The 43,192-nt window shown below is 65.4% G+C and carries 40 protein-coding genes and 1 pseudogene (1 of these 41 running past the window's edge); 21 read left to right on the top strand and 20 right to left on the bottom strand.

Annotation, left to right across the window (positions count from 1 at the left end; translation table 11 throughout):
• The first annotated feature begins 189 nt into the window (after positions 1-189).
• Positions 190-1,449, top strand: coding sequence for an IS256 family transposase (locus tag NR111_RS14750; RefSeq protein WP_068162682.1), 1,260 nt, complete (start codon positions 190-192; stop codon positions 1,447-1,449).
• A gap of 50 nt (positions 1,450-1,499) precedes the next feature.
• Here NR111_RS14750 and NR111_RS14745 read toward each other — a convergent pair.
• From NR111_RS14745 to NR111_RS14725, 6 genes and pseudogenes are all read right to left on the bottom strand, one after another.
• A pseudogene (locus NR111_RS14745) lies at positions 1,500-1,846 on the bottom strand (transposase); the annotation flags it as partial.
• Positions 1,847-2,484: 638 nt separating this feature from the next.
• Positions 2,485-3,360 carry a glycosyltransferase gene (locus NR111_RS18835; protein ID WP_374210739.1) on the bottom strand — a complete coding sequence of 292 codons (876 nt, stop codon included), beginning with the start codon at positions 3,358-3,360 and terminating at the stop codon, positions 2,485-2,487.
• Positions 3,350-3,865 carry a hypothetical protein gene (locus NR111_RS14740; protein WP_256821257.1) on the bottom strand — a complete coding sequence of 172 codons (516 nt, stop codon included), beginning with the start codon at positions 3,863-3,865 and terminating at the stop codon, positions 3,350-3,352. The genes NR111_RS18835 and NR111_RS14740 overlap by 11 nt, the downstream gene beginning before the upstream one ends.
• 1,081 nt (positions 3,866-4,946) lie before the next feature.
• Positions 4,947-6,785, bottom strand: a complete 1,839-nt coding sequence (locus NR111_RS14735) for a nucleoside-diphosphate sugar epimerase/dehydratase (protein WP_256821256.1) — start codon at positions 6,783-6,785, stop codon at positions 4,947-4,949.
• 64 nt (positions 6,786-6,849) lie between these two features.
• The gene (locus NR111_RS14730; RefSeq protein WP_256821255.1) at positions 6,850-8,229 is read right to left on the bottom strand and encodes a polysaccharide biosynthesis tyrosine autokinase; all 1,380 of its coding nucleotides are present in this window, start codon (positions 8,227-8,229) and stop codon (positions 6,850-6,852) included.
• Between the two features lie 493 nt (positions 8,230-8,722).
• A complete protein-coding gene (locus NR111_RS14725) occupies positions 8,723-8,953 on the bottom strand; it encodes a hypothetical protein (protein WP_256821254.1) in 231 nt (76 codons plus the stop codon).
• A gap of 359 nt (positions 8,954-9,312) precedes the next feature.
• Between NR111_RS14725 and NR111_RS14720 the strand changes: the two genes are divergently transcribed.
• Positions 9,313-9,897 (top strand): ElyC/SanA/YdcF family protein, encoded by a 585-nt coding sequence (locus tag NR111_RS14720; RefSeq protein WP_256821253.1) that lies wholly within the window; start codon positions 9,313-9,315, stop codon positions 9,895-9,897.
• A gap of 372 nt (positions 9,898-10,269) precedes the next feature.
• On the opposite strand, the gene NR111_RS14715 is transcribed toward NR111_RS14720, so the two are convergent.
• Positions 10,270-10,776 carry a hypothetical protein gene (locus tag NR111_RS14715; RefSeq protein ID WP_256821252.1) on the bottom strand — a complete coding sequence of 169 codons (507 nt, stop codon included), beginning with the start codon at positions 10,774-10,776 and terminating at the stop codon, positions 10,270-10,272.
• A gap of 150 nt (positions 10,777-10,926) precedes the next feature.
• Between NR111_RS14715 and NR111_RS14710 the strand changes: the two genes are divergently transcribed.
• From NR111_RS14710 to NR111_RS14700, 3 genes are all read left to right on the top strand, one after another.
• Positions 10,927-11,127 carry an alpha/beta fold hydrolase gene (locus NR111_RS14710; protein ID WP_256821251.1) on the top strand — a complete coding sequence of 67 codons (201 nt, stop codon included), beginning with the start codon at positions 10,927-10,929 and terminating at the stop codon, positions 11,125-11,127.
• A 94-nt stretch (positions 11,128-11,221) separates the two neighbouring features.
• Complete coding sequence (locus tag NR111_RS14705) at positions 11,222-11,557, top strand: hypothetical protein (protein ID WP_256821250.1); 336 nt, start codon at positions 11,222-11,224, stop codon at positions 11,555-11,557.
• A 66-nt stretch (positions 11,558-11,623) separates the two neighbouring features.
• Complete coding sequence (locus tag NR111_RS14700; RefSeq protein ID WP_256821249.1) at positions 11,624-12,181, top strand: hypothetical protein; 558 nt, start codon at positions 11,624-11,626, stop codon at positions 12,179-12,181.
• 52 nt (positions 12,182-12,233) lie between these two features.
• Here NR111_RS14700 and NR111_RS14695 read toward each other — a convergent pair whose 3' ends face one another.
• The 3 genes from NR111_RS14695 to NR111_RS14685 form a co-directional block, all read right to left on the bottom strand.
• On the bottom strand, positions 12,234-12,800 hold the full coding sequence (locus tag NR111_RS14695) for a hypothetical protein (RefSeq protein ID WP_256821248.1): 567 nt from the start codon (positions 12,798-12,800) through the stop codon (positions 12,234-12,236).
• Between the two features lie 155 nt (positions 12,801-12,955).
• Positions 12,956-14,233 carry a M20 family metallopeptidase gene (locus NR111_RS14690; protein WP_256821247.1) on the bottom strand — a complete coding sequence of 426 codons (1,278 nt, stop codon included), beginning with the start codon at positions 14,231-14,233 and terminating at the stop codon, positions 12,956-12,958.
• 137 nt (positions 14,234-14,370) lie between these two features.
• Positions 14,371-15,468: a Ku protein gene (locus NR111_RS14685; RefSeq protein ID WP_256821246.1), complete on the bottom strand. Its 1,098-nt coding sequence runs from the start codon at positions 15,466-15,468 to the stop codon at positions 14,371-14,373.
• 112 nt (positions 15,469-15,580) lie between these two features.
• Between NR111_RS14685 and NR111_RS14680 the strand changes: the two genes are divergently transcribed.
• Positions 15,581-16,345 (top strand): sulfite exporter TauE/SafE family protein, encoded by a 765-nt coding sequence (locus NR111_RS14680; RefSeq protein ID WP_256821245.1) that lies wholly within the window; start codon positions 15,581-15,583, stop codon positions 16,343-16,345.
• Positions 16,346-16,440: 95 nt separating this feature from the next.
• Complete coding sequence (locus NR111_RS14675) at positions 16,441-17,394, top strand: NADP-dependent oxidoreductase (RefSeq protein ID WP_256821244.1); 954 nt, start codon at positions 16,441-16,443, stop codon at positions 17,392-17,394.
• Between the two features lie 39 nt (positions 17,395-17,433).
• Here NR111_RS14675 and NR111_RS14670 read toward each other — a convergent pair whose 3' ends face one another.
• Positions 17,434-18,867: an IS1634 family transposase gene (locus NR111_RS14670; RefSeq protein ID WP_256821243.1), complete on the bottom strand. Its 1,434-nt coding sequence runs from the start codon at positions 18,865-18,867 to the stop codon at positions 17,434-17,436.
• On the opposite strand from NR111_RS14670, the gene NR111_RS14665 reads away from it, so the two are divergent.
• Positions 18,855-19,169, top strand: a complete 315-nt coding sequence (locus NR111_RS14665; RefSeq protein WP_374210738.1) for a transposase — start codon at positions 18,855-18,857, stop codon at positions 19,167-19,169. The two genes, NR111_RS14670 and NR111_RS14665, sit on opposite strands and share 13 nt — an antisense overlap.
• 167 nt (positions 19,170-19,336) lie before the next feature.
• Here the strand turns inward: NR111_RS14665 and NR111_RS14660 are convergent, their stop codons facing one another.
• Genes NR111_RS14660 through NR111_RS14650 form a run of 3 tightly spaced genes read right to left on the bottom strand, consistent with a single transcriptional unit; the run spans position 19,337 to position 21,451 of the window.
• The gene (locus NR111_RS14660) at positions 19,337-20,131 is read right to left on the bottom strand and encodes a formyltransferase family protein (protein ID WP_256821241.1); all 795 of its coding nucleotides are present in this window, start codon (positions 20,129-20,131) and stop codon (positions 19,337-19,339) included.
• Between the two features lie 50 nt (positions 20,132-20,181).
• Positions 20,182-20,754: a sugar transferase gene (locus NR111_RS14655; RefSeq protein WP_256821240.1), complete on the bottom strand. Its 573-nt coding sequence runs from the start codon at positions 20,752-20,754 to the stop codon at positions 20,182-20,184.
• Position 20,755: 1 nt separating this feature from the next.
• Complete coding sequence (locus NR111_RS14650) at positions 20,756-21,451, bottom strand: PIG-L deacetylase family protein (protein ID WP_256821239.1); 696 nt, start codon at positions 21,449-21,451, stop codon at positions 20,756-20,758.
• A 353-nt stretch (positions 21,452-21,804) separates the two neighbouring features.
• Here NR111_RS14650 and NR111_RS14645 point away from each other — a divergent pair, with 353 nt between their 5' ends.
• Complete coding sequence (locus tag NR111_RS14645) at positions 21,805-22,311, top strand: zinc-binding dehydrogenase (RefSeq protein ID WP_256821238.1); 507 nt, start codon at positions 21,805-21,807, stop codon at positions 22,309-22,311.
• A 184-nt stretch (positions 22,312-22,495) separates the two neighbouring features.
• On the opposite strand, the gene cynS is transcribed toward NR111_RS14645, so the two are convergent.
• Both cynS and NR111_RS14635 read right to left on the bottom strand, forming a co-directional pair.
• Positions 22,496-22,945: a cyanase gene (gene cynS, locus NR111_RS14640; RefSeq protein ID WP_256821237.1), complete on the bottom strand. Its 450-nt coding sequence runs from the start codon at positions 22,943-22,945 to the stop codon at positions 22,496-22,498.
• Positions 22,946-23,011: 66 nt separating this feature from the next.
• The gene (locus NR111_RS14635; RefSeq protein WP_256821236.1) at positions 23,012-23,869 is read right to left on the bottom strand and encodes a formate/nitrite transporter family protein; all 858 of its coding nucleotides are present in this window, start codon (positions 23,867-23,869) and stop codon (positions 23,012-23,014) included.
• A 323-nt stretch (positions 23,870-24,192) separates the two neighbouring features.
• Between NR111_RS14635 and NR111_RS14630 the strand changes: the two genes are divergently transcribed.
• The 9 genes from NR111_RS14630 (at position 24,193) to NR111_RS14595 (ending at position 36,053) form a co-directional block, all read left to right on the top strand.
• Positions 24,193-24,906 carry a RelA/SpoT domain-containing protein gene (locus tag NR111_RS14630; protein WP_256821235.1) on the top strand — a complete coding sequence of 238 codons (714 nt, stop codon included), beginning with the start codon at positions 24,193-24,195 and terminating at the stop codon, positions 24,904-24,906.
• 9 nt (positions 24,907-24,915) lie between these two features.
• The gene (locus tag NR111_RS14625; RefSeq protein WP_256821234.1) at positions 24,916-25,179 is read left to right on the top strand and encodes a hypothetical protein; all 264 of its coding nucleotides are present in this window, start codon (positions 24,916-24,918) and stop codon (positions 25,177-25,179) included.
• Between the two features lie 290 nt (positions 25,180-25,469).
• A complete protein-coding gene (locus NR111_RS14620) occupies positions 25,470-26,438 on the top strand; it encodes an NADP-dependent oxidoreductase (protein ID WP_256821233.1) in 969 nt (322 codons plus the stop codon).
• An 829-nt stretch (positions 26,439-27,267) separates the two neighbouring features.
• Positions 27,268-28,866, top strand: a complete 1,599-nt coding sequence (locus NR111_RS14615) for a tetratricopeptide repeat protein (RefSeq protein ID WP_256821232.1) — start codon at positions 27,268-27,270, stop codon at positions 28,864-28,866.
• A gap of 5 nt (positions 28,867-28,871) precedes the next feature.
• Positions 28,872-29,384, top strand: a complete 513-nt coding sequence (locus tag NR111_RS18830) for an SEFIR domain-containing protein (RefSeq protein WP_374210737.1) — start codon at positions 28,872-28,874, stop codon at positions 29,382-29,384.
• A 274-nt stretch (positions 29,385-29,658) separates the two neighbouring features.
• Positions 29,659-32,457: an ATP-dependent DNA ligase gene (locus NR111_RS14610; protein WP_256821231.1), complete on the top strand. Its 2,799-nt coding sequence runs from the start codon at positions 29,659-29,661 to the stop codon at positions 32,455-32,457.
• Positions 32,458-32,978: 521 nt separating this feature from the next.
• Positions 32,979-33,638, top strand: coding sequence for a SipW-dependent-type signal peptide-containing protein (locus NR111_RS14605; RefSeq protein ID WP_256821230.1), 660 nt, complete (start codon positions 32,979-32,981; stop codon positions 33,636-33,638).
• A gap of 103 nt (positions 33,639-33,741) precedes the next feature.
• Positions 33,742-34,350, top strand: a complete 609-nt coding sequence (locus NR111_RS14600) for a signal peptidase I (protein ID WP_256821229.1) — start codon at positions 33,742-33,744, stop codon at positions 34,348-34,350.
• Positions 34,347-36,053, top strand: a complete 1,707-nt coding sequence (locus NR111_RS14595) for a hypothetical protein (protein ID WP_256821228.1) — start codon at positions 34,347-34,349, stop codon at positions 36,051-36,053. The genes NR111_RS14600 and NR111_RS14595 overlap by 4 nt, the downstream gene beginning before the upstream one ends.
• 521 nt (positions 36,054-36,574) lie before the next feature.
• Here NR111_RS14595 and NR111_RS14590 read toward each other — a convergent pair.
• Complete coding sequence (locus tag NR111_RS14590) at positions 36,575-37,108, bottom strand: DUF6328 family protein (protein WP_256821227.1); 534 nt, start codon at positions 37,106-37,108, stop codon at positions 36,575-36,577.
• A gap of 196 nt (positions 37,109-37,304) precedes the next feature.
• Between NR111_RS14590 and NR111_RS14585 the strand changes: the two genes are divergently transcribed.
• On the top strand, positions 37,305-37,862 hold the full coding sequence (locus NR111_RS14585) for a hypothetical protein (RefSeq protein WP_256821226.1): 558 nt from the start codon (positions 37,305-37,307) through the stop codon (positions 37,860-37,862).
• A 410-nt stretch (positions 37,863-38,272) separates the two neighbouring features.
• Here the strand turns inward: NR111_RS14585 and NR111_RS14580 are convergent, their stop codons facing one another.
• From NR111_RS14580 to NR111_RS14570, 3 genes are read right to left on the bottom strand one after another with little or no spacing between them, the layout of a single operon-like run.
• Positions 38,273-38,710 (bottom strand): hypothetical protein, encoded by a 438-nt coding sequence (locus NR111_RS14580; protein WP_256821225.1) that lies wholly within the window; start codon positions 38,708-38,710, stop codon positions 38,273-38,275.
• The gene (locus NR111_RS14575; RefSeq protein WP_256821224.1) at positions 38,703-40,280 is read right to left on the bottom strand and encodes a sodium:solute symporter; all 1,578 of its coding nucleotides are present in this window, start codon (positions 40,278-40,280) and stop codon (positions 38,703-38,705) included. Before NR111_RS14575 ends, NR111_RS14580 begins: the two co-directional genes overlap by 8 nt.
• On the bottom strand, positions 40,277-42,064 hold the full coding sequence (locus NR111_RS14570) for an AMP-binding protein (RefSeq protein WP_256821223.1): 1,788 nt from the start codon (positions 42,062-42,064) through the stop codon (positions 40,277-40,279). The genes NR111_RS14575 and NR111_RS14570 overlap by 4 nt, the downstream gene beginning before the upstream one ends.
• Positions 42,065-42,131: 67 nt before the next feature.
• Between NR111_RS14570 and NR111_RS14565 the strand changes: the two genes are divergently transcribed.
• Positions 42,132-42,938 carry an enoyl-CoA hydratase/isomerase family protein gene (locus tag NR111_RS14565; RefSeq protein ID WP_256821222.1) on the top strand — a complete coding sequence of 269 codons (807 nt, stop codon included), beginning with the start codon at positions 42,132-42,134 and terminating at the stop codon, positions 42,936-42,938.
• A gap of 14 nt (positions 42,939-42,952) precedes the next feature.
• Positions 42,953-43,192: the beginning of a helix-turn-helix domain-containing protein gene (locus NR111_RS14560; RefSeq protein WP_256821221.1), read on the top strand. The gene runs 1,512 nt beyond the window's last position; only the first 240 of its 1,752 coding nucleotides appear in the window; its start codon is at positions 42,953-42,955; its stop codon lies beyond the right edge, outside the window.

The raw sequence follows: 43,192 nt of genomic DNA, 5'->3' as shown, positions 1-43,192 counted from the left end.
GTGATGCCGTGCTCGGTGAGCACGCGGCAGATCTGCTCGACCCCGAATCGCACCTAGTAGTGCCCCATAGAGTGGTGTAACTCGGTGGCCGAGATCGTCTGCGATTCCGTGTTGTGCACGGGTGTAGAGCGGCCACCGTGTGATCCTTCGAGTCAACCTTCTACCGAATCCTCGAACGGAGTCATCACGATGACCGCACCTCATATTGTCGACCCTGCAGGCCTGCTTGGCCAAGCCCTCGCCGACGCGTCGCCGGATCTGATGCGCGAGCTACTGCAGACCATGATCAACGCATTGCTCTCCGCCGATGCCGACGCCGTGTGCGGCGCCGAGTGGAACGCCCGCTCGGAACAGCGCACCAACCACCGCAACGGCTACCGCCACCGGCCCCTGGATACCCGGGTCGGCACCGTCGACGTCGCCGTCCCGAAGCTGCGCTCGGGCAGCTACTTCCCCGAGTGGCTGCTCGAGCGCCGCAAGCGAGCCGAGTCCGCGCTGATCACCGTCGTAGCCGACTGCTATCTGGCCGGGGTGTCTACCCGCCGGATGGACAAGCTGGTCAAGACCCTGGGTATCGACTCGCTGTCCAAGTCGCAGGTCTCACGCATGGCCCAGGACCTGGACGAGCAGGTCGCCGCGTTCCGGCACCGCCGCCTGGACGAGGCCGGGCCGTTCACCTTCGTCACCGCCGATGCGTTGACGATCAAGGTCCGCGAGAACAAGCAGGTCGTCAAGGCTTCCGTGCTGCTGGCCACCGGCGTCAACGGCGACGGCCACCGCGAGGTGCTGGGCATACAGGTCGCCACCAGTGAGACCACGGCCTCGTGGAACACCTTCTTCGCCGACCTGGTTGCCCGCGGCCTGGGCGGGGTGCGGCTGGTGACCTCCGATGCCCACGCCGGGCTCATCGAGGCGATCGCGGCGAACCTGCCCGGCGCCGCGTGGCAACGCTGCCGCACCCACTACTCGGCGAACCTCATGGCCGTCTGCCCCAAGTCCATGTGGCCGGCCGTGAAGGCGATGCTGCACAGCGTCTACGACCAGCCCACCGCGGAGGCGGTCAACGCGCAATTCGACCGGCTGCTGGAGTACGCCGAGCACCGGCTGCCCGAGGTCGCCGACCACCTCGGCGACGCCCGCGAAGACCTGCTCGCCTTCACCGCATTTCCCGACGACGTGTGGCGACAGATCTGGTCCAACAACCCCACCGAGCGACTCAACCGCGAGATCCGCCGCCGCACCGACGTCGTGGGCATCTTCCCCAACCGCGACGCCATCGTCCGCCTCATCGGCGCCGTCCTGGCCGAGCAGACCGACGAATGGGCCGAAGGCCGCCGATACCTCGGCCTAGAAGTGCTCAGCCGCTGCCGGCTCACCCTGACCACCAACACCGACACCAGCCAGGCGACGGAGGTGAGCACCGATGAACTGATGCAACTACCCGCCTGACCACCAACGAAGGATCAAAAACGAGTTACACCACTACCAGGGGCTTGACCTCGCACCTTGTGGACGTCGATGTAATCGACGATCAGGTAAGTCGGCGACCTGGCTCCGCCGCTGCGAAAAACGCCGAGGCGGTCTTGAGGATCTCATTCGCCCGGCGCAGCTCGGCGTTCTCCCGCTTGAGGCGCCTGACCTCCGCGGATTCGGCGGTCGATTCAGGTGACGAGGGGCTCGATTCGGCTTCGATCCAGTTCCGCAGAGTCGCCGGGTTCACTCCCAGCAGTGACCCGACGTGGGTGCGAGCGGCGACCTTGGAGCACTGCGCATCCGCCAGGTGCTCGTGATACATCCGGACCGCCCGCTCCCGGGTCTCAGCGTCGAACTTTCGTGGTGCTGCCATGGGTTCCAGTCTTCCTTGTCAGATCGGAACCCTCCGACAGATCCAGGGAGGTTCACTATGAGGCCACGGCCTCAAACACCAATGCATGCCCGGTAGACAGGCACATCGAAGACGAGCCACCTACGGCAGCGGAGAAACGAGCCAATTCCACTCTGCTACCCTCTTCTTGATGGCGATTCGAACAAACTTGAGGCTCGCCGAATGATCTCCAAGTTCTCGGTCAGCCGCCGGTTCTCATCGATGAGGCACCTGATCTTGGCGCTCTCCTCACTGTTGACGCCAGGCTGGGCACTGAAGCGCTTTCGACCTGCAAGGTCCACCCCCAGAATGTCTTCTTACCCATCCGCAACCGGCGGACCACCTGCTCGCAGCAGCCCGTCAGCGACGGGGACTCACCGCGGTACTCAGCCACCATCCACATCGACCGGATCTTGACCGCGGAATCGATTCTCCGCGGCATACAACCCTCCTTCTCAAGTCGAAGAGGAGGCGGCGAGAACCTTGGGGGCGGATCTCGGGCTGAATGGTACCGGAAAGCACACCATTGTTAGCGCGGATTTTTCGGTGGACTACGCTTTGCAAGTCTCGGCAGAGTCCAGCTTCACACTCCGGAATACCCCAATTAAGACGATATTCGCCTACCACTCCATCCAACTTGCAGGAACAGGCTCATCAGCCAGAGGACCGTTGCCGTACTCCGGTTTGGGCCGAAAACCATCCCAAACTCCAATCAACATCGACTTGCTCCGCAAGAATCCGCGACGCCTCAACAGATCAGCAACGGACACGCGGCAGGTTCGTAATAGCAACAAGACTACCAGGAAGAAGTGTTTTAGTACTGGCGAATTGGCCCGTGAAAACCACAGGTGATTACGCGCGTAGTAATAGTGCCACCTTGGACCACTAATAACTGTGGCGGTGTAGTGAATAGCCCCAGTCACTGGAACTGCTACCACTCGGCATCCCAACCGCCGAGCACGTACGCAGTAATCGGCGTCCTCACAACCCAGGAAGTATGTTTCATCCATTGGGCACACAGCCCAATAGGACCGTCTCACCACCATCACGGCGCCAGTTAACCAATCACAATCGATAGCGCGAGTCGGTGCCGGTCGCCGAGCTACCGGCCAACCAGTCAACCAGGAGAATACTCCCGCTGATGACTGAACTGCGCCATTGGGGTAGTAAAGGACGGGCCCTGCGACTGCCACTGCCGTGTCTTTCTCAAATTCCCTAATACAAGATTCGATAGCCTCCATCGCCAATTCGATATCATTGTTTAACACGGCGACTAGCTCTGATTTCCCGTGCGAGGCGCCTAAGTTAAAGGCTCCGCCAAACCCCAAATTCCGCTCGGGAATAATCCAATTCACAAGCGCCGGGAGATCTGCGGGCCGGTCCGACAGATCATTAGCTACCACGAAAACTTCGGCCGCCCATTCAGCCGCCTCCAATGCAACCTTTACGGTTGGCCCAGTCGGACCATAATGCACTAAAACTGCGTCACACTTCATGCGATTTCCCCCTCATAATCATACGTACCTGAACCGCGGTGCCGAGTGAGATTATTGTGCCCACCGCAATCGCCGCGCCAACAATAGTTCCACCGAAAGCCGCAACGACCCCAACAACTACAAATCCGACCGCCACCACGACAATTTTCACTGGGACAATACGCGAATGAATCTCCCTAGCCATTGCGACGTGCGATACTAGAAAATCGATACTCATAGGTACCGCAAAAGTGCACAAAATCAATGCGACGGGAAAAGCTGGAAGAAAATCACGGCCATACGCAATGGAAATCGCCGGCCAACTCAAGACCATTGCCATCACAGACCCGCCAACTGACAGCAAAGTCGTTTGCCGGACTGCGACTGCTACAGAAGCGTCCTTATGCTGAGAAAACCATCTCATTCCCACGCTCCGCGCAACCGCCACTACCGCGCTCTGAATTGCCGCCGCGACACTATAGAAAGCGATCTGCGACGGCGGAAAGAAAAAGGTGACTGCAAGCATATCGATTCGGTACTGCAGGAGCGAAAGCCAATTAATCGGTATTAACCGTACAGATCGGAGTAACAGTCGCGCAGACGGCAGGGATAAATAAGGCCTCGTTCCGAGAAGCGCGCCCGAGACTGCGGCCGCGACCATCTGGGCTATCCCAATACACAGGATCCAAGTAGATGCGTCTCGTACCGGGGAGACCAGAAGAATCAACATAATGGTCACCGCTGCAACCTGAGGGACCAAACGCAAGGCATTGAAATTAAAAGCTAGCCTGCCAATTCGCTGCATCCACGCAGCGCGCACCGCGGTCATGTTATTTGCCACGGTAATACCCGCCGCGCCAACGATAGCCCAACCAGAAGCGTTGTTAGCTACTAGCAACGACCCAGTAATCAGCACCCCAACGAAACACGCAGTTAAGCTAGATCTCCACACTTGGCGCCAAGTCAAGGATTTTCCCGTCACGATGTACTGTGGGAGAGCACACGACGATAGGACACCAATCGTGGTAGCCCATACTTGCCACGAAACAAAAAGTCCCCGCTCATGTACGCCCAGAGCGCGGGAAGCAATAATTGACGTCGCGATGCCCAGGGCGATAATGAGAACATTAGCGATAGCGATTGCCGGGCCGTCGCCCCTTAACCGATGCACGACTGCATCACCCCCGCTCCCGCACGCCGGTGGGTGTGTGGCCGATCGCTGTTAGACCATACGAACCCGTTCAGCGAAACAACTCTCGCCGCAGGTGGGAGCCCTTGAGGTCCAGATCTGAGCCCACGTGCTGGGAAGCCCCCATCCAGGGCACCGTGGGACTGACCACCAGATCCATTGCTGGTGCCGCTCTCTAACGGACGTTCTCTGCTAGCGGACGCGGTAAAGCAAGACATTACTTCGAGAGCGAACGCGAGGGTAATGCGCGAATCTAATAAGCTACGAACAAATTGGTCACGCTTCTTGCCGCCACTAGGCCACAGTTGCCGCGCGAACCGAACCAGGGATGGCTCGGCATAGGGACCACCTAGGCGCCGGTAACCGGTGCACATTCTCATCGACAACCTCTCGGAGTCCGTGGGCCCAATTCCCTTGGCTAGTATGCGTTCTTAGTAAGCCAGTCTTTCGCTTCACGGTGATCTGCGATCGCTTCCACCTCGACCCTATCCACAGAGATAGGCGGAACTCGCACCTCAGATAGGGAACTATGTCCAACGCTGGCTACCGGCGCTTCCGTGTCGTCGAAAAGTTCCTCAGATAACTTTTCGTTCTCCCGTAAGCCCGTATACACAATCTCCAACGGCTTCCCCGACTGTTCGATTAGAGTCTTAGCAACATTTGCGATCTTCACAGGCTCGCCCATGTCCAAAACAAGGGTGTCCCCGCTTGAACCTACGGCTGCCGCTTGAAGAACTAGCTGGCAGGCCTCGGGAATAGTCATGAAAAACCGGTCGACCTCTGGGTCGGTCACTGTAAGGGGGCCGCCATCCTTGATCTGCTTCTCGAAAACGGTGAGAACCGATCCACGGGAACCAAGCACGTTACCGAATCGGACTGACACATATTTCGAAAGCGCATTTTCAGAATCGCCCGCCGCAGCGGTTAATCTTTCTGCAACCCGTTTGCTTGTACCAAGCGCCGAGCTGGGATTAGCCGCCTTATCTGTCGAGATATTTACGAATGTCTCTACGCCGCTCATTGCTGAAGCATCTAATAGGTTTAGAGTGCCGATAACGTTGGTCTTGAGTGCCTCCAACGGGTATCGCTCCAAAAGGGGCATGTGTTTCAGTGCTGCAGCGTGAAACACTATCTGCGGTTTCCGCTTATCGAATATTTCGAAAATCGATTCTCGGTCTCGAATGGACGCCAGGATTGTGTCATCGCCGTCCAGCATCGCCTGGTCCATCATCGAAAGCTGAACCGAATGTAATCCTGACTCATCCCGGTCAAGCATTATAATTTCAGCCGGTCGGAAACGGCTTATTTGACGGCACAGTTCGGATCCGATGGACCCTCCAGCACCAGTCACCAAGATCCTCTTTCCGCGGAGGTACTCGGCAATTTGAGTTTGGTTCAAATGTGCCGGCTTTCGCCCCAAGAGGTCGTTCACGTTGATTTCACGCAACTCGTCGACCGCAACCCGGCCCCGCATCATCGAATCGAGCGGCGGAAGCACCAATACGCGTAGTCCCGCTTCTTCCGCACGGTCACGGATAGCGATCAAGTCGTCGCTTGGCAAGCTTGGTACTGCGAGCAAGAGCGTGGACGCTCCCGTCCGCGTCGCTAGTTCCTCTAGTTTCTCGCGACCGCCGTACACACGGATACCTTCGATTACCATGTGGTGCTTTCCCGCGTCGTCATCCAGAATCCCCACCGGGTTGAACTGGGAGGCCACGGACCGGCGGAGTTGTCTGACCAGTTGCAGGCCGCCATCGCCTGCACCAAACACCAAGGCGCGCTCTGCGTTCTCTGCTACCCCTGCACCGAATAGTTTCTTTCGTCTCACCAGGGACCTGAGCACCAGCGCCGAGAGGATTGTGAAAGCTCCCGCAACTAGCGGGTTAGAGCGCGGGATACCTTCATATCGACCGCCGGCTATCATTGCGAGAAAGACTATTCCGCTGGACATGGAAAAGACTATTGTCAGCACGGCGGATTCAAGAACGCTTCCAGGAACGTATCGCCCACGGTACAAACCAGTCAACCACCCTATGGCGCACGTCAAGGCAATTAGGGCAGCAAGGACGAAATATAGTCTCGGTATCACCAACGACTGGTTCAGCTCATCTACTGAAAAGTCGTAACGCATCCAAAGTGCTAGGAAGAACATTATCGACCAAAGGACGGCATCGACAAGAATCCACGGGGATGTTCCGAGTTTGTAGGGCCGGCGAATCCGGGCACTCGGGAGTTCGGTCTCAGCTGTCTCGGTCATTTTGACTTCTCCGTATGTAAACAAGTTCTCCGTACTTACGCGAACAAGCTACCGACACTGACGCTTAGGTCGATTCGGACGAGTAATAATACGAATCGTAGCGGCCGCCGGGCCGTCTTGTAACGGGTCTATTCGCCACCGTTATTAATCCGAGGAGAGTAGCGTCAGCCTTCTCCAAGTTGTCAACAGCTTGAGCCACCTGATCGCTGGTGGTTCGGTGAGTGCGCACCACCAGTAGAGCGCCATCTGTAATTCTTGCGAGCACTGCCCCATCCGTTACAGGTAGTAGAGGGGGGGAGTCGATAATTACGAAATCGTATGCCGCGCGGAGATCCGCTAGAAGCTGTCGCGCCGTCTCTGACGCCAGCAATTCCGAGGGGTTCGGAGGTAGTGGGCCGCACGCCAGGAGATCCACACCTTTGTGTCGAGTCTCCTGGACCACGTCCGCGAAGTCGGCTTGACCGGAGAGCACGTTCGTAAGACCGACCTTGTCCGGCATAGACAGGTAACTAACTACCAGTGGCCGTCGCAGGTCCGCCTCGATCAAGAGGACCTTATTGCCCGCCTCTGCAAGAGCGAGAGAGAGGTTAATTGCGGTCTCGGATTTTCCCTCAGTTGCCACCGAAGAAGTGACCACGAAAACCCGTGGTGGATTATCGACGTTCAGGAACTCAAGGTTCGTACGAAGACGCCGGAAAGATTCTGCCGCCGGTGAGTGGCCTTCACGGAATGGCACAATGTGCTCTGCGCCCTTCTCTTTATCCTCCTTCTTGCGGAACGGAATGGATCCCACTACTGGCTTTCCCGCCACGAGCTCGAGCTGTTGTACGGACTTAACTCGCCGGTCAAGTGCGTTAATAAACACTGCACTACTGATCCCGATGAACATGCCCAGTACAAGGCCAATCATCACGTTCAATGCCGTCTTGGGGGCCACCGGTGCCGTAGGTAAGGACGGAGGATCAACCACGGTTAGCTTTGCTAGCGCAGGGCCTCCGCCTTCCGGGGTCTCAAGACGACTGACAACTTCGGGCAGGACCTCACCAAAACTTTTCGCCACTTCAAGAGCACGTTGCGGATCAGTGTCTGTTACCGAAATACTTAGAAGTACCGTCTCTGCACCAACGGATGCCTCAGCCGACTCGACTACCTCGTCTGCACTAAGGTCTGTTCCAGAATCAGCAATGACCTCCCGTGCAATATCTGTACTCCCAATCAAGGCCGCGTACGACTGGACTCGCTGTTGGGCGCCGAGTGAACCCTGGTACGCCGCTGCCGCAGCATTTTCCCCTCCAGCCACGGTCACGTAAAATTGAAGCTGAGCTCGGTACTGGGGTGTTGTAAGTAGGCTCATCCCGAGTGCAAGCACACCGCCGACTAGCGTCGCGGCAACGATAGCGATCCAACGGGCTCTCAATACGGATAACAAGTCCCGCAGATCCACTCTAGGGGTCCTTTCCTCGCTGCTTCATCGACTACGACTCGAGTTGCTCACGGCGAAACGAGTCAATCTGACACTGTACTTTGCCGAGGTCGTCCTCAGCTATCGCAGTACCGAAAGTGAGTGCGGGCTTATCCTTGCTCTCGCTTCGCATCGCCGATAGGCAAGCATTTTTGCAGATCAGCGCCGGTGATGCACGATTTAAGTCAGCGGGGGGAGGTCAGCAACCGTTTGCTGAACCCGCAGACGGCGTCCCTCGAAACCGCGACATGGGGGGCGGTACGCGCCCAATTCTATGGAGCCTCAAGAATCGAACGGGGTCGGCGAAGTAACCGTTTCCTAGGCGCAATTCTTGGCGGGCGACCTCTTACCGCACCCTTCAAGCCGAGACTTCGTCTCCAGCAGGAGTCAGTCCTGCGGCTGCTCTCGTGGCACGAGTCTTCCGCCCTAGGTCGCGTAGTTCATGTCAGCCGCTGTTTTCCGCGGAGCTGATGTCCTAGTCAGCGTTATCGGTCTCATCGTCGTCGTTGCTTGCGTTAGAGCCCGGTCCTTCGCACCTCCTACACTGGTTCTGGTAGTAGTCCTCGTGCTTCTCCGGCTCAAAGTCCGCCGCCGTGCTCTCGATGAGCGAGGCCGCCATCTTTACCTGCTGCAGCCGGACCTCGGACTCCAGCACCTCAAGGATCGCCGGGCGGATCTCTACCGGCCACACCAACGTCTGCAGCATGAACATGGTCTGGTACCCCTGTAGCGCGAACAGCCGGGGTGCGATCGCGCTACGTGAACGTGCAGATGGCCGGCCGGTCCGTGGACTCCAGCGCCTCCCGCATAAGCACGTACGCACGGCTAAGACGCGACGGCGGCTCCAGGAAGTAAACGCCGACAACGGTCACCGAGTGCGCCTGGCCAGCCGGGCGAACTCAGTCACCTCGCTTTCGTACGTCTGTTCCACCGGCAGGCTGGCCAGGTCCGCATTGGCGAGGATGACCATCTCGCCGTCCTCGCACTCCTCGCCTTTGTCGCCGCCACGCATAGACGACCGGAAGCCGGTACCCCCAGTTCGGAATGCCGCCGTAGCCTGTATCCGTGAGACCACGCTCTCGACGCCGCCGCAGCATCGTGGTGCTGGCGCTCGTCTTTGTGGTGGGTCTGCTGGTCACTGGCCTGGCCACAGCGCGAGCCGTGCTCTTTCCGGAGGTCGACTCTCCGGAGCGGGTAAGTGCGATCCTGGTGGTGGCAGGTGCCTACGACGACCGCTACGTCTACGCCCGCAGCCTTGCCGAAGAGGGCGTGGCCGATCACATCCTCGTCTCCCAGCCTCCCAGCACCACCGGCCGGTACGCAGATGTTATCGCGTCTTACTGCGCCTCGACTCCCGTGCTGGCACGCGACGGCCGCAGCATCGACGTCGAGTGCTTTGCCCCCGACGTGGACACCACCGAGGGCGAGACCACCGCCGCCACCCGCATCGCCCGCGAACGCGGCTACGAGTCCCTACTAGTGGTGACGTACTGGGGCCACGTCTCGCGTGTGCGGATGTACTTTGAGCAGTGCTTCGACGGCCCTGTCTACGTGACCGACACGCCTCGGCCCACCTCGATCTCGCGGCGCTACGCCCTGCTTCACGAGACGGGTGGCTACTTCAAGGCGTTTCTCAAACCCGCCTGCTGAGCTGAGCAGCCCACCCCGGTCCTGCGCTCCTCGTGCGATGCGCCCACCCCGACTGATCCGCGGCGTCGGCAACCGCGGGGCTCAGGGCGGGGCGAGGATTTGTCGTCGTCGTCGCCGATCGAGCCACCGGGGCCGCGGAGGGGGATCACGCGGCCGCCGGCGACTCAGTCGCACGATGCGGGATCGCGACCGGGATCGGTCAGCGGAGGCCGCACATCGTGGCGGAGCCGGCGACAACTCGAGGGGGGGATCAAGCTTCGCCGCCGACTACCGTCGACCATAACCCCCGCCGATGCACCAGACAACTGTCAGCTTTGTGTGGGCAGCTAAGCACCTGCCGGCGCATCGTCGCAGTTCAGAACCTTGGGGGGCTTACTTCTCGAGATAGGCGCCGTCGAAGAGCATCGTCGAGGCGACGGTGGGCTTGACGCCCTTCACCGACTCATCGATCGCCACGTACTCCTCGGCGTTGGCGAACACGGCGAACGGCATCACCCGGTTGTACTCCTCCTGGAGACGGTGGAACGCGGCCTTCTGCTCCTCCGGCGTCTCCACCGCCTTGAGCGCCCGGGCCGCCTCCGCCAGCGCGGGATCGTCAACCCCACTGATGTTTGTCGACCCGCCGGGGACCAGGTTGGCCAGGAAGCTCGCCGACGCATCGGCGTCGGACGGGTTCATGCCGCCGATGATCATCTCGAAGTCCCCGCTGAAGAGCTTCGCCGACTGCTGCGAGGCCGGCACGATCGCCGCCCTCCAGGTGATGGAGGCCCTCGGCATCGACATGGCGTTCGCGCTGGGCACGTCCCAGGGCGGATGGATCGCCACCCGCAAGGCGCTGCTCGACCCCGACGCCATCCGCGGCATCGTCGTGGTGGGCACCTCCATGGACTACGAGAGCCGGGCCAGCATGGAACGCGGCTGCTGGGACGGCTCCGGCTTCTGCACCCCCGCGATCGACGCGCTCGCCGCCTCCGCACCGCGTCGGTCAACCTGCGCGACCGCGACGGCCTGGAGGCCCGCCTCGGCGACGTGGTCTGCCCTGTCCTCTGGCTGCAGGGCACCGCCGACGCGGTCTACTCCGTGGCCAACGCCGAGGACGGCATCGCCCGGTTCACCGGCTCCCCCTCCGCCGAACTCCAGATCGTCGAGGGCGGGCAGCAATTCCTCACCGCCTCCGACCCCCAGACCGCCAACGCCGCCACCCTGGCCTTCGTGGAGAAGTGGTCCTAGGTCCCGGCGACTGCGGCGCCTGCCGGTTCCGCCCCCTCGGCGACCGCGGGCCGTGAGAGCGGGGTGACCTCGTCGTCGTCGTAGTCTCACACCCATGTCTGAGACCGCCGACCTTCGTCTGGAGCTCGAGACCGCCCGGGACCGGTTCGAGCACTACCGCATCTCCGTGAGCACGGCATTCGAGGATCGGCCCGCCGGCGAGCTGGCCCGCGCCCTCGAGGCCGTGCTCCCGGACCTGGCGTTCCACGAGGGGCAGGCGTACGCCGCGACCGTAGCCCTGGAGCAGCTGGACGCCGGCGCCGATCCCGCCGCGGTGGCGCAGGCGCTGGACCTCGAGCTGATCGAGCAGCAGGCCGCGCGGCACAGCACGGACTTCCTGGCCGGTGTCGCCAGGATCCTCGCCCGCGCGAGGCGGGACGGGGCGGTCTAGCGGGACGGGGCTGCCCGGCCGGGCGGCCGGGCGCGCGCCGACGGGGCGGCCGGGGACAATGGGGGCATGGCATCCCCGGAACAGCGCGCACAGTTCGAGCTCCTCGCCCCGCTACTGGCCCGCGAGGGCGTCGACGTGTGGACCGCGACCGTCACCGACCTCGACGCCGGGATGGACCGCGCCAAGCAGCGCCACGCCGCCGCCGTCGCGCAGGTCCGCGCCATCCTGGACGCCCACGCCCGGCACGACATCTCCGCCGCCGGCGCCCTCCTCGAGGCGCTGGAGCAGTCCGCCGACGCCACCCCCCCGCCGATCCCCGACGCGCTGACCGTGGCGACCCGCTTCGCCCAGCTCGCCCAGACGGTGGCGCCGCAGCTGCCGGCCGAGGTGATCGACGCCGTGCGCGACAGTGCGCGACTGCCCGACGTCCCCGACGGCATGGCCGCCCTGTGCGAGGCGACCCTGCTCGACTGCGACGCCGCCGCCGGTCTGCGCACCGTGATCCGCGAGCACGGGCCGGCGGACGCCCTCTACGCCGCCGCGGCCATGACCGCCGCCGTGTTCCGCCACTGGGCCCGGCACACCGGGCAGGAGATGGGCGAGCTCATCAGCGCGCATGCGTGAGGGGCGGACTCACACCCGACGATGATTCGGGCTTATCGGGACACCGATAGACCTAGTTCGGGTCCATGGTGGGGTTGCCGTTCTCGTCCAGGTACCGCGGCGAGGTCTCCCCAGTCTCCTTGTCGAACCAGATCGGATTGCCGTTCTCGTCGTAATAGCCGCACGTGGCCGCTGGGCCGACGCACCCGTCGGCTCGCGGCGGGTCGGTGAACGGGGCGGGGTCCGGCGCGGACAGCGGCGGCGCGCAGTTCACGGTATCGGTGACGATGGAGCCATCCGACATCACGGCCGCGTTGCGTTCCCAGCATTGAACGAACCGTGGTGTCCCGTAGGGATCGAAGTCTTCCGGGCGCATGAAGGGCGGGCGCACCGGCGCTGCCGCCGGCGCGGGCGCTGCAGCTGGCGCCTCGGAGGTGGAGGGCGCCGAACTCTCGGTTTCCACAGTGGATGTGCTCGGCGAACTGATGGTCACCGTCGTGGTGGTGGTGCTGGCGGCAGCGCTCGTGCTGGTGCTGGTCGCCGGCGAGTCGGTCTCGAGGTGCTCACCCCCGTCGGATCCGCAGCCGGAGACACCGAGCGCGATAAGCGCGGCTACTGCGGCAGTAATGGCCAGTCTCATCCGCTCACCTTCCCCTGAGGACGAACGGAAGTTTACGCTGTGCGCGCATCGGCGTGAGCCATAAGCTCACTTCGGCCAGTTCCGCCTCTGTGGTGTCTGCGGAGTTGGGGCCGGAAGCGCCGTTGTTGTCGTCGTGGTCGTCGGCTTGTCGCTCCCTACTCGCCCCGGCGCTCGGCGCCCAGGTAGGCCAGCGCCGCCACCACCTGAGCACGCGTCGCGGTGAGCAGCGTCGGCTCCTCCTCGGGCGCGAAGTGCGGCGAGTGGTTGGCCGGGATCTCCTGTCCCACCGCGCCGCGGGCCAGCGCATCCTGGTAGCGGGCGGGATCGACCGAGCCGACGGTCCAGTACGTGTACGGCACCCCGAACGCCTCCGGGATGCGGGAGAAGTCCTCCGACGCCGTGACCCGGCTGGCCTCGTACACCGCGCGCGGGCCGAAGTGCTCGACGAACGCCTCGGTGACCGTGTCCGTGACGGTCGGATCATTGCTGGTGAGCGGGTACTGGTCGTAGTACTCGAACACGGGCGCGAGAGGGGCGTCCGCGGCCGTGCACTCGGCGCGGACGATCCGCTCGATCGACGCCATCACCCGGTCCCGCACCGCCGGGTCGTACGTGCGGATGTTGAGCAGCAGCTCCGCGGAGTCCGGGATGATGTTGGCCTTGGCGCCCGCCGTGATCGAGCCGACCGTGAGCACCGCGAACGTGCCCGGCTCCACCTCGCGCGAGACGATTGTCTGCAGCCGCAGGACGATCGACGAGGCGAGCACCACCGGGTCGACCGACGTGTGCGGCATCGACCCGTGCGCGCCCCGGCCGCGGATCGTGATCCGCAGCGAGTCGCCGGCCGAGAGCACCGGGCCCGCCACCGTGCCGATCGTGCCCGCCGCCGTGGGCATGACGTGCTGGCTCAGCGCCACGTCCGGCCGCGGGACCCGCTCGAGCAGGCCGTCGTCGACCATCGCCCGAGCGCCGGCGGCCGTCTCCTCCCCCGGCTGGAACACCGCGATGTACGTGCCCGACCACGCGTCGCGGTTCTCGGACAGGACTCGAGTGGCGCCCAGCAGCGCCGCCGCGTGGGCGTCGTGGCCGCACGCGTGCATGACTCCCGGCGTCTGGGAGGCGTACTCCAGGCCGGTGTCCTCCTGGAGGGGCAGGGCGTCTGTGTCGGCGCGGGCCAGGACGGTGGGTCCTTCGCCGTTGGCCCCGGCCCCAGCGGTGGCCGGGTTGCTGATGACCGCCACGACGCCCGTCCCGCCGATGCGCTGGGACTCCAGGCCCAGCGCGGTGAGTTCCTGCTCGATCCGGTCCGCCGTCGCGTGCTCGGCCATGCTGAGCTCCGGGTGACGGTGGAAGTGGCGGTAGACGTCGCGGAGCCACGGAAGGTGGTCGGAGACAGCGGATTCGAGGGTGGCGGGGCTCATGCGGGAGGACATGGATCCAGCTTGCCCCTCACGGGCGAAGAGGTGCACCGGTTCGACACTCGCCGAGTGGTCACAGGTGCGCGCCTCCGAGGCGCTCTTCCTGGGAAAACGTGAACGGGAATGACCACTCGGCGGGCGCGGTCAGGGCGTCAGGCGGACTTCTTGGCCGGGGTCTTGCGGGCCGTCGACTTCTTCGCCGGGGCCTTCTTGGCTGGGGACTTTGAGGCTGTCGACCTGTTGGCCGTGCCCGAGCCGGAGCTGCCGGAGTCCGACTTGGAGGACGTCGACTTCGTGGCAGTCGACTTCTTTGCCGCGGCCTTCTTGGCCGGCGCCTTCTTCGCGGCAGTCTTCTTGGCCGGAGTCTTCCGTGCCGAGCTACTTCCGCTCTTCTTGCTGGCGGTCTTCTTGGCGGAGCCGGAGTCCTCGTCGTCGTCGTCCTGGTCGTCGGTGTCGTCGGCCTTACCGCCCCGGTCCTTCACACTCGCCCGCAGCGCCGCGAGCAGGTCGGCGACCTCGTCGTCGCCGTCATCGTCGCTCGAGGTATCCCTCTCCTCCACCGTGAACGCCTCACCGCCGGCCGCCTTGGCCTCGATCAACTCCTTGAGCTGATTCTGGTAGTCGTCCTCGTACTTCTCCGGCTCGAAATCCGCCGCCATGGTCTCGATCAGCGACGCCGCCATCTTGACCTCCTGCGGCCGGACCTTGGCCTCCTTGTCCAGGCCCTCGAGGATCGCCGGGCGGATCTCGTCGGGCCACAACAGCGTCTGCAGCATCAGCACGTCCTTATACACCCGGAGCGCGCAGAGGCGGGTGCGGTTACGCAGCGTGAACGTGCAGATCGCCAGGCGGTCCGTCTGCTGCAGGGCCTCCCGCATCAGCACGTACGCCCGGTTGGAGCGCGACGCCGGCTCCAGGAAGTACGCGTTGTCGAACGCCACCGGATCCACCTGGTCGGCCGGGACGAACTCCGTCACCTCGATCTCGTGGTTCTGCTCCACCGGCAGGCTGGCGAGGTCCTCCTTGGTGAGGATGACCATCTCGCCCTCTTCGGACTCGTACGCCTTGGCGATGTCGGAGAACTCGACCTCCTCGCCGTTGTCGTCGCGCACCTTCTTGTAGCGGATGCGGACGCCGTCCTTCTTGTCCACCTGCCGCGCGTGCAGATCGTGGTCCTCGGTGGCCGAGTACACCTTGACCGGCACGTTCACCAGACCGAACGAGACCTCGCCCTTCCAGATGGATCGCATACAGGGAGTATGCGACAGATGCCGAGCCTCGGCAGCCGGACGCGGGGGCGCTCACGTCCGCCACGGCGCCTGCTCGGGCACCGCGTGGCCGCCACCTGGGATGCTGGTGCCCATGCCCGCCGACCTCGCTCCCCTGCTGCTGGTGGTGGCCGCGTCGGCCGTCATCCTGGGCACCGTCCTGCAGCGGGTCAGCGGGATGGGGGTCGGACTAGTGGTCTCGCCGACCCTCGCGCTGCTGCTCGGGCCCGTCTCCGGCGTGCTGCTCACCAACATCGCGACCATCATCTCCGCCGCCCTCATCGGCTTCACCCTGCGGCGCGACATCGACTGGCAGCGATACCGCCGCCTCGCTCCCCTCATCGTGGTTGGCTCAGTCCCCGGCGCGCTGCTGGTGGGCGCCGCGGACCGGGCCTGGCTCGAGGTGATCATCGGCGTCGCGCTCCTGGGCACGCTCCTCACCACGGCGCTCGTGACCATCCCGCCCCTGAGCGGCCGGCTACCCGCCGCGGTGGCCGGCACCGCCGGGGGGTTCCTCAACACCGCCGTGGGCGTGGCCGCGCCCGCGATGCTGGTCTACGCCCAGGCCACCGGCTGGCAACAGCGCTCATTCGCCGCGACCCTTCAGCCGATCTTCGGAACCATGGGCCTGGTGTCCGTCCTGGTGAAGGTCGGACTCGGGGCGGCGCCGCTGGCGGCGCTGCCGCTCAGCGCTGTCGCCGTGGTGGTGGCGCTGGTGCCGGTCGGCATCGTCATAGGCGGACTGGTCGCCCGGCGGGTCCCGGCGGCGGTCGGGCGGCGCGTGGCCGTGCTGGTGGTGACCGCGGGTGCACTCAGCCTGCTCGGACGGGGCGTTGGAGGCCTGGCAGGAATCATCTAGCCGATCGCGTGGTTACTCGGCGGGACAGACGTCACCCGTGCCAGCAATCCAGCGGACCGGCCCACCCCGGTTCGGTTCCGCGGGAAAGAGGACAAATGACCGACTCATCCGGCTCGATCCGCGCCGTGGGCGTGACCACCTACGGGGGCCCCGACGCCCTGCAGGTCGTGGAGGTCCCGCGCCAGGAGCTCGGACCCACCGAGGTCCGCGTCCGCGTCACCGCCGCGACCGTCAACCCCACCGACACCTACACGCGCAACGGCTCCCGGTCCAAGACCGGAACCCCGCGCGGCGCCGCCGACGTCCCCGGGATGGACATCGCGGGCGTCCTCGAGGAGATCGGCGAGGTCGCCGAGACGTCCCTCTCGGTCGGCGACCGGGTGATGGGGATCGTCGTCCCGCGCCACGAGCACGGTGCGTACCGCGAGGACATCGTGCTGCCTGCGCGGTCGATCGTGGCCGTCCCGCGGGGGGTCGACGACGTCGCCGCGTCGACGCTCCCCATGAACGGGCTCACCGCCCGGCGCGCGCTCGACCTCATGGACCTGCAGCCCGGCCAGGTGCTGGCGGTGACCGGGGCGGCCGGCTCGACCGGTGGATACGTAATCCAGCTGGCCAAGCACGCCGGCCTGACGGTGGTGGCCGACGCATCCGAGGCGGACGAGCAGCTGGTCCGCTCGCTCGGCGCCGACCAGATCGTCCGGCGCGGCGACGGCGTGGCCGACCGCATCCTCGAGCTGTACCCGGACGGCGTCGACGGACTCTTCGACGGAGCCGTCCAGGACGCCGCCGTCCTCCCCGCGGTGAAGACCGGCGGCGACGTCGCGACCGTGCGCTGGTACCAGGGTGACCTGCGCGTCCACGCCGTGAGCGTGGCCGACATGGCCGAGGAGCAGGAGAAGCTCGGCGAGCTGCGCCAGCTGGCCGAGGACGGCGTGGTGACCCTCCGGGTGGCCGACAGCTACTCCCCCGACGACGCCTGGCGCGCCCACGAGCGGCTCGAGGCCGGCGGCACACGCGGGCGGCTGGTCATCGACTTCACGAAGTGATCCGCGGTCGGCGGCCCTGCTGACCTGAGTTGCACATGTTTAGTGCCTGGCGCCGAGCGCCTCGACGATGGCTTGGGCGTCGTCGTCGAGCGGGGTGCGGGCGGTGAGCTCGTGTCCGTCGACGTCGATGACGACGGTGTGGATCCGGCGCAGTGTTCGCACGATCTTCTTGATCGACGTCCCGGTCCGATTCTGCAGGTAGCGGGCTATCGCGAGTGCGGCGAAGACGATGGTCAGGTGCGCTTCGATCGAGTCGCGGGTGCGGTGAAAGATCGGCCGCGCCTTCAGGTCAACCTTGGCCATGCGGAAGGACTGCTCGACCCTCCACAGGTCGTGATACGCGGCCACGACGGCGTGGCCGTCCATCACGGCGGGGTCGATGTTGGTGACGTAGCCTTTGTACCCGGCCGCTTGGCGGGCCCGCTCGATTGACGTCTCGTCCAGGGCGACGGTCTGGCCGGTGATTTTGACGAACCTCTGCTTTTTGAGCGGTTCTGACCGGTCAGCGACCCGCTGAGCGCGGTCGATTTGCGCATTGAGCGTGCGGTAGTCCCTCTGGGCTCGTTGCCACTTGTAGTGCCACACCACCCTGCGGTCGCGCCGATCCCGACCCTGGCCCATCGGGCGGATCAGCTCGACGATCTCCCCGTCCGGTATGGCGTTGCCGCGGCGGCCGAAGTGGTCCTCGAGCTCCTTCGGGGCCTTCGAGGTGCGGGAGGCGACGATGAACGACAGCCCGGCGTCCTCCAAAGCATTGAGGTTGGCCGCCGAGAGCATGCCGGCGTCGGCGACCACGACCATGTCGGCGATGCCGTGGCGCTGCTGGAAGGCGGTGATGACTGGGATCAGCGTCTTCGTCTCGGCCTTGTTGCCTTCGAACACGTGAATATCCAGCGGAAACCCGTCCCGGGCCACCAGTAAGCCGACGGTGTTCTGCGGGTCGACGCGGCGTTCCTTGCTCATGCCGACCTCGCGTAGGCCGTCTTCCTTCTCGGCCTCGAAGTACAACGTGGTCAGGTCGTACAACACCAGGGCGGCACCCGGACCGCCGGCGGAGGTGACGTGCTCCCAGCAGGCGGTCGCCAGCACGGTGCGGTAGTCGCGCTCAACGCAGCGAGCCGGGCTCGCTTTGATCGTGTTGCGATGTGGAGGGTCGATCCCGATGTCTTCCAGGACGCGGATCGTATCCAGCTTGCTGGTCGCCTCGACCAAGCGCGCGCACACCAGCGCTTTGAACGTCTCATCGGCCACGGCATCGAAGCCAAGGGCGTCAAAGGTGCTGGTCAACGCTTGCCACAGCAGCTGGCTGGAGTGCCGGCGCACCACCGCGTCACGACTTGCACGCACCTGCGACTCGGGCTCCAGGCCGAGCTCCAGGGGCTGTTGGCCGACGGTGATCTTGCCCTGAACCTCCCTGGATCTGTCGGAGGGTTCCGATCTAACAAGGAAGACTGGAACCCATGGCAGCACCACGAAAGTTCGACGCTGAGACCCGGGAGCGGGCGGTCCGGATGTATCACGAGCACCTGGCGGATGCGCAGTGCTCCAAGGTCGCCGCTCGCACCCACGTCGGGTCGCTGCTGGGAGTGAACCCGGCGACTCTGCGGAACTGGATCGAAGCGGAATCGAGCCCCTCGTCACCTGAATCGACCGACGAATCCGCGGAGGTCAGGCGACTCAAGCGGGAGAACGCCGAGCTGCGCCGGGCCAATGAGATCCTCAAGACCGCCTCGGCGTTTTTCGCAGCGGCGGAGCCAGGTCGCCGACTTACCTGATCGTCGACTACATCGACGTCCACAAGGTGCGATTCGGGGTCGAGCAGATCTGCCGCGTGCTCACCGAGCACGGCATCACGATCTCCCCCCCAGCGAGCATCCGCTACGCACTTCAGAGTCCGGAAGGGAAGGTTTCCACCCACCAATCCAAAGCTAGTCGAGATAACTCATTCCATCATCTCGCGCTCCGCGACTGTGCAACTGTACTTCCCATCCGCCAAGTCAAGAACGAGCGGAGCACCAGGGCGCTCACCCGGCTCACCTCTCCACACCCGCCACCTAACGTCGCCCTCATCCCAAAACGCTCCCGGATACGGCCGAGTGACCCCGCGCACGAGACGGTCCACCTCCCCTACCGTCATCGCCGAGTCAATTGCTCCATCTCTGGGTTTACGCCCAGGCCATTCAGTAGCTTTTGTTTCATCTTGAGGAGTCGGCACGTAGTTTCCCGATTGCAGGAGAGGCCAAGCGACACGCATTAGTTCACGATGCGCATCCTGGACACGGCCATAGAGAGAACCTGCGTCTTCCTGCCCAGCAATGGGCAGTTCGACTTGAGCAATCAGTGGCCCTGTGTCGACACCCTCGTCCAGAACAAACATCGACACGCCCGTCTTGTCGAGCCCTTTAATGATTGCCCATGGCACTGCCGCCCGGCCGCGCCCCTCGGGCAGCAGGGTCGGATGCATCCCGAGCACGCCGTATTTTGTTGAGGCCAGCACTTCGCTACTTGCGATCTGCGACCAACCGATAATGAAGAGCCAGTCTAACTCTGCGCCTCGGATTGCTTCAATCGATTCCGAGTCATTGACGTGTCCGATCTTGAGCAATGGAACACCATGACGTCCAGCGAAATCGTCGAGGTAAATACGTCCTGACTTGTCCTTAGACTTATCGTCATGCAATGTAATCAAGAGATCCAGGTGCCCCCCTAGATCATATATTTCTTCGATGCAGGCCAAACCTAGTTCTACACATGTAACAAATCCGAATCGCATCGCTATTGCCCCTTTCAGTATTTCGGCGGCGGCTTAAGTAAATACACAAAAGTCCGCAGAATTATCCCTAAGTCCAAACGAAATGAAATCGAATTTGCATACTCTTCGTCGTAGCGCGCCTTTTCTAGGGCATCCATTCCATCGAACGAGTTCACCTGCGCCCACCCCGTCAGGCCGGGGGACAAGCGGAGAGCCCCGCTTAAGTAACGAGCACGGATTATGTCAGTCTGCGACGGAAGCGGAGGCCTCGGTCCAACTACTGACATGTCGCCCTTGACGATATTAAAAAGCTGCGGAAGCTCATCCAAGTTCGTCCGGCGGATCACCTTGCCAACCTTGGTCACGGACGGCGCAATAATCTCCCCTGATGGCACGCTCGCCGTCCCAACCTGCATGCTGCGAAATTTGTAGATAGCGAAACTCGCCCCATCTCGCCCGGTACGTTCCTGGACGAACAGGGCGGGACCCCTATCTTCAAGCTTTATAGCTGCACCGACCGCTGCCAGCACCGGAGAGAGCACTGCCACCGCAATGCTGGCGGCAACGACATCAAAGATCCGCTTGCCCGATTCCTCATACGAGCCCACGTCAGAAAACCCCGCCGAGATCGATATGGGCCGCCTGGAATGCTTCGCAGTATCCCGTCCCTGCTTGCCCACCGCGCACTGCTGCCATACCACGGATCACTTCCTCGGACCGTGGATGAGGGAATGGTCTCATCACAGCGCGATACTTCTCGAGAGCTTCGATTTTCGACCCAAGACCGCGCTCGCCTATCGGAAAAAAGGTTGTCGGCTCGAACGCTCGGCTGGTACCACCAAACTGCCAGTCGGTCGACGACGCGATCTCCATGAAAAACAAGCCCTTCAAGGCCGGGACCCGATCGCCTCGCTGGAATAGCCTTGCAGCCGCTTGGGTGGCGGCCGAAACCTGACGGTGATCATCGTTCAGGTCATGGGGGTGGTGAGTAAATACCCACTCGGCAGAGTGGTCTTCAAGTGCCCTTTCAATGAACCTCACTAATTCTATATGCGGCTCTGAGTTCATCCGAATATTCGGGAATGGCCCCAATTGCGGATCAGCCATACCGAGCACCGTCGAAGCTGCGCGAGTATCAGCCAGCAACTCGTCATCGGTCGGCCGCCGATCACGGGCTCCTACATCACCCGACAGAATGCAGGTTTTCACCGAATACCCTCGGTCAGCCAAAATTCTCGCCGTACCACCACACCCAAGAACTTCATCATCTGGGTGAGCAACGACCACTAACACATTTCCCGACATATTTCGCCATCTCCAGACGGTGTTTGCCCGCAAATTCTCGCCTCCGCCGCCAAGTGGGCCAAAAGCTTCCAAACAATCGTAATGCCAGTCGTGTCCCCGGGCGGAAACCCCCTGGCCACGTGTCCTCCCCCACCATCGCATAGCACTACACTTCGCAGGTCAGCGTGCGCCGCTGGGCTTCCCACAACGCCCGTCACCAGCCTCACGGCCCATCCGTCTGCGAGACTTTCCACCAGAAAGCAAGTCGCAGGGAGGTGAATCTCCCTGGATCTGTCGGAGGGTCGATCCAGTGAGGATTACTGGACCCCATGTCAGTACCACGGTAGTACGACGTCGAGAACCGAGAACGGGCCGTGCGTATATACCACGTGCTTCTGCAGGATTCGCTGTGCTCCAAGCTCTCGGACCGCAAGCAAGTCGCTACGGTGGTGGCCGACGCGTCCGACGCGTCCGAGGCGGACGAGGAGCTGGTCCGGTCGCTGGGCGCCGACCAGATCGTGCGGCGCGGCGACGGCGTGGCCGACCGGATCCTCGAGCTCTACCCCGACGGCGTCGACGGGCTCTTCGACGGCGCCGTGCAGGACGCCGCCGTGCTCCCCGCGGTGAAGACCGGCGGCGACGTCGCGACCGTGCGCTGGTACCAGGGCAATGGCCAGCGCGACCTGCGCGTCCACGCCGTGAGCGTGGCCGACATGGCCGAGGAGCAGGAGAAGCTCGACGAGCTGCGCCAGCTGGCGGAGGACGGCGTGGTGACCCTCCGGGTGGCCGACAGCTACTCCCCCGACGACGCCTGGCGCGCCCACGAGCGGCTCGAGGCCGGCGGCACACGCGGGCGGCTGGTCATCGACTTCACGAAGTGATCCGCGGTCGGCGGCCCTGCTGACACCCGCGGCGGCGGAGAGCTGACAAGAACCCCGGCCCCCGACCGGTGAGTCGAGGGCCGGGGCGCGTCACCGGGTGGCGGCACTCGGTCCCGGGTGGGTGAGGGTGTTGTCGTCGTCGTCCTCACTCCCCCCCACCGGGGCGCCACCGGCGGCTCGGCCGTCACCAGCGGTAGTCGAGGAACTTGCCGTCGAGGGTGATCACCACCCGGTCGCCGTCCGGGTCCGGGCGGCGACGGAAGTCCACCTGGAAGTTGATCGCGCTCATGATGCCGTCGCCGAACTCCTCGTGGATGAGCGCCTTGAGGGCAGGGCCGTACACCGAGAGCGCCTCGGAGAGCCGGTAGATGGTCGGGTCGGCCATGTCCTCGGCCGGCGTGCCGCGGCTGGGTTGCAGTGCCAGGCTCTCGGCCACGTCGTCGGCCAGGCCGAGCAGCTCGCATGTTCTGGCTGCTTGCTCCGTGGTCATGGGGTGCTGGCCGAGCAGCGCCGCCGTGGTCCACACCAGCGGGGCGCCCAGGTGGTCGGCCAGCTCCGCCCACGTGCGGCCCTGGCGGATGCGGGCGGAGTCGACGTATGCGGCGGCGTCGCGCTTGGACATGATCGGGGTCACGGGAGATTCCTCCTGGTGGGGTGTGTTTGCGGGGAGGGTGGGCCGGGTGGTCGGGCGCCGGATGGGTCAGGCCGGGGCGCCGGCGGGCTCCACGTCGGCCTGGGCGGGCTCGGCCTGCAGCGGACGGCGCGACCTGGTACGGGCGTGGGTGACGTAGAGGGTCAGCCCCACGAAGAGCAGGCCACCCACCAGGTTCCCGGCGACGGTGGGGATCTCGTTCCACACCAGGTAGTCGCCCAGCGAGAAGTCGCCGCCCAGCATGAGGCCGGTCGGGAACAGGAACATGTTGACCACGGAATGCTCGAAGCCCATGTAGAAGAACAGCATCACCGGCATCCACATGGTCAGGGCCTTGCCGCTCACGCTGGTCGACATCATCGCGGCCACCACGCCGGTGGAGACCATCCAGTTGCACAGCACGCCGCGGAAGAACAGCGAGAGCATCCCGGCGGCGCCGTACTCCTTGTAGCCCAGCGTCCGCGCCTCGCCGATCTCCCCGAGGCGTTGGCCCACCTCGTCCGGCGCCACGTTGAACCCATAGGTGGTGATGAACGCGATGAGAAACGCCACCGTCAGCGCGCCGGCGAAGTTACCCACAAAGACCAGGCCCCAGTTGCGGAGCATCCCGCCGACCGTCACGCCCCGGCGCTTGTCGAGCAGGGCCAGCGGCACCAGCGTGAACACGCCGGTCAGCAGGTCGAAGCCGAGCAGGTACAGCAGGATGAAGCCGACCGGGAAGAGCACCGCCCCGAGCAGCGCGCTACCCGTCTGCACGGTGACCGTCACGGCGAACGCCGCCGCCAACGCCAGGATCGCCCCGGCCATGAAGCCGCGGATCAGCGTGTCGCGGGTGGACATGTGGACCTTCTTGGCCCCGGCGTCGATCATCGCCCGGGTGAAGGCCTCTGGTTGAACGTAGGACACGTCGTCTCCTCCAGCTCTGCGGTAGCCGCGTTGGTGAACTGGACTGAGTCTGACTGTCCTTTGTGTCGTGGCCGTTTCGCCGCCGCAGCGGTCGGTAACCGTCGGCTCACGGGGAGGCGGGCGGGCGGTGAGGGGCTTACTTGCAGCTCACTCCGGGGGCCACCCGCCAGGTCAGCACCGCCGAGTGGTCACAACTGTTCATATTTCCCCAGGTGGGCTATCCCGAGAGCGCGCGTTTGCGACCACTCGACGAACGTAGCCACCGATTAGGGGCGCCACATCGCCCTGCCCACATTGTCGGAGCCGCCCCCTAGGATCGCGGCGTGGAGCTTCCCAGCAAAACTCGGATCAGGAAGAGTGGCGAACTGATCCGGTCTGCAAGGTTTGACCCCGACACCCCCCACGACATCACCCAGCTGGGGGAAGCCCTAGACGTCGTAAAACTTTTCCGGCGCGCTCACCAAGAGCCGATGGCGAAGGTTCGCAACGGCTTGACGTCGATGGTCAACACCCTCGGGTTCGAGCCCGTAATCACTCAGCGCCTCAAGCGATCCGAGCGGATCATCCGAAAGCTGCACCGCTCCGTGGGGTCTTCGCATGGCCGCACGACCCTCGACCGCCTGGAAGACATCGGCGGGGTCCGAGTCATCCTTCCGGACCAGGCGGCGGTCCAGCTGCTCGCCGATCGCATCAATCGACGCTGGAACGTTCACCGCGACCGCGACTACGTCAAGGAACCTCAGCCTACGGGATACTGGGCTCGACATATCGTCGTCATCCGTGATGCCCGATTCGTCGAGATCCAGCTTCGCACGCCCTGGGAGCAGTCCTGGGCAGACGCAGTTGAAGCGGCGGACAACCGGCTCGCACTGACTCTCAAGGACGGCATCGGACCCGAGTCGATGATCACCTACTTCGCGTTAGCGGCTAACCAGCTGCGTGCCCGCGAGTTGGGGCATACTGTGGATCGGGCTACCCTCGAAGCGTTTCGCGAAGCCCGCGAGCAGGTTGTCGCCGAGGGCTACTACAGGAAATAGGAGGTCGCGGTGGCGCAGTCGCTGATCCACTTCCTTCTTGTCTACAGCCTCGACGCTGGCAGGCTCCTCCGCCGAGAGGAGTTCACAAATCCCGAAGCTGCGGCGACCGCCTACGAGGCTGCCGAGGCTGAATTTCGGAGCAACGACGAAGCGGCTCGGTTCGAGGTCGTGCTGGTGGGCGCCGACAGTATCGAGACAGTCATGCGGACTCACGGGCACTACTTCGCGGACGCCGACGAAGCCATGTTCGCGGACCTCTTGGCCAGCCACTAACACCGTCGGAGCGTCGGGGCCCTGCATACGTGACTGGCCGCGCCGTTCTCGGAGATGAGAAGCGGCCACCGGGAAGGAACCCTCTGCCGCTACGGACCCACTCACCGGTTCCGCCCCACCGGGCGACCGCATGCGGTGGGAGGCGCTGAGCTCGTCGTCGTCGCCACCTCCCCAGGCCCATCGCGCGCGGCGGCACCGAACTGCCAGCGTGGTTACCCTGCGAGACAGAAGTCAATCGCGCCAACAATCCAGCGGATCGGCCCCCTCGCCGGCTGCGGGAAAGAGGAAGAATGACCGTCTCCACCGCCCCCGTCCGCGCCGTCGGAGTGACGACCTACGGGGGCCCCGACGCGCTGCAGGTCGTGGAGGTCCCGCGGCAGGAACTGGGCCCGACCGAGGTCCGCGTGCGCGTCACGGCCGCCACCGTCAACCCCACCGACACCTACACGCGCAACGGTTCGCGCTCCACGACCAAAACCCCGCGCGGCGCCGCCGACGTGCCCGGCATGGACATCGCGGGCGAGCTCGTCGAGATCGGCGAGGACGCCGACACCTCCCTCGCGGTGGGCGACCGGGTGATGGGGATTGTCGTGCCCCGCCACGAGCACGGCGCGTATCGCGAGGACGTCGTGCTGCCGGCGCGGTCGATCGTCGCTGTCCCGCGCGGGGTCGACGACATCGCCGCGTCCACCCTGCCGATGAACGGGCTCACCGCCCGGCGTGCCCTCGACCTCATGAATCTCGAGCCCGGCCAGGTGCTCGCCGTGACGGGCGCGGCCGGCTCGACCGGCGGGTACGTCATCCAGCTGGCCAAGCACGCCGGACTGCACGTGGTGGCCGACTCGTCCGAGGCCGACGAGGAGCTCGTGCGGTCCCTGGGCGCCGACCAGATCGTCCGGCGCGGCGACGGCGTCGCGGATCGGATTCTCGAGCTGTTCCCGGACGGGGTCGACGGCCTCTTCGACGGAGCCGTGCAGGACGCCGCCGTGCTCCCCGCCGTGAAGACCGGCGGTGACGTGGCGACCGTGCGGTGGTATCAGGGCGACGGCAAGCGCGACCTGCGGGTGCACGCCGTGAGCGTGGCCGAGATGGCCGAGGAGCAGGAGAAGCTCGACGAACTGCGGCAGCTGGCCGAGGACGGCGTGGTCACCCTCCGCGTGGCCGACAGCTACGCCCCCGCCGACGCGTGGCGCGCGCACGAGCGGCTCGAGGCCGGCGGGAGGCGTGGGCGGTTGGTTATCTGTTTCAGGCGGCGCTAGCGGGTGAATGGCGAAGACCGCGGCCGCAACCGCCAGGCGTGGCCCGCTATTGTTAGCCGTCGGGGAACCCAGCGTCCAGCGTGTTCACTTGGTTCCCGTCGGCACCCGGCCGGCAACGAACGTCCACCTTGACGCTGATGGTGCTCAGCCGTCGGCGAACTCTCCATGGATCATCGAATCGAGCGTCGGCCGGTGCACCGCCAGCGTCTCCGCAAACTGGTGAATCGTCGGTCAGCCGCCTACCCCGGCTTGGCTGCAGGGCCCAGCTCTCGGCGACATCCTCGCCTAGAAGAGCCGGCCTCGACCGCGCTGGCGCGCCTGACCATGGGTTCCTACCGTCGTTAACTTTGGACCCCAGAGACTTACCCAGCCCGGCCAAGCCTACTTCCCAATCGGTACGCATGTCGGATTTCCCACGCCAACTCACCTTCTTCAACGGCGAGCGGGAGTCGCCCAGAGAGGCCCCAGGAGGCTGATCAAGCCCGAAGTTGCAATAGCCCCAGCGGCTGCACCATCTGGGAAATCACCAGAGAGAATGGTCCAGTCTTGTCCGACTTCAGAACGAGGCGGGCTTGATCGTGGGATCGTTACATCAGCGTCACCACCAGAGCTCGCTGCGGCGATCTGCAGGCTGTGTCTCACTTTAGCTGCTTAAGGGTGCGCGCTAGATGACCGGTCGACGAATCGAGGCCCGAAAGACACGGAGCGGAAACTCCCGTTTCATGCGCGGTGAGTCACTCACGGAGCCTCATCGAGGCACGGCTGTGCCGCTTACTGCGCACCTTCTATCGAGCATCACCCCAAGAGGAACTAAAGGATTGGATTTCGGATGACAGGAGTTAGAGAGAATTTCTCCTATGACTTGTACATCAGCTTCCAGCCAGGCGATAGGAGTTTAGCGAAAGAACTTATTGATACACTGGAACAACGCGGCATCCGCGTGTTCAATCCTTTCGGATCGATACTGGCAAAACAGGGCGATAGCGATGAGTTCAGGAAACCTCTAGGTTCGTCTCGCTGCATTGTCATTCTCCTGTCAAGCGTAGCCGAACGCGGAGAGGACTTTGAGCGGGAAGTCTTGACCGCTCGAACTTTCGCCCTCTCACACGGCCGTCCCGTAATTCCGGTGTTACTACCCGGGGCCACCAAAGACGCGCTTCCAGAACTTCTTTCGTCGTTCGAATACTTGATCGTGAATTCATCGGCGAGCGTTAGATCCAATTTGGTGGATGAGATTTCGTCCGCCGTAGGGCGCCAAAAGAGCATAATGGAGGCAGAACCAACGCAAGGCCCGAATATAGACGAATTACGCATCCGCACAATCAATCTCGAACGCGTCGCCGGATTCGATCATCCGTCCACCCTAACCGCCCGGACAGAGCTAGCCACCGCCCTTGCAATCGCCGGGGACTACGCACAGGCAGTGGAGCTCCTGAGACTTACCGTCGAGACCGCCCTGCAGTCGTTAGGCCGCGACCACCCGTCTACCCTATCCGCCCGGACGAACTTAGCTACCACCCTTACGGAAGCCGGGCACTATGAGGAAGCCGCGGAGTTATCTATTCATACCGTCGGTAGCGCGGAACGATTGCTGGGTTATGACCACCCGTCCACCCTGCTGGCCAGAAGGAACCTAGCCACCATTCTTGTCGCTGCTGGCAAGTACGAAGAGGCCGTTACGCAATTTAGAATCACTGGCGAGATCGCACAAAGAGTGCTGGGTCATAACCATCCGACTACACTCGCGGCTTACTCGGACCTAGGTACGACCCTTGTCCGAGCGGAAGACTTCGAGGATGCCGTTCACACCCTTAGGCTCGCAGTCGATACCGCCACACAAGGTCTCGGCCCCGACCACCCCACTTCCCTTGAGTGTCAGAGTAGGCTAGTCAGCGCATACGCTGGTGCCGGCGACTACTACGCGGCAATTTCTGTCGGACAGGCCACCCTAGGAGCGATGGAGAGGGTGTTGGGTACCGAGCACCCTTCATCTCTTTCCGCCCGCGCAAATTTGGCGAATGCACTGGCAGCGGTCGGGTCGGATAGCGAAGCAATCGACTTGCTGCGCACTAATATTAGGCACATCAACCGCGTCGTCGGTGCCGACGCCACGTCGACACCTCCTACTCGGACTGACTTGGCAGAGGCGCTCGCGACCGCCGGTCGCTACGACGAGGTCCTAGCCCTTCTGCGTCTGACCGTCGAAAATGCCAAGAGATTGCTCGGACGAGATCATCCAGACACACTTTCTATGAGCGCGATTTCGGTATACGTGCAAGTTGCTGACCTGCGTGGCGACGCCGCTACAAACTATTTGCAGGCGGCAGCCCGAGAAAGCGACTCTTCGCTGGGTCCCCATTCTTTACTTCGTCGACTGGCCGGCCCCGAACGTGAACTCGGCGACAACATTAGGGACACCGGGGTCTGAGTAAGATGAAAAATCCTCGAGTATTTATCAGTTACGCCCATGAACTCGATATTCCAGACCATCGCAAAAAGGTTCTCCAGCTGGCTCAGGCACTACGCTTAAGCGGCGTCGATGCAACAATCGATCAGTTTGTGGAACACGATCCACCCCCGCACTGGCCCGGGTGGATGATCGACCAGATCAAAGAGGCCGACTTTGTACTCTGCGTCGCGTCTCCTCTCTACAAGGAAAGGGTCGACGGCAAGGGGCAACACACGGCCGGCCTCGGCGCACGCTGGGAAGGCCTTTTCATTACAGAGGAGCTCTATAATGACCTCAGCAGATCCACTAGGTTCATAGCGGTCGTTCTGGATGGGTATGAGCCCACAATCCCGCACGTACTTCGACCGTTAGGGTCGACCCATTATTATTGGCCGTCAAATGAGGAGGACCTTTACCGTCGAATCACGAAGCAACCCAGGGTCATACCCGCACAACTTGGACCCCTGATTCGGTTCGATCCGCCGCTGACAAGATAGAACTTTTCCGAAGCAGCCTCCTGCTTACGAGAATCGATTGCGATAACTCTGAAAATTGCGGTTGATCTCACATAATTCCTTGCAGCCTACACACCCCTGCGCTTAGGAGATTTGCGGCGGCACCGCCTTGTCAGTCATCGCACGAAATCGAAATGGGCCACCGACCCGAATCTCGACCGGCGGGGGCAACTTATCAGATGGGGATCAGTGATCGAGTGCGAAATTTCCGTCGATGCCGGTCGCGATTGTCCGGCGCGAGTGCCAGAGTGGTCCCATGGCGACTAAGGGGCAGAAGGAGTCGGTGAAGGTCGACGGGCGCACCGTGCGCTTCACCCATCCCGTCAAGGTGCTCTACGAGGCCACCGGCACCATCAAGGCCGACGTGCTGGAGTACTACACGGCCGTCGCGCCGCTGCTCATGACCTACGCCGGCAACCGGCCCGTCACCCGCAAGCGCTGGCCCGACGGCACCGAGGCCGACTCGTTCTTCGAGAAGAACCTGCCCTCCCACGCGCCCGACTGGGTGCCGCGCGTGTCGATCGAGCACTCCTCCCGCACGGTCACCTACCCCGTCCTCGACTCCCCCGCGATCCTGGCCTGGTTCGCCCAGCAGGCCGCCCTCGAGCTGCACGTGCCCCAGTGGACGCTCTCCGATGGCGAGCCGGGGAGGACGCGGCGGATCGTGATCGACCTCGACCCGGGTGAGGGCGTGGAACTGGATACGACGGCGAAGGTCGCCCTGCGCGTCCGAGACCTGCTGTCCGAGGCGGGACTCGAATCGTTCCCGGTCACCAGCGGCTCGAAGGGCATCCACCTCTACGCCCGGCTGGACAAGGCCGTCACCGCCGCCAGCGCCTCCAAGGTGGCCAAGGAGATCGCGCAGTCCCTGGCCAAGCAGACCCCGGACCTGGTCACCGCCACCATGAAGCGCTCGATCCGCGACGGCAAGGTGTTCGTCGACTGGAGCCAGAACAGCGGCGCCAAGACCACCGTCTCGCCCTACTCCCTGCGCGGGCGGGCCGAACCGTGGGTGGCCGCGCCCCGCTCGTGGGAGGAACTCGGCGACGGCGGGCTGACTCACCTGCACTGGGACGACGTTCTCAAGCGCCTGGACTCCGACGGCGACCTCCTCGCCGGCCTCGAAGCCACGGGCTCGGGAACGCGCTCGGGATCGGGGTCGCGGTCGGGGTCCACGAAATCCGGCAGCACGAAGAACAGCGGCGCCTCGAAGTCGTCCTCGTCCAAGGCTGCATCGAAGTCGACCAGCTCCACGTCCACCTCGTCCTCGTCGTCAAAGAAGTCCTCGTCGTCGTCAAGCTCCGCGAAGAGCGCCTCCTCGGACAGTTCGGATTCACGTGGAACCACGAAGTCCGGCGGGGGGAAGAAGTCCTCGTCGTCGTCGTCCGATGACGACGACCCCCACCGCGTCGCCGTTGAGGAGGGGTGCGACACCGAACCGACCTCGCCTGACGCGGTCGTGACCAGCCTCGACGAGTACCGGCGCAAGCGCGACCGCCGTCGCACGCCCGAACCGTTCGAGGGCGAGGTCGAGACCGACCGCGAGGACGCCGAGGGGCCGATCTTCGTCATCCAGGAGCACCACGCCCGGCGCCTGCACTACGACCTGCGACTCGAGCATCACGGGGTGCTGGCCTCCTGGGCCGTGCCCAAGAACCTGCCGACCGAGCCCAAGGACCGGCGCCTGGCCGTCAACACCGAGGACCACCCACTCGGCTACGAGACGTTCGAGGGCACCATCCCCAAGGGCGAGTACGGCGCCGGGCACATGACCATCTGGGACCGCGGCTGGTACGAATGCGAGAAATGGCGCGAGGACGAGATCATCGTGTGGCTTCACGGCGACAAGGTCTCCGGCCGGTACGTCCTGGTGCGCACGAGCGCAGAGAAGAACCAGTGGATCGTGCAGTTCATGAAGGACCAGTCGCCGGACTCCTTCTACGGCGGGCGCGACAACCCGAAGTCGTCGTACCCCGAGGGCGACAAGCGGGCGAAGGGGTCCGGCGCGAAGCGCTCTGGGGCGAAGAGCTCCGGGGCGAAGCGTTCCGGCGGGTCGGCCAAGGCCTCCGACTCCGGCTCGAACTCGGGCACCGACTCCGGCGTCCGTCCCGACACTCCCCCGCTGCCGATGATCCCCACCGCCGCCGAGGTCACAGCGCTGCCGGAGGACAAATGGGCCTTTGAGGGCAAGTGGGACGGCTACCGGGTGACGGTGGCGACCAGCGGGGCCGGCGGGCAGGCACGCCTGGTCAGCCGCAACGGCAACTCCATGGACTGGCTCTCCGACGGGTTCCCCGGGCTGGCCGACGCCCTGGAGCGGCCGGCGGTGATCGACGCCGAGCTCGTGGTGCTGGGCTCCGACGGCGTCCCGGACTTCGCCTCGCTCGCCAAGCAGGCAGCCGCCGAGGGCGGCGATTCCTCGCTGCCGCCGGTCGAGCTGTTCGTCTTTGACGTGCTGCAGGTCGACGGCGTGGATCTGCAGTCGCAGGCATGGGAGCGTCGTCGCGAAGTGCTGGAGCTGCTCACCCCGGCGCTGGAGGGCGTGGACCGGGTGCACGTTCCCGCCGTGCTCGACGGCCCCGGTGACCGCGCCCTGGCCGAGGCGGAGGAGTTCGGCTGGGAGGGCATCGTCGCCAAACGCCGGAACTCCCGGTACGAGTCGGGCCGGCGATCCAAGGCGTGGCTCAAGCAGAAGCTGCTCACCACCACCGAGGCCGTGGTCGGGGGCTGGAAGCCGGGCAAGGGCGGTCGCTCCGGCTCGCTCGGCTCCCTGCTGTTGGGCCTGCCCGCGGAGAAGGGCCTGACCTACATCGGCCGCGTGGGCACCGGGTTCTCCGAGAAGCAGGCCCGCGCCCTGCTCGACGAGCTCGGCCCCCTCGCGCGCAAGACCAGCCCGTTCGTCGAACAGTTGCCCGCCGACGCCCGCCGCGACGCCAACTGGGTCCTGCCCAAGCTCGTGGTGGAAGTCCGCCACCAGGGCTTCACAGACGACGGCCACATGCGTCAGTCCGCCTGGCGGGACATCCGCCGCGACAAGCTGCCCGGGGATCTGTAGGAGAGCCGCGGCAGATCTGCGGAGCAGTCAGCGTCTGCAGCTGCGGGTCCGCTCCCGCCACGGCAGAGCCAGCCGGTTCGGCGCACCGAGCGAGTGAATGGGTTGGCGGAGGCGGCCGGCCCTCGTCGTCGTCGTACCCCGCCCGGCCGGACCGGCGGCATGCGCGCCCACGCCCTCTGACCCCGGACCTCGGGAGCTGGCCGGTGGATGAGAACTCCCCGTGACCGGCTCACTGTAGCGCGGCGGACCACCTGGTGGGCGTCGCCAAGCTTCCCCTTCTGAACAACACGTCCAGGACAGTCGTCCAGACCGGTCTGTGCAGCATTCAGTCCACTTCGAACCTGAAGTAGACCTCATATGTCCTGGTACAGAGCGTTTATCAGCCGAACCGGCGGATTGTGACGTTACAGACAAATGTCAACTTTTAGTTTGCTACTCGCAGGTAGGTAAGCGATAATAAATGAGACGCATCAACAAGGTGTGTTGATGCCAGGCCCTCCCTCTCAGAAAGGCTCCCCCCGATGAGCACCGCGCCCCAGACCCCCCAGCCCGCCGCCAAGAACCAGAACCGCCGCAAGAAGGTCCGCGCCGTCATGGCCTCCGGTCTCGTGCTGGGCGTCGGCGCCGCCGTGACCCTGGCCGCCTGGTCGGACACCGTGTGGGGCGAGGGCACCTTCGGCACCCAGGACACGTCGTTCAACATCGACGGCTCGTTCGACAACGGAAGCAATTGGGCCGCTCACGTCGCGTCCGACGGCGAGGGCGCGAACGGCCCCGGCGCGATGACCTTCGCCCAGGGCGCCAACAAGCTCATCCCCAACACGCCCGTCTACCAACTGGTCGGTCTCCAGGAGACCGAGGGCAACCTCGGAGCCGACATCGTGCTCAGCCGCACCAACCAAGACACCTCGCCTCTGGCGCCGTATGTGAAGGTCGGCGTCGCCAACGTCGGATCGGGCGCGACCGCTCCAAAGTGCGACAGCTCCGTCACCTTCACCCAGACCGCCACCATCGGCGCGGCCCCCGCTGACATGCTGACGGCTGACATCGGCGCCGGCGAGTACCGCTGGGTCTGCTTCTCCGCCACCCTCACCGACGGCGCCCCCCTCGAGGTCGGCGACGAGCTCTCCGACGCGATCCTCTGGGAGTTCACCGCCACCTCCAAGGACCCCGTCGCGTAGTAACTCGTGACCGCGGTGGCGGGCGACAATCCCGCCGCCGCACCCATCTCGCCTTCTCCCTCCCCTCCCACTTTCGACTCCCAGCCCTCACCAGGAGAACGCCATGAGCACACCGACCGTGCAGACCCCCTCGGAAGGCCCGGCTTCGGCTGCCACCTCCCACCGGGCACCCCGCACACGGTCGGTGTGGTCGTACATCGGCGGCGGCATCGCCAATCTCCTGGCCGCGGGCGGAGTCGTGGCAGTGGGGCTCGTGATCGCCGCGGTCACCATGAACATCTCGCTGATCATGTTCAAGACCGGGTCGATGAGCCCCACCATCCCCACCGGAGCCGTGGCGGTGGTCAAGGAGATCTCCGCCGACGAGATCCGCGTGGGCGACGTCATCACGGTCGACCGCGGAGAGGGCAAGCTCCCGGTGACCCACCGGGTGGTGGAGGTGCACCCGCAGACGCCCGGCGAAGCGCTCGTGCAGATGAAGGGCGACGCCAACCCCAACATCGACCCCGGCATGTACCGGGTCGAGACGGTCCGCAAGGTCCTGTGGTCGGTGCCCGAGCTCGCGAACGTCATCGTCTGGTTCAGCAACCCGCTGGTGCTGGGCGGCATCACCGGACTGGCCGCGCTCGGAGTGCTGTGGGCATTCTGGCCCAAGGACGAGGACGAGGCTCCTGCGTCCGAGGCGCTGGATGTGGACGGAGAAGGTCGATGAGCGCCTCCACACTGAAGTCCCGCAAGCTCATCGCCCTACTGGGCGTCGTACTGATGGTGGCAGGGTTCGGCGTGGCACTCCGGAGCGTTCAGCCGACCGAGGCGTCCTGGACCGACCCTGTCTACGGCGAATCGCGGTTCGGGGTGGGCAACATCAACCAGGGCAACAGCTTCGCCCGTGCAGTCTCCACCTACGGCTTCATCGATCGGCTCACCCAGGACGATCAGATCGCACCAGTGACCGCCTTCGTGGAGACCCCGACTACCGCGAAGTCAGAGAAGGGTCCAGCGAGTCACAGCAGCGCGTCGTGGCTGTTCCCCTTCTACCTCTCTCTGGGCGCGACCGGGAAATCCTGCGCGACTCTGTCCGTGCGCACCGACTCCGGGTGCGCCAACGGAGACGCCGGCAAGATCGCACACGCTACCGCCAACTCTGTCTCCGAAACCACGTCACTGTCGCTCACCACGGCCGCATTCCTGGGATCCGACCTCGTGAGCTACCGATACAGCAGCCCGATTCGCGCAACCGCGACGTGCTCCGCCTCAGAGGGCAAGGCAGGGCTCAGCTGGGGTGGTCCGATCATGCTGGGAAGCGGGTCAAACCGAGTATCGGTCCCGATGCCCGCCGAGAACACCCAGGGCAAGCCGATCACCGGACCTGACGGTCAAACCGCCACCCTCCACCGGGTGCAGAAGGCGGGCGCGGGGTCCGCGCTGTCTCAACTGCGCATGAGGGTCGAGGCCAGCGGCTCGGGCATCCTCAATCAATGGACCCTCGACCTGATTCTCGCGCACGCCGAATGTGGCGTCGACCAGGCGACAACACCGACCCCCAGTGCCCCGAACCAAAGCAACTGGCCCCGCACGACTCAAACCGCCAGCCGGATGTCGACAGCCATGACCGAGGCGCCGACAGCGACCACGACCTCCGGCAACGCGACAGCGACGCAACCCACTGGGACTGCGGCCCCCTCGGCCAGCACGCCCGCGGCCACCACCACGACGAGCGCAACTCCGTCGCCGACGACCTCTACTCCCGCGACAACCACAGCTGCCGCGACGTCGACCACCTCGACGCAGGAGTCCTCCAAATCGAGCACGACCGTGCCCGGGCCCTCCGAGCCGACCAGCAGTGAGTCCTCCGTCCCGACCGGGGAAGCGAAGCCCGAGACCACCGAGCAGACCGCCATAGTCGAGGGACCGCAGGATCCCGAGTCGGTGCGCGTGGGGCGGGAGTTCGCAATCGTGAACCGCGACGGCGTCGAGCTGGGCACCGCGAAGGTCGAGGACATCGTGCGGACACCCGGCTGCGGAGTCGAGCTCACGCTGAGCATCACCACCTCCGCCGAAGCGGGCGCCGACAGGTGGGCGTCAATCGGCCCGGACGACTTCGCCGAGGTCCGCGCCGGCGGGTCCACCCGCGAGGCCACGACGCTCAACTCGGATTGCGAGCAGGCCGCCCGCTCGGCGACCACTCCCCTGTCGCCGGGGCGGGACTACGAGATCGTCATCGCCTTCCAACTCGACGACTCCGCGCAGCAGGCCATCCTCCGGCCCGGCGGCACCGCCGGGTGGATCTTCGACCTGCCGCCGCTGACCACCGTCGCCGTGACGACGAGCCCGTCGGCGGCCCCCACCACCGGAGAATCCCCCACCACGCCCACCGGCACCGAGCTGACGACCACCGACGTCGCCGAGGCGTAGGAACCGTCGCGCGGGAAGCGGCCCCGGCCACGGGGGATCGTGGTCGGGGCCGCTCGTGCCCGCCGGTTCCGCACACCGGGTGGGACGCTGGCGGTGGCTGGAGCTGACCTCGTCGTCGTCACAGTCTCTGACAGTCCCACCCGCGTGCGGAACCGGCGCGCTTCGCTAAATCGGAATGAGGCGGGGCGCCACCGAACCCGAACCCGGGAACCCGATCGAACCGCTCACAAACCGACGGATTTCCCAGAGCACCCGATCCCACCACCAGAACACCATTTCGGACATAGTCCTACCTCCTGCTCGGTGAGCCAGACGGCCTCCGGCCCGCTGGGTCAAGTGTGGACCGACACACTGGGAATCACCCCTGCGGTGGACTGAGAGTCAGGGAGGAGAATCCGAGGATCTCCTACTTCACCCGCTGCCTTTCAACGAAAAAATCGCCCATGCGTCCGGGCGGGCGAGCAGCCTTGCGGCGCGGCGCGGCGCGGAGTGGTACGGAGTGGAGTGGCGCGGCGTGGCGGTCAGTCCGCGACGTACGGATTCGACGCCGCATGGTGTCGGACGCGGGCGGGGACCACGAACAGCATGACCGCCACGAAGACGGCCATCACCGCCGCGGCAGCAAGACCCCACGCGGTCCCCAGCACCAGCGGGAACACCAGCGCCACCAGACCCACGAGAGCAACCGACAGGATCGCCAACCCGATACGCGCGAGCGTCGCCGACAACCGGAGCACCCGGTCCTTGCGGTGGGAGCGGAACACCGCGCGGTGGATCATCACCGGCGCCAGCAGGAGCACTGTCGACACCAGAGCGAGAGACAACACCGCCAGATAGAGAGCGCGAGCGCCGCCGCCGATCTCAGCGAAACGGTCCTGGAACGGCAACACCAGCAGGAAGCCCGTGAGCACCTGGCCGCCGGTCTGCACGATGCGCAGCTCCTGGAGCAGCTCGATCCAGTTGCGGTCGATGCGCTGGGCCTCGGTCTCGTTGCGTTCAGAGGTCTCGTGGTGCTCTGGGGCCCGTCGGGTCTCGTCGGCTCCGTCGATGTCCATGCCGGTCCTCCTCTCTCCTACGCATGTCCTCGATGATCGTCCGGTCCGCGCGGCAGCGCGCGGCTTCCCGTGCATCCGCGGCGCCCTGAACGGGGTCTGCAGGGCACCGCAGGTCAGCGCGGGTGCCGGTTGCCGGACGCCTCCACAGCGGCGCGGATCGGCGACCGCGGGCTCGTTTCTGCGGCAGCATGGGGTCATGGTCAAGCCGTCCAACACCACCGCCATCGCCTCCGCCACCGGCCGCCCGTGGGACGAGTGGGTCGACCTGCTCGAGAATGCGGGCGCGCGGGAGATGAACCACACCGCGATCGCGCGGCTGACGCTCGAGCACATGCCCGGGTCGGTGGAGCGGGCCGAGTGGTGGGCGCAGGGCACCGCGATCGCCTACGAGCAGCACGCCGGCCTGCGCGTTCCGGGGCAGTCCTGCGACGGCGACTTCCAGCTCTCCACCTCGCGGACGGTCGCCGGAGACAAGGACTCGGCGCTGAAGGCGTGGACCGAGCTCGTCGCCGGGCGTGAGGAGTTCGGCGGCATCCCGGTGGAGGGCGAGCCGTCGGTGACGCGGTCGGAGAAGTGGCGCTACTGGCGCGTCCCGCTGGCCGACGGCACGCGCGTGGCGATCAACTTCAGCGACAAGGCCGGCGGCAGCTCCGGTAGCAAGGCCAGCGTGGGGCTGGCGCACACCAAGCTCGACTCGGCCGAGGCGATCGACTACTGGCGGCCGGTGTGGAAGGAGCTGCTCGGGCGGCTGTGACGAGTGCCGCTGCTACAGGTCAGCGGTACGCCTCGTGAGGCCGAGTCGGCCTGGCTCGAGCTCAGTGTCATCGCCGTCGTCATCGGTCAGTAGGTCCACGAGTGTTGTGGGATCCTTCAGGCGAGCCTGGCCGATGATCTCTTGCTCTTCCGCCGCCATACCCACCTCCGATTCCGCACTCACGGTAACGCTCTGCGCCGCCGGGCGCGAGGTCGCGTTCACTCCCGTGGCCTGCCGACGCTACCGGTTCGGCCGGAGCGAGCGACTGCGTGCGGGGGCGGTGGCGGCCGTTGTCGTCGTCGTACTACCCCGATGGCTTCGCGCAGCCCACGGTGAGGTGCCCGCCCCCACACATGAACGCTCGCCCCGGCGAGTGCCGAGGCGAGCGTTCGTTTTGGGGGGCGGGGCGGTCAGCCTGCGGCGGCCGCCAACCGCTTCTCGTCGATGGTGCGGTCGAAGACGAACGCGTACAGCAGTCCCGCGCCGACGGCCGTGTAGGGCCAGACGAAGTAGACGATCACGCCCATCGCCATGGACAGGCCCCAGAGGGTGGAATCGCCGGCCTCGGAGAGCACCGACCACAGGACCAGCACGGCCAGGCCCGCGCAGTAGGCCACGATCGCCATCGAGGAGGCCTTGTCCCAGGTGCCGTTGGCGCGCAGTGAGCCGAGCAGCATGGTGGTCACGGCGAACAGCGGGACGGCGAGGAATACCATCTGCCAGACGTCGAGGAACATCCCGATCAGGGCGAAGGCGGCTACGCCGACGAACACGTGGATCAGGGTGCCGGCGCGCTTGTGCTCGGGCATGGGGACGCCGGCGCGGTCGAGTGCGGCGAGATCAGACATGGTCGGGCCTTTCGGTGGACGGGGCAGCCGAGCTGGAGGCGGCAGCCGAGCTGGAAGCGGGAGCAGCGGCGGTCGAGCCGGCGAGCGGACGGTCGGTGCCGGTGCCCGGGCCGCCGTAGAGGAACGCCAGGGTCGCGTCGGGGTGGCGGTTGGAGGTGACCAGCGAGACCACGTAGAACAGCAGGATCGACACGAGCAGCGAGATGCCGCCGACCTGCATGTACTCCGGCAGCGAGATGATGTCGCGGGCGGCCAGGGAGCTGATGATGAGGTTGCCGAGGATCGCGAAGACGACGGTCACGGTGGCGGCCGTCGCGGTGGCGCGCTCCCAGTAGATCGACATGACCACCGGGCCGACGATCGCCGCCGCGAACGCGGCCCAACCCAGCGCGCCGAGCAGGAACACCACCTGCGACAGGAACAGGGTGAGCAGCACCGAGAGCACGACCAGTGTCAGCGTGGCGATCCGGCTCCATAGCAGTTCACGGACCACGCGGACGCCGAACGCGGCGGGCAGGTCGCGCATCATCGACGAGGCGCCGATGGTGATGAAGCTGGACGCCGAGGACATGATCGCGGCGAGCAGGCCGGTGAGGGCGATGCCGCCGACGATCGGGTGCGTGACCGAGTCGAGGAACCAGATGGCGGTGTCGTCGATGTTCTCCAGCTCGGGAGCGTCGCCGGTGATGGTCATCGAGCGGGTGGCCAGGCCGATGCCCACCGAGAACAGGGTGGTCACCGCGTAGGCGATGCCAGCGACCGCGGCGCCCCACTTGAGCTGCGTCATGTCACGGAGCATGAGGAACTTGGTGAGCAGCTGCGGCTGACCCACGGCGCCGACGAAGATCAGCAGGCCAAAGGCGAAGATGTAGGTGGGCGACTTCACGCCCTCGATCGCGAGCATCTCCGCGCTGGTGGTGGAGATGGTGTCGAGCATGGGCACCCAGCCGCCGGCCATCTGGACGGCGAAGAAGAACAGTCCGACGGACATGACCACCATGAGCACGCCCTGGATGAGGTCGGTCCACACGGCCGCGAGCATGCCGCCGGCCATCGTGTACGCGGCCACGACGAGCGAGCCGATCCACGCGCTGGTGGAGACCGACGTGCCCAGCAGCAGGGAAATGATCACGCCGATCGCCGTGACCTGCGCAGTCATGTACGCGACCGAGGCGATGAACACCGCGACCGACATGGTGGCGTGCGAGGTGCGGTCCTGGAAGCGGATGCGGATGAGGTCGGGCACCGAGTAGACGCTGTGCTTCTTGCCGATCCAGTTCAGGCGGCTCCCGAGGAGGAACCAGGCGACGGCAAAGCCGAACGGCGCGAACAGCCCGACGGCGATGAGTGCCTGGAAGCCCCACGCGTACGTCTGCCCGGTGCCGCCGACCATGCCCCAGCCGGACTGGATGGACGAGAAGCTGGCGATGGCCATCACGAAGAAGCCCAGCGACTGGCCCGCCACGAGGAATTCCTTGGCCGACTTCATCTTGGTGTTGGCCCAGGCGCCGATGGCGAACATGAGCACGAAATAGACGATGACCACGCCTATCACTACGGGATTGTTCATTTCGTGTCCTCTGAGTGGGTGGCACGCAGGTGCGCGCGGCGGATCTTGCCGGTGTTGGTGGTGGGCAGTTCGTCGAGGAAGACGACCTCCCGCGGGTACTGGTAGAAGGCCAGCCGTTCCTTGACGAAGGCCTGGATCTCGGCGGCGAGGTCGGCGGTGTGCTCGGCGGTGCGGTCGACTCCCTCCGCGGGGACGACGTACGCGACGATCGCCTCTCCGCGCAGCTCATCGGGCACGCCGATCACGGCCACCATCTCGACGGACGGGTGGCGCAGGATCTGGTCCTCGATCTCGCCGGGGCCCACGCGGTAGCCGGCCGACGAGATGAGGTCGTCGTTGCGGCCGGAGAACCAGAAGTTCCCCTCGTCGTCGACCTTCGCGAGGTCCCCGGTGTGCAGGACGCCGTCGGCGGTCTTCTCCGCGGTCTTCTCGGGCGCGTTCCAGTAGCGCAGGAAGGCGTTCGGGCTGGGCAGTCGCACGCAGATCTCGCCGACCTCCCCCGCCGCGACCGGCTCGCCGGTCTCATCGAGCAGCACGAGGTCGAACCCGGGCGTGGGGCGGCCCATCGATCCGGGCGGGGTCGCGAACTCGGCGTGGCAGGTGCCCACGATGAGGTTGCACTCGGTCTGGCCGTAGATCTCGTTGACGCGCACGCCCAGTGCCTCGCGCGCCCACTCGGCCACTGCCTCGCCGAGCGCCTCACCGCCGGAGAACGCGGCCCGCAGTCCGGTGCGCGAGTAGTCAACGTCGGACGCGCGCATCATCTTGAGGATGGTTGGCGGCAGGAACGAGCAGGTCACGCCGTGCCGCCGCAGGATGTGCTCGACGGCCTCGGGGCTGGGCCGCCGGGTCGACGCGACCACGGGCACCCCGCTGTAGAGGCTGGGCAGCAGCACGTCGAGCAGCCCGCCGGCCCACGCCCAGTCGGCGGGGGTCCAGAACACGTCAGTGCTCTCCCCCGCCGCTCCGCCCGGGAACCCGTCGAGCGCGCGGACCACGCCGGGCATGTGGCCCAGTACGACCCGGTGCCCGTGCAGCGCGCCCTTGGGCTGGCCGGTGGTCCCGGAGGTGTAGATGAGGAGCGCGGGGTCGTCGGGTCCGGTGTCCGCGACGACGACGGCAACGTCGGCCTCCTCCGCCACCGCGAGCGGCAGCACGGTGAGCGCGCCGGCCCCTGCAGCGCCGGCAGCAACGCCGGCTCCATCGGCGGCCGCCGCAGCGGACTCGTCGATCGCCGGCGCCGTACCGGCCGCGTGCATCGCCCCGGCGACCGGCGACGTCGCGTCCGGCACCGCATCGCCGGTTACGAGCACGGTGTGCAGCTCGGGCAGCTCGGCGAGTTCGTCGGCCAGGCGGGCGTAGCAGTCGGCGTCGAACACGGCCGCGACCGCTCCGGAGTCGCCCATGCGGAACAGCGCCGCCTCGGGACCGAACTTCACCGACAGCGGCACCGCGATCGCGCCCATGAGGTACGCGGCCATGTGCGCGACGGCGGTCTCGGCGGACTGCGCGCACATCACGGCGACGCGATCGCCCTCGCCGACTCCGCGCTCCCGCAAGAACGTGATGAGCCGGCGGGCGCGCTCACCGAGTTCACCGAACGTGGTGATCTCCGGTGGGTCGTCCCCGCGGTCCACCACGATCGCGGGTGCGTCCTGGGGATGTGCGTCCATGCACGCGGCGCCGATGTTGAATCGGTCCGGGATCTCCCAGTGAAAGCCCTCGGGCCGCAGTGGCGGACTCCACGGGCGCCGCTCTGTGATCTCGTTCACGTCGTCTGGCATGCCCTGAACCGTAGGAGTGGTGTGGACCACATACAATGGAGATTCCCCCTAGCTTCGGAGTGTGCCCATGTCTGAATCTCCATCCACCCCGTCCACCTACGAGTTCCTCACCCTCGAGGTCACCGACGGCATCGCGCTGGTCACCCTGGGCCGGCCGCCGGTCAACGCCCTGTCCCGCGCAATGCAGGAGGAACTCCGCGCGGTGGCCGGCGAAGTCTCCGGCCGCGACGACGTCGACGCCGTGGTGTTCACCGGCAGCGAGCGCGTCTTCGCCGCCGGTGCCGACATCAAGGAGATGCGGAACATGCCGTATGCCCGGATGGTCGCCGAGGCCCGCGAGCTGCAGTCCGCGTTCACGGCCGTCGCCGCGATCCCCCAGCCCACCGTCGCCGCCATCACCGGCGCGGCCCTGGGCGGTGGCATGGAACTGGCCCTGTGCTGCGACCGGCGCATCGCCGAGGACAAGGCCAAGCTCGGCCAGCCCGAGATCCTGCTCGGCATCATCCCCGGCGCCGGCGGCACGCAGCGCCTCACCCGGCTCGTCGGCCCGGCCGTGGCCAAGGACCTGTGCCTGACCGGCCGCACGCTCACCGCCGCCGAGGCCCTCGAGCTGCGCGCGGTCGAGGAGGTCGTGCCGGACGGGCAGGCCACCGCCCGCGCCCTCGAGTGGGCCCGGCAGTTCGTCGGCGGACCCCGCATCGCGCTGCGAGCCCTCAAGGAGGCCGTCGACCGCGGTATCGAGGTGGACCTCGACACCGGCCTGGCCATCGAGCGCGCCCTGTTCGCCGGACTCTTTGCCACCGAGGACCGCGAGATCGGCATGCAGTCGTTCATGGACTCGGGCCCCGGCAAGGCGCAGTTCACCGGCCGCTGAACCCCCCTCGAGCCATGGCCGTCGACCTCGCTCTCGGGCTGCGCGACATCCTCGACGCCTCCGCCGAGCTCGCCTCGGCGGAGGACGAGGACGCCGTGCTGCACATCGCCATCCGCCGGGCCCGCCAACTCGTGGGCACCGACCTGGCGTACGTCATGCTGCTCGACCCCGAACGAGGCGACACCTACATGCGGATGGCCGAGGGCGCCACCAGTCCCCGGTTCGACACCATCCGCCTGGGCATGGGCCTCGGC

The sequence above is a fragment of the Dietzia sp. Die43 genome (assembly GCF_024519835.1).
In the GTDB taxonomy this organism is placed as follows: domain Bacteria; phylum Actinomycetota; class Actinomycetes; order Mycobacteriales; family Mycobacteriaceae; genus Dietzia; species Dietzia kunjamensis.
The sequence above is the reverse complement of the archived record's forward strand: the minus strand, read 5'-3'. Positions and strand labels throughout refer to the sequence as shown.

Bases quoted from the DNA above. Each gene is read 5' to 3' on its own strand.
- NR111_RS14750 (WP_068162682.1), top strand. From the start codon at position 190: ATGACCGCACCTCATATTGTCGACCCTGCAGGCCTGCTTGGCCAAGCC.
- NR111_RS18835 (WP_374210739.1), bottom strand. From the start codon at position 3,360: ATGAAGTGTGACGCAGTTTTAGTGCATTATGGTCCGACTGGGCCAACC.
- NR111_RS14740 (WP_256821257.1), bottom strand. From the start codon at position 3,865: ATGCTTGCAGTCACCTTTTTCTTTCCGCCGTCGCAGATCGCTTTCTAT.
- NR111_RS14735 (WP_256821256.1), bottom strand. From the start codon at position 6,785: ATGACCGAGACAGCTGAGACCGAACTCCCGAGTGCCCGGATTCGCCGG.
- NR111_RS14725 (WP_256821254.1), bottom strand. From the start codon at position 8,953: ATGCTGCAGACGTTGGTGTGGCCGGTAGAGATCCGCCCGGCGATCCTT.
- NR111_RS14705 (WP_256821250.1), top strand. From the start codon at position 11,222: ATGTCTGAGACCGCCGACCTTCGTCTGGAGCTCGAGACCGCCCGGGAC.
- NR111_RS14700 (WP_256821249.1), top strand. From the start codon at position 11,624: ATGGCATCCCCGGAACAGCGCGCACAGTTCGAGCTCCTCGCCCCGCTA.
- NR111_RS14695 (WP_256821248.1), bottom strand. From the start codon at position 12,800: ATGAGACTGGCCATTACTGCCGCAGTAGCCGCGCTTATCGCGCTCGGT.
- NR111_RS14690 (WP_256821247.1), bottom strand. From the start codon at position 14,233: ATGTCCTCCCGCATGAGCCCCGCCACCCTCGAATCCGCTGTCTCCGAC.
- NR111_RS14685 (WP_256821246.1), bottom strand. From the start codon at position 15,468: ATGCGATCCATCTGGAAGGGCGAGGTCTCGTTCGGTCTGGTGAACGTG.
- NR111_RS14680 (WP_256821245.1), top strand. From the start codon at position 15,581: ATGCCCGCCGACCTCGCTCCCCTGCTGCTGGTGGTGGCCGCGTCGGCC.
- NR111_RS14675 (WP_256821244.1), top strand. From the start codon at position 16,441: ATGACCGACTCATCCGGCTCGATCCGCGCCGTGGGCGTGACCACCTAC.
- NR111_RS14665 (WP_374210738.1), top strand. From the start codon at position 18,855: ATGGCAGCACCACGAAAGTTCGACGCTGAGACCCGGGAGCGGGCGGTC.
- NR111_RS14650 (WP_256821239.1), bottom strand. From the start codon at position 21,451: ATGTCGGGAAATGTGTTAGTGGTCGTTGCTCACCCAGATGATGAAGTT.
- NR111_RS14620 (WP_256821233.1), top strand. From the start codon at position 25,470: ATGACCGTCTCCACCGCCCCCGTCCGCGCCGTCGGAGTGACGACCTAC.
- NR111_RS14615 (WP_256821232.1), top strand. From the start codon at position 27,268: ATGACAGGAGTTAGAGAGAATTTCTCCTATGACTTGTACATCAGCTTC.
- NR111_RS18830 (WP_374210737.1), top strand. From the start codon at position 28,872: ATGAAAAATCCTCGAGTATTTATCAGTTACGCCCATGAACTCGATATT.
- NR111_RS14610 (WP_256821231.1), top strand. From the start codon at position 29,659: ATGGCGACTAAGGGGCAGAAGGAGTCGGTGAAGGTCGACGGGCGCACC.
- NR111_RS14605 (WP_256821230.1), top strand. From the start codon at position 32,979: ATGAGCACCGCGCCCCAGACCCCCCAGCCCGCCGCCAAGAACCAGAAC.
- NR111_RS14600 (WP_256821229.1), top strand. From the start codon at position 33,742: ATGAGCACACCGACCGTGCAGACCCCCTCGGAAGGCCCGGCTTCGGCT.
- NR111_RS14595 (WP_256821228.1), top strand. From the start codon at position 34,347: ATGAGCGCCTCCACACTGAAGTCCCGCAAGCTCATCGCCCTACTGGGC.
- NR111_RS14590 (WP_256821227.1), bottom strand. From the start codon at position 37,108: ATGGACATCGACGGAGCCGACGAGACCCGACGGGCCCCAGAGCACCAC.
- NR111_RS14585 (WP_256821226.1), top strand. From the start codon at position 37,305: ATGGTCAAGCCGTCCAACACCACCGCCATCGCCTCCGCCACCGGCCGC.
- NR111_RS14580 (WP_256821225.1), bottom strand. From the start codon at position 38,710: ATGTCTGATCTCGCCGCACTCGACCGCGCCGGCGTCCCCATGCCCGAG.
- NR111_RS14575 (WP_256821224.1), bottom strand. From the start codon at position 40,280: ATGAACAATCCCGTAGTGATAGGCGTGGTCATCGTCTATTTCGTGCTC.
- NR111_RS14570 (WP_256821223.1), bottom strand. From the start codon at position 42,064: ATGCCAGACGACGTGAACGAGATCACAGAGCGGCGCCCGTGGAGTCCG.
- NR111_RS14565 (WP_256821222.1), top strand. From the start codon at position 42,132: ATGTCTGAATCTCCATCCACCCCGTCCACCTACGAGTTCCTCACCCTC.